This window comes from Kushneria aurantia DSM 21353 (genome assembly GCF_000382245.1).
Taxonomy (GTDB): domain Bacteria; phylum Pseudomonadota; class Gammaproteobacteria; order Pseudomonadales; family Halomonadaceae; genus Kushneria; species Kushneria aurantia.
Genome location: NZ_KB907863.1, coordinates 99,340 through 152,539 on the forward strand (window position 1 = coordinate 99,340; position 53,200 = coordinate 152,539).

A 53,200-nucleotide genomic window follows, 5' to 3' on the forward strand; every position below is an offset into this window, starting at 1 on the left:
CGAAATGTTTCGACACGTTAAACCACGACCTGATTATCCGCCAGTTCCGCCAAAGGATCACGGACGGCAGTGTGTTGTCGCTGCTGCGCCAGTGCCTGGAAAGCGGCGTGATGGTGGGTGACCACCTTGAAGAGACGGCGCTGGGCAGCCCTCAGGGCGGCGTGATCAGTCCGCTGATCGCCAACGTCTACCTGGACGCCTTCGACCAGTTCATGAAAGCGCGGGGTCATCGAATCGTCCGCTACGCGGACGATATCCTGATCCTGTGCGGCTCACAGGCTGGAGCGGAGAATGCGTTGAGGGTAGCCCAGGGCTATCTGGAGGGTGAACTGAAGCTGACAGTTAACGCCACCAAAACCCACATCGCGCACAGCGATGAGGGGGTCAAGTTCCTGGGCGTGGTGATCCACACCAGGTACACCCGCATCCAGGAAAAGAAGGTGGTGAAGCTCAAGCAGAAAGTGAAAGCGTTGACGAAGCGCAATCGAAGGGCGGGACTGGCGGAGACCATCCGCGAGCTAAATCCTGTACTGAGAGGCTTCGCCAATTACTTCCGGGTAGCGAACTGCGCACGGGTGCTAAAACAGATGATGAGCTGGATCAGGCGACGACTTCGTTGTCTCCAGCTCAAACAGTGGAAGAAGCCGAGTCGGCTGCATCGAAGGCTTAAACAGCTGGGCTACCGCCCGCCGTTCAAGTTTATCAAGATGCAAAGCTGGCGAAACGCGGCGTCACCGCTGGCCCATCTGGCGATACCCAACGCCTACCTGCATGACGATCTGAGGTTGCTGGACTTAACCCAGGTCAAAACGGGCATCACTGTCCTCGAGTTCGGGGTAAGTTAATGGCATGAGCCGTATACGTGGCCCGTATGTACGGTTCTGTGAGAGGGATGAGGCGGTAACGCCTCACCCTACTCGATTTCGTCTGTATAGGGGTCGTTTAATCGAACCATTGCCATGCCGGAAAGGTCAGCGTATAAACACATAAACAAATAAACACCTATCGCGGGAGATCATCATGGAAACCGTTCGCTGGAACGTCGCCGTCTCGGCTGACACCGACCAGTCGCTGCGCATGTTTCTTGCCAGCCAGGGCGGTGGCCGGAAAGGCGACCTGTCGCGCTTCATCGAGGAAGCTGTACGCGCCCACATCCTGGAGTTGAGTGCCGAGCAGGCCAAGGCCGCCAACGCCCACCTGAGCGAGACAGCGGTGGCGGACGCGATTGACGAAGCGCTCACCTGGGCGCGTAAACGCTGATGCGGGTCGTACTGGATAGCAACATTCTGTTCAGTGCCCTGATTTCGCCTCACAGCGCGCCCGATGCGATCTACCGGGCCTGGCGAGCGGCACGCTTCGAGGTGATCACCTCGCGCATGCAGCTCGATGAAATCCGCCGGGCCAGCCGCTACCCCAAACTCCAGGCCATTCTCCAGCCCGCCAGGGTTGGCACCATGATCAACAACCTGCAAAGGGCTGTGGTACTGGAGCGTCTGGGCATTGAGGCCGAAGCCGACGATCCGGACGACGCCTTTCTGCTGGCCATGGCCGTCGAAGGCGAGGCAGACTACCTGGTGACCGGGGATCGTCGCGCCGGTCTGTTGCAACGAGGTCACGTCGGGCGCACGCGAATCGTCACGCCTGCCCGGTTCTGTGCCGAGGTGCTGTGATCGATACCGGTTGGCTTTCTGACGCACCTCACGGACTCAACTTCACCCACGCCGACGAGCTCAACAGGCTGCTTATCGACTTCCTGGGTGACGATCGCTGAAAAACGGGATCGCCGGGGTGTTATGATGCCGTCACTCCGGCGCGCTGAACAGCGTGTCTCTCGTCCAACGATGATGGATCAAGGTCATGAGTGAGCTGAGAACCACCCTGGTACAGGCCGATCTGCGCTGGGAGGAGATCGACACCAACTGCCAGCTGCTTGACGAGTGGCTGCAGGACATCACCGCAAGCGATCTGCTCGTGCTGCCCGAGATGTTCGCCACCGGATTCACCATGGCGCCGGAACGCATGGCCGAGACCATGGCAGAGAGCCGCGCGGTGGCCTGGATGCAGCGCACCGCCGAGTCGCACGACGCCGTTGTAACCGGCAGCGTGGCGATCAGAGAGAATGGCCATCATTTCAACCGGCTGATCTGGGCACGCCCGGACGGCAGTATGGTCACCTACGACAAGCGCCATCTATTCCGCATGGGCGAGGAGAACGACCACTACGCCGCCGGCAATCAGCGCTGTATCGTCGAACTCAACGGCTTCCTTCCTGCCCACATGGACGCCGACCGTTTTAACCTGGTCGTCGACTGAAGCGGCTCACCCACCACTCCCCGCAGGATAAAACGCCGCCGCTACCAGACTCTGCGTGTAGGGGTGGCGGGGGCGCTCGATGGCTTCAAGAGCCTCACCCTGTTCGACCACCGCGCCCTCCTTCAGCACGATGACGCGATGCGCCATCGCCTTCACCACTGCCAGATCGTGGCTGATGAAGAGATAGCCCAGTCCGCGTTCGTGCTGCAGGCGGCGCAGCAGTTCGATCAGCTGACGCTGCACGCTGCGGTCCAGCGACGAAGTGGGCTCATCAAGTACCAGCACTTCGGGGTCGAGAATCAGCGCCCGGGCCAGGGCAATGCGAGCGCGCTGGCCGCCGGAAAACTCGTGCGGGTAGCGCGCCAGCTGGGCGGCGTCGATACCGGTCGCCGCCAGAGTCTCGGTGACGCGCTTGCGTACCTCATCGTCGCTCAGTTCAGGGCGGTGATAGCGCAGCCCCTCGCTGACGATATCGATCACCATCATGCGCGGCGACAACGAGCCGAAGGGGTCCTGAAAGACCACCTGAGCGTGGCGGCGCCTGGCGCGCAGTGCACTGCCGGAGAGGCGGTCAAGGCGCTCCTCGCCGAGGGTAATCTCGCCCTCGGCGCTGATCAGGCGCAGCAGCGCCTGGCTCAGGGTGCTCTTGCCGGAGCCTGATTCGCCGACAATTCCCAGCGTCTCGCCGCGCCGCAGTTCCAATGACAGCGGCGCTACCGCCACGAAGGGCGGCGGACGACGCCCCAGCAGCGGCCGCGGGCGGGGGAAAGTGACCGATAGTTCACGCGCCGACAGCACTACTGGCGCGTTCCCGACCAGCGGCGCCGGTACACCGCTCGGTTCGGCCTCGATCAGCTCGCGGGTATAGAGACTCACCGGACGGTCGAACACCTCACGCGTCGCACCGCTCTCCTGCAGCCGCCCCTGATGCATGACGCAGACCCGGTCCGCCCAGCGCCGTACCAGGTTGAGATCGTGGGTGATCAGCAGCAGCGCCATGCCCAGCTCAGCGGAGAGTTCGCGCAGTAGAGCGAGAATCTCTCCGGCGACGGTGACGTCCAGGGCGGCAGTGGGCTCGTCGGCGATCAGCAGCCGCGGCCGGTTGGCAATGGCGATGGCGATCACTACCCGCTGGCGCTGACCACCGGAAAGCTCGTGCGGCCAGGCGTCGATCAGCTGTTCGGGACGCGGTAGCCTGACCTGCGTCATAAGCGCCAGTACGCGCTCGCGAAGGCGCCGGCCACGCAGGTTCTGATGTAGTCGCAGTGCCTCGCCGATCTGGCGCCCCACCCGGTGCAACGGATTTAGCGCGCTCATCGGCTCCTGAAACACCACGCCTACGGCGCCGCCGTGCAACTGCTGCCAGTCGCGCTTGCCCAGCCGACTCAAATCGCGCTCTTCCAGCCAGCGCCCACCACGCACGCTGATGCCGGGTGGAGTCAGATTGATCGCCGCCATCGCCGTCAGTGTCTTGCCGGAGCCGGACTCGCCCACCAGTGCCAGGGTCTCGCCGGCCGCCAGCTCGAGACTGACCCCCTTGACCAGCGGCGTGTCGCCGGCACTGACCTGCAGTTTTTCCAGTGCCAGCAACGGCACCCCGGTTTTCTCGCTCATGCGCCGCCTCCCGCCACCGCGCCGGCGGGTAGCGCGGTATGACGCGGATCGAAGGCGTCGCGCAGTCCCTCACCGATAAACACCAACAGCGACAGCATGATCGCCAGCGTCATGAAGGCGGTAATGCCCAGCCAGGGCGCCTGCAGATTGTTCTTGCCCTGGGCGACCAGCTCCCCCAGCGAGGGCGCCCCCGGCGGCAGACCGAAGCCGAGAAAATCAAGCGCGGTGAGAGTGGTAATGGCGCCGGTGAATATGAAAGGCAGAAAGGTGAGGGTAGAGACCATGGCGTTGGGCAGCACATGGCGCCACATGATCAGCCGCGCCGGCAGTCCCATGGCGCGGGCGGCACGCACATAGTCGAGATTACGCGCGCGCAGGAACTCGGCGCGCACGATATCCACCAGCCCCAGCCACGAAAAGGCCACCATGATCAGCGCCAGCCACCATACGCTGGGCACCACCAGGCTCGACAGGATAATCAGGATGAACAGCATCGGCAGCCCCGACCACAGCTCGATTACCCGCTGGCCGACCAGGTCCACCCTGCCGCCGAAGTAGCCCTGCAGGGCGCCGATCAGCACGCCGATCAGCACCGAGCCGGCGGTCACCAGCGCTGCAAACAGCACCGACAGGCGAAAGCCGTAGATCACCCGCGCCAGCACATCGCGCCCCTGGTCGTCGGTGCCCAGCCAGTGGGTCAGGCCGGGCGCCGCCGGTGCCGGGGTGTTGAGGGCCATGTCGATGGTGTCATAGGAGAACGGGATCGGTGCGCGGATCAGCCAGCCGTGTTCGCGAATCAGCGCGATCACCGCCGGGTCGCTGTACAGCGCGGTGGTAGGTAAAAAGCCGCCGAAAACGGTTTCCGGGTAGTCGAACAGCAGCGGCCAGTACCACTGACCGTTAAAGCGCACTACCAGCGGCACATCGTTGGCGATCAGCTCGGCAAAAAGCGTGATGCCGAACAGCAGCAGAAACAGCCAGCCGGCCACCACCGCACGCCGGTTGGCGCGAAAGGCAGCGAGGCGGCGGCGGGTGATCGGCGACAGGGGGCGACGTGCGAACATGGTGTCAGCTCTCCCGCCTTTCGAAATCGATACGTGGGTCGATCGCCACGTAGGTGAGATCGGAGATCAGTTTCAGCACCAGACCGATCAGGGTAAACAGAAACAGCGTGCCGAAGATGACCGGATAGTCACGCTGCAGCACCGCCTCATAGCCCAGCAGGCCGAGACCGTCGAGGGAGAAGAGCACCTCGATCAGCAGTGCGCCGGTAAAAAAGATGCCGATCAGCGCCGAGGGCAGCCCGGCAATCACGATCAGCATGGCGTTACGGAACACATGGCCGTAAAGCTGGCGTCGTTCGGAAGCACCCTTGGCGCGGGCGGTCAGCACATACTGCTTGTGAATCTCGTCGAGAAAGCTGTTTTTGGTCAGAAAGGTGAGGGTGGCGAAGCTGCCGATCGACAGTGCCAGCACCGGCAGGGTGATGTGCCAGAAGTAGTCGCCCACCTTGCCCAGCGGCGACAGCGCGTCGAAGTCGGGCGACACCAGCCCGCGCAGCGGAAACCAGTCCAGATAGCTGCCGCCGGCAAAGACCACGATCAAAAGCAGCGCGAACAGAAACCCCGGCACCGCATAGCCCACCACCACCAGCGCCGAGCTCCAGATATCGAAGCGGCTGCCGTGGCGCACCGCCTTGAAGATGCCCAGCGGCAGCGAAATCAGATAGACCAGCAGAGTGCTCCACAGCCCCAGCGATATGGAGACCGGCAGACGCTCGACGATCAGCTCTGTGACACTGCCACCGCGAAAGAAGCTGTCGCCGAAATCGAAGCGTGCGTAGTTGCCTACCATCAGCATGAAACGCTGCCACAAAGGCTGATCGAAACCGAACTGCTGCTCCAGCTGTTCGACGTAGGCCTGATCGATGCCGCGGGTGCCGCGCTGCGCCTCGCCACTGGCGACGATGCCATCGCTGTTGCCGCCCAGGGTGGCGCCGGCGCTGACGCCTTCGATGCGCGACAGCATCTGCTCCACCGGACCGCCCGGCGCCGCCTGTACGATCAGAAAATTGAGCAACAGCACCGCAATCAGGGTAGGGATCATCAGCAGCAGACGGATGACGATATAGCGGGCCATGTCACTCCTCCTGCGCGGCTTCGATGTCGGCGGCGGCGTTCGGTATCACCCACCAGCTGTCGAGGTCGAGACCGTAAGCCGGTTCACGCTCGGGCTGGCCAAACTTTTTCCAGTAAGCGAGCCGGATCACCGGGCTGTGGTACTGCAAAATGACATAGAAACTCCAGCGCAGCACCCTATCCAGCGCCCGGGTAGCGGTATTGAGCGCCTCGCGGGTATTGGCGGCGATGATTTTGTTCACCAGATCGTCGACCGCCGGGCTCTGAATGCCGGCAAGATTGCGGCTGCCGGGACGTTCGGCAAATTCGCTGGTCCAGTATTCACGCTGTTCGTTGCCGGGATTGTTGCTCTGGGCGATCATCGCAGTGGTCATGTCGAAGTCGAACTGACGCAGGCGCACGATATACTGGCTGGGGTCGACCACGCGCAGATTGACCTCGATACCCAGCCGCGCCAGATTGCGCACCAGCGGCAGTGCCACACGCTCGAGGCCGCCGTCGTAGAGCAGCAGTTCGAAGGCCAGCGGCGCACCGGTTGCCGTATCGATCATGCGATTGTTGCGCACCTCATAACCCGCTTCACGCAGCAGCGATAGCGCCTTTTTGAGGCGTGGCCGTAACCCTTCGGGCTCGTCGACGGGCAGCGGCTGATCGAACACCTCGGGTGGCAACTCATCGCGCCATGGCGTCAGCAGGGCACGTTCGGCGGGGCCGGGCAGTCCTTCGGCGGCCATCGGTGAGTTGTCGAAATAGCCCCTGGTGCGGGCGTACTGGCCGTAAAAGAGATTACGATTGAGCCACTCGAAATCGAACGCCAGCCCCAGTGCCTCGCGTACCCGGCGGTCCTTGAAGACCCCGCGGCGCAGGTTCATGACGAAAGCCTGCATCGGCGCCGGGGTATGGTCCTCGATTTCGGCGCGCTCGATCAGCCCGCGGCGGGCGGCGGGAAAGTCGTAGCCGGTCGCCCAGGTACCGGCGCTGTTCTCAATGCGCAGATCGACTCGCCCGGAGCGAAAGGCGGCCATCGCCACGCTGGGCTCGCGGTAGTAGTCGAAGACGCGACGGGCGATATTGTAACGGCCGACATTGACCGGCAGATCGGCACCCCAGTAATCGTCGACGTGTCGATAGACGATGCGCTGGCCCGGCTCGACCGCGTCAATGCGATACGGCCCGGAGCCCATCAACGGCTTGAGCGTGGGTGACTCGAAATCCCGCGCAGCCAGATCCTCGGCCGACAGCACCGGCATCTGACCCACGATCAGCGGTAGCTCGCGGGAGCTGTTGTCAGCGAAGTCGAAGCGTACCGTGAAAGGGGAGACCAGCGTCAACTCGGTCACCTCGGCCCAGTAACCGCGATAAAGCGGCGAGCCGTGCTCGCGCAGGGTTTCAAAGGTGGCGATGACATCCTCGGCGGTGACCGGTGAACCGTCGTGAAAACGGGCGCGGGAGTCGATGTCGATCTCCATCCAGCGCCGCTGCGGGTCGAGGCGAATGCCGGATGCGAGCAGCCCGTACATGGTGAAGGGCTCGTCGGGGGAGTTGACCATCAGCGAGTCGTAGGGCAATCCGCCGAAGGCGTTGAGGCCGGCCGCCGCGCTGCCGCGCACGATGAAGGGGTTGAGAGAGTCAAAACCGCCACTCGCCGCACGCACCATCTCGCCACCCTGTGGTGCCTGTGGGTTGACCCATGGAAAGTGGTCGAAGTCTGCCGGTAGTTCGGGCTCGCCGTAAAGCGACAGGCCATGAACGGTAGGCACCTCGTCGGGCACCGCCGCAAACGTGGTTGGCGTCGTTGTAATGAGCAATGCGGCCAGTGCAGCGGCCAGTATCGATGCCCTGGAGATTGGCGACGACAGACGAGCGATCTGCATCGTTCAGAAGCGATCCTTCCAGGCGCGCAGGGTGGCAAAAGTCGTCGCAGCGTCGCCGCTTTCGCCGTGGGCAGCGGCAGCCTGCTGTACGCCCTCGAGGTGCGCGCGCATGAAGGGGTTGATGGCTTTCTCGCGGCCAATATTGCTGGGCAGGGTGGGGCGGTTCATGTCGCGGGCCCGCTGGCACTCCGCGAAGAGTTCATCGCGCAGCGCGTTGTCGGGCTCGGCGGCGCGGGCAAACTTCAGGTTGGCCAGGGTATATTCGTGGGCACCGAACACCAGCGTATCGTCGTCGAGCGCTGCAAAGCGCGACAGGGCTGTAAACATCTGTTCGGGCGTGCCCTCGAACAGCCGTCCGCAGCCGCCGCAAAAGAGGGTATCGGCGCAGAACAGCAGCGAGGGTGTGCCGCTGGAGAGATAGGACACATGATCCAGCGTATGCCCCGGCGTCTCCATCACCTCGAACTGACGTCCCAGCAGGCGGAAGCTGTCGCCCTCGCGCACGGTCTCGTCAATTGCGGCGATACGTGGGTTGTCGGGGCCGATCACCCGGGCGCCGTAGCGCGCCTTGAGCGCCTCGACGCCGCCGGTGTGATCATGATGGTGATGGGTAATCAGAATGGCTTCCAGCCCTGATCCCTGCTTGTCGAGATAGTCGATGACCGGCTGCGCCTCGCCCGGATCCACGACCACCACGGCGCCGATACTGTCCTGCTGCATGACCCAGATATAATTGTCCTGCAACGCCGGTAGTGGTTTAACGGTCAACATGACATCCTCGAAAGCGTCGAAAGGTGTTCTCAAAAGCGCTAACCATGCGACCAGGGGGCCTGCATGTCAAACGATCACGCGACCGATGCGCGCTTCTCACAGCGCCTGGCGGCCGGACGGCACTACTGGCAGAGCCCGCGCGGCCAGCGACAGTGGCGCGCCGAGCGAAGCGGCCTCGCAGAGGTAATAGCACGCTGTGGCGGTCAGCAGGCGCTGGAGCTGGGGTTTGCCCCTACGCTGCTGTCGCAGTCACCGATACGCCACTGCATGCGCTGGGCCGAGGCAATCGACAGCGCCGAGCAGGCCGCGACGCTGGTCTGCCGCCCCGACGCGCTGCCGTTGGCCGACGAGTCGCTGGATCTCACGCTGGTGCATCATCTGCTGGAGATTGCCCCCGACCCCAAAAGCCTGCTGCGCGAAGCCGCGCGGGTGACCAACGACAGCGGCCGACTGCTGGTGATTGGCTGGCATCCGCTGGGTATCTCCGGCCCGCGGCGGCTGTTCAGGCGGCCCTGCGGATTTCACCACAGCGGCGAGTGGATCAGCGTGCACCGCATGCGCGACTGGCTGGGCTTTGTCGATTTCGAAATCGAGCGCCTCGGCTACAGCGGCTATCTGCCCTTCGACAATACCCCCGAGTGGTTGGCAATGGAGAAGTGGGGACAGCGCTATAACCTGCCGCTGGGGCGCGCCTGGATGATCAGCGCCAGGCGGCGCGGCTGCCGCATGATTCCCCTGCGTCGCCGCTTCAACCCCGGCGCCATTCTTGGTGCCCGCCAGGCGGGCCTTGCTGCCGTGGGGCGCTGGCCGGCGCTCGATGAACGAGCCGCAGGCGCCGCCCGGGTCGCCAGCGTGCGCTTCAGCGCCAATGACGAGCCGGCCCCTTGAGCGTTGAAATGGCGTTCCACAGCGGCCGCCGCGGCCGGTATTATGGGAGCACTTTTTATCTCCTTATCCCCCGGCGAGGCTGCCCGTGTGCGAAGAAACATCCCGGTCCGAAGTCATCATTTATACCGACGGCGGCTGTCGCGGCAACCCCGGCCCGGGCGGCTGGGGCGCCGTGCTGCGCAGCGGCGATCATGAAAAACAGCTCAACGGCGGCGAGGCCGATACCACCAACAACCGCATGGAGCTGACCGCTGCCATCGAAGCGCTGCGGGCCCTTAACAAGCCCTGCCGAGTGGCACTGTGGACCGATTCGCAGTATCTGCGCCAGGGCATTACCCAGTGGATTCATGGCTGGGTCAAAAAGGGCTGGAAGACCGCCGCCAAAAAGCCGGTCAAGAACGCCGAGCTGTGGCAGGCGCTGCTGGAACAGACCCGCCGCCACGAGGTCGAATGGCACTGGGTCAAGGGCCACGCCGGCCACGAGGGCAACGAGCTGGCCGATCAGCTCGCCAACCGGGCGATGGATGAACTGAAAGCCGGAGAGCCGACATCATGAGACAGATCATTCTGGATACCGAGACCACCGGTATCGAGGTGCGCGACGGCCACCGCCTGATCGAGATCGGCGGCGTCGAGGTCATTAACCGGCGCCTGACCGGCCGTCACTACCACCAGTACATCAATCCCGAGCGCGACATCGAGCCCGAAGCGATCGAAGTGCACGGCATCACCGACGCGCGGGTTGCCAACGAGCCGGTATTCGCCGAGATCGCCGAAGACTTCTGGGCGTTCGTGCGCGGCGCCGAGCTGGTGATTCACAACGCCCCCTTCGACGTCGGTTTCCTCGACAGCGAGTTCCAGCGCCTGGGGCGCGACGACCTCGGCCCGATCGCATCGGGCTGCCGGGTGCTGGATACCCTGAAGATGGCACGTGACCGTCATCCGGGGCAGCGCAACAATCTCGATGCCCTGTGCAAGCGCTACGATATCGACAACGGCCACCGCGAGCTGCACGGCGCCCTGCTCGACGCCGAGATTCTGGCCGATGTCTATCTCGCCATGACCGGCGGTCAGACCGCGTTGACGCTGGGTGCCGAGGGGCACAGTAACAGCGAAGAGAACAACACGCAGCAGAGCGGCGGCTTCGCTATCCGTCGTCTTGGTGCCGGCCGGCCACGCCTGCGAGTGATCAACGCCAGCGACGCCGAACTTGAGGCGCATCAGCGCAAGCTGGCCGGACTGCGCGAACACAGCGGCGCCTGTTTGTGGGATAACCTGGAAGAGAACCCCGGCGAAGCCGCTACCGCGGAGCAGCGCGGTGCTTGAGCGAGACCTCGCGGGCCTCGCCGACTGCCGCGCGGGCTATTTGATCCGGGTAGGCGAGGAGGGCGTTGCCGACAACGGTCAGGGCGGTATCGTCCAGTCCCCGGATCGCTGGCCGCAGGGTGCTATCGCACTGGGCCGCTGGCAGGGCGAGCCGCTGGCCGTCATCGCCGAAACCGGCGAGGCGCACTGGCCGACACCGCGGGAGTGGCTGGCAAGGCTCGACGAGCGCGATTTCGCGCTGATCTCCACCGCCCTGCAGGTGGTGCGCTGGGCGCGCGACCACCGCTTCTGCGGCCGCTGCGGCGGCGCCATGCGCCAGCGCCCGGGCGAATTCATGATGCAGTGCACGAAGTGCGGCTTGCGCAGCTATCCGCGCATTTCGCCCTGCATTATTACCCTGGTGACCTGGCGTGACCGGCTGCTGCTGGCGCGCAGCCCGCGCTTTGCCGCCGGGCGCTTCTCGACGCTTGCCGGCTTCATCGAGCCCGGTGAATCCGCCGAGGAGGCGGTGCGCCGTGAAGTGCTTGAAGAAGTCGGGGTACAGGTGGGGCGCATCAGCTACTATCGCAGCCAGTCCTGGCCGATGCCCCACTCGTTGATGCTGGGCTTTTACGCCGAAGCCGCCAGCCGCGAACTACGCGTCGATGGTGTCGAGATCGAGGCAGCGGACTGGTTCGACGCCAACACGCTGCCCGGTCTGCCGCCGTCCTACTCGATCTCGCGCGGGCTGATCGAAAACTTCCTGCGGGGCACGGCGCGCCGTGAATAGCGCCGCTCAGCTGCCGTCGCGGCGACGGAACAGCCGCGTCATTCTCGCTGCCAGCATGATGTCGCCCCGGGCTCTGAGCTTGCCTGACATGACCGCCTGCATGCCGCTCAACTCCTTGTTCATCAGCCGTTCGAGCGTGTTTCTGGAGGCCATCAGGGTCACCGAAGGGGAGTCGTGAACCCCCTCCTCGATTTCAAGGTGGCCGTAGTGAATGGCCAGAAAATAGCGAGGCCCTTCGTCGAGTTCGAGCTGCAGCACTTCGTTGACATCACGAGCGGCTTCGGCATCAAAGCGTTCGTGAAGTCTGGCCATCAGCGGCGCATTATCCATCATTATCCTCTGTTCTCTACCCGAGCGCCGTCATTCTAGCAGCCACCGCGACAGCAGCAGAAATTCGTCTGTTGGCCTGCGCGAGCCCGGGCCGTTTCAGCCACCGCAGTTTTTCAGCAGCAAGAAGGGAGAAGGCAACGTGATCGAATGGTTTTCCGACTATGCCCTGTTTCTGGCGCAGTGCATGACCGTCGTGGCAGCAGTAGCGGCGGTCGCCGTGATTATCGCCAAAAGCCGTAACCAACATCAGCAACGCGGCGGCCGCCTGCAGATTCGCGACCGCGGCGAGCATTTCCGCCGCCACCGTGAAGCGCTGGAAGATGCCAGCCACGCGGCGGGCGCGCAGAGCAAACGCATCAAGGCGCGTCACAAAGCGCGTAAAGCGCAGCGCAAGACGGAAAGCCGACAGCAAGAAGCACGTCGGCCGGTGATCTGGGTGCTGGACTTCAACGGCGATCTGCGCGCGTCTCGATTACCCGCCTTCACCGAGGAGATATCGGCCATTCTACTGGCTGCGGAAGAGGGCGACAGGGTGCTGCTGCGGCTGGAGTCCGGCGGCGGGCTGGTACATGCCTACGGCCTGGCCGGCGCGCAGCTCGACCGTCTGCGCCAGGCAGGACTGGAGCTGACCGTCAGCGTCGACCGGGTCGCCGCCAGTGGCGGCTACATGATGGCATGCTGTGCCGATCGGCTGTTGGCCGCCCCCTTTGCGGTTATTGGCTCGATCGGCGTGGTCGCCCAGATTCCCAACCTGCATCGCTTTCTGAAAAAGAACGATGTCGACGTCGAAGTCATGACCGCCGGACGCCACAAGCGCACCCTGACGCTACTGGGCGAGAACAGCGAAGAGGGGCGTCGGAAATTTCTGGAAGACCTCGAACAGACCCACGAGCTTTTCAAGTCGTGGGTAAGCGAGCGCCGCCCGCAACTGGATATCGAAGCCGTCAGCGAAGGCGAAATATGGTACGGCCAGCGGGCGCTGGAGCGGGCGTTGATCGATGAGGTCACTACCAGCGATAGCTGGCTGCAAACGTGCAGCGAGCAGTGGCGGATACTGGAAGTATCGCTCAAGCCGCAGCGCTCGCTGGCCGAGCGCCTCGGTCGTGGCAGCAGCGCCGCTCTCGAGCGAGGCATCGACAGCGCAATCGAGCGCCTCGCGCGGCTACGTTTCGAAAAGCAGTAGCGGCATGCCCCGCGTTCAGGCCCTGGCCAGTCGGGACAGCGTATCGATGACCGCTTCGGCCTGGCCGCCACAGAGCGAATAGTAAATGACCTGGGAGCTGCGCCGCGTACTGACCAACGATTCGCGGCGCAGTACGGCCAGATGCTGTGACAGGGCCGATTGACTGAGATCGAGCCGGCTGTTGAGCTGAGAAACGGACATTTCGCCGGCTCTCAGCAGGCACAGAATGCGCAGACGATTTTCGTTGGCCATCGCCTTGAGAAGAGGGGTCGAATCGAGAATACCCGCATCGCACTCCCCTGATGCGAACGGCATAGCGGCGGCTTGATTCATTGCATACACCTCATTGAAAGCTTCACTCCCCGGTATTGCGATATCTGCACCCTGTGGCGCCGGAAGGGCAGGCGCTTGCTGACAGAGGCTATCGGTCGATAGATCGGAAGCAGGGATATCGCTATTTTTAATAGTTTTCGATAATAGAAAGAGCATCACAACAACTAACTGAGCTAAAGTTTAAACACAAAAAGTAACCTCTTAACCAGTGGAATTTAAATGCATCAATTATTTATTAGCACGCTTAATATATTATTGTTAATTAAATCTCCGGGATAACGCATTCGATGAGGACATTGAGTCGGCCACTGGCCGCGCGGGCCAGCGACCCGCTTTTCCGACATGCTGGGTACGGATTTTTCCATCACGGTCGGTCCGTCTATCCTGTCACCTGAACGACCGGTGTGATCGACACACCATGAACGGGCTTGTCGCCCCCTTGAACGATATGAACTCAACGGTAGAAATGGCATGACTAAAGCGCTCAACTATCGCGACTCAGGCGCGATCGAGACCGGGGCCAGCCCACTGGTGGTACTCCATGGTCTGTTTGGCAGCGCCGACAACTGGCGCTCGCATATTCGTCAATGGCAGGGCAACCGTCGCGTGATTGCCGTCGATCTGCGCAACCACGGTCAGTCGCCGCATATCGACGGCATGAGCTACCAGGCCATGGCAGAAGATGTCGTCGCCGTCATGGACCGACTGGATATCGAAAAATTCGACCTACTCGGCCACTCGATGGGCGGCAAGGTGGCGATGACGCTGGCACGCCGGCATCCCGAGCGGGTAGCCCGGCTGGTCGTGGCGGATGTCGCCCCCATTGCCTACGAACACGGCCACGACGATATTTTTCGCGCCCATCGGCTGGTCGAGGATGCCATGCCCGAGTCGCGACGCGAAGCGGACGAGGCGATGGCGGAAGCGGTCGATGACCGCATGACGCGTCAGTTCCTCGCCACCAATCTGGTGCGCGACGACCAGGGCGTGCTCGTCTGGCGTGTGGGACTCGACGAGATCGAGGCAGGCTACGCCGATATTGCCGCAGCGCCGGGAGGCGAATCAGCCTGGGAAGGACCGGCCCTGTTACTGCGCGGCGAGCGTTCGCATTACGTTCCCGACAGCGTGCTGGAAGCGGTGCGTGCCGTACTGCCGCAGGTGCGCATCGAAACCATTGCCGATGCCGGTCACTGGCTGCACGCCGAACAGCCCGAGGCGTTCATGCGCGCGGTCAACGCCTTTCTGAACCAGGACCAGCGCGCCCCCCTCGGCGTCGTTACGCCGCCGGCTCGATAACGTCGATATTATCGGGTTGGTCGTGCAGAAAACGGGTCAGAATCTTGTAGGTATCCACGTCAAAAGCGACCTGTTGAGCCTCCGGCTGTTCGTCCGGATGCGCCACGCTGCCGAGATAACACCAGTGATCCACCAGGTGATAGACCGCTTCGCCGTCGGCTGCACATTCGCGAAACGCGACCCGCCCGCGCCAGGGCCAGCTCTGCACCCGCAGCCGCTCCAGCGCCTCGCGAGCCCGTCTTTCGTGTACATCAAGGCTCTCTTCGCCGCAGCAGGCACCGCGACAGCGCTTGATCTGATAGGCGAAGCAGCGTCCGCTGCCGCGCTCCAGCCCCATCACCCGCGGGCAGAGGGCATGCTGCTCGACGATCGACGACAGTGCCCTGGTGGCTTCCTTGCGGGAACGGAACATGCCGTAAAGCGGCCCGCCGCTCAGGAAATGCTGCATAAATGCCTGCGCGAGCGAATCGCTTCGTTGCGTGGTACTCGAAAAATCGCCTAACCTCATGTTATGTCTCGTTTTCTGCGTTCCATGCGCCTCGCGCTTCATCTCGCTCGTCGATTTATTCAGCGCTTTCCCCATGCTGTTGAGCGTCTCCTGACCCACCAGTACGGGCGCCGTCGTGCCATGCGGCCACTGCCAGCTGGTCAGCGCGCCGCGCCGGCGCAGTCGACGGTTGTGGATCGGCGTCAACTGCTTGATGAGCCGCGCTTCGAGAAGCTGAGCACCCAGGTCACCGGCGGTTTCTATCCAGTCGAGATCGCGAATCTGCTGGCAGAGCTTCATCTCCCGGTCGCTGGCATGATCGCTGCTGAAATGATCCAGCACGCGCGAGCGCAGATTGACGCTCTTGCCGACATACAGTGGCAGCTTGTTATGACCGTAAAACAGGTACACGCCGGGGCGCGCCGGTAGCTCATCCAGCAGGCCGGGATCGAGGTCGGCAGGCAGGCTGCGGCGACGCTGCTGATCCGCCACCAGTCGCTCGATCAGATCGACATCGTGGTGGCCGGCCCAGTACTGCCATAGCGAGACAAGCGTCTGTGCATCTCCCAACGCTCGGTGGCGCGGCGGATGACAGGGCAGTCCGTGGCGCTCGATCAGTGCGTCGAGACCGTGGCGAGCGTGCTCGGGATCGAGCGCGCGCGACAGCTTGAGGGTACAGATCACCCGTCGTCGAAAGGGGCGCTCAAGGCGGCGAAATTCGTTGCGCAGGAAGCTGTAATCGAAGCGGGCATTATGCGCTACCAGCGGGTCTTCACCCAGCCATTCGGCAAAATCGTCGGCGACCGCAGCAAAGCCCGGTGCGCCAGCCACCATGGCATTATCAATGCCGGTCAGTGCGGCAATGCGCGCGGGAATATCGGTTTGCGGATCGATCAGGCGGGTGAAACGATCGACAATTTCACCGTCGACTACACGTAGCGCGGCGATTTCGGTAATACGGTCGCGCGTAGCGCGAGTGCCGGTGGTTTCCAGATCGATGAAGACCAGTGGCGTATCCGCCAGCGGGGCGTGAGCGCCGAGAACCGCAGACGACATGGCACTCCTTTTTTGTCAGCGCTCGTCCGGGTGCTGGACGCCAGAAGGAATCAGATGCGGGTTTTCATCCAGAAAGCGGTGCATGGCCGCAACCGTTTCATCGCTGCAGTGGTGTTCAATGCCTTCGGAGTCGGCCCGCGCAATGCTTTCCGGCACCCCCAGCGCACGCAGCGCCTGCAGTACCACCCGATGTCGCGACGCGACCTTGTCGGCCAGCTGCTCGCCCTGCTCGGTCAAAAAGATACCGCGGTAGGGGCGGGCATTGACCAGTCCGTCGCGTTTCAGGCGAGCGATCACCTTGGAAACAGCCGCAGGGCTGACGCCGAAGCGCTCGGCCAGATCGCTGGCGCGCGCCTCACCCAGATGCCGGTGCAGATGGGCGATTTCTTCCACATAATCCTCGACCAGTTCGCGTTGATGGTCCTGGCGAACGCGTTCGAAGTGTTCGTGGTGGGAAGGTGATGGCATGAGTCTCTCTTGATCGATCGCCTGTATGCGCTCAACGTAACACAGAAAAGTTGACCGTTATAATAAGGAATGCAAATGCCGATGCGGCCACGAATGGCGGTCAGCGCGCCGCGCTGTCGCGCTCGGTATTGACGTCCTCGGCGAGCTGCGACACCGGCGTCAGCGAGTCGATGGCACCGCGTTCAAACAGAAACTGTTCAAACTGCCGATAGCGGCCGGTGTCCAGCGCCGCCGGACGCAGCGCAAAACGTGGCAGGCTGGCCTGCCAGGCGCGCCGGTTGACCTCGTTGTCGAGGGTGGGGTCGTAACCCTTGAAGACCTCCCAGCCCTCGTCAGGGTGGTTGATTATCCACATTGTGGCCTGCTCGACTGCGGCCAGAAAGCGGGAAATGGCTTCACGTCGCTGCTCCAGGCCGTTCCGGTTGGCGATGAAGATCAGCTCGTCATAGAGGGGAATGCCCTGCTCCTCGATAAAGAAAGGGCGACCCTCGACGCCCTCCTGCGCCAGCTGCGCCGGCTCGAAGTTGCGAAAGGCGCCCGTCACCGCATCCACGCGGCCGCTGATCAGCGCCGGCGTCAGGGCGAAGTTGACGTTGACCGGTTCAATATCGTCCATGCTCAAACCGGCGTTATTCAGCATCGCCTCGAGCAGCACCTCCTCGACGCCGCCTACCGAGTAGCCCACCTTTTTGCCCTTCAGATCGCTGAACTGCTCGATGTCGCTGTCGGCACGCACCATCAGCACGTTGAGCGGCGTGGCGATCAGGGTGCCGACGCGTTTGACCGGCAGCCCCTGGTCGACCTGCAGATGTAGCTGTGGCTGGTAACTGAGCGCCAGATCCTCACGGCCGGCGGCCACCAGCTTGGGCGGCGCGGTGGGGTCGGCGGGCGCCGAGATATTCACTTCAAGGCCACGATCGGCGAAAAATCCCTTCTCCTGCGCCACGATGATCGGAGCGTGAGTCGGGTTGACGTACCAGTCGAGCATCAGGTTCAGCGTCTCGGCAGGTGGCGGCGACAGGGGATCGCCGCTCTCCTCGGCAAAGGCACCGGCCGGCAGCAGCGTCACCAGCAGAGTGGTCAGTAGTATGCGCATCTTGTTCATTTTGAATCTCCATCGACAGAGCGAAACAGGGTCAGGGCGGCGCCGCGCCACCCTCGCGAAGGCGGTCGGGTTGCCAGGGCATCAGTGTCCGGCAGAGCCGGTCGACGCCGAAGTAGAGGGTGACGGTCATCACCACCAGCACCGCGAGGGCGGCAAACATCAGATCGGTCTGCATGCGGCCGTTGGCCTGCAGCATCAGGTAACCCAGCCCGGCGCTGGAGCCCACCCACTCGCCGATGATGGCACCGATCGGCGCGGCGGTCGCGGCCATGCGCAACCCCGAGGCGAGCGCCGGCAGGGCCGCAGGCAGCTGCACGCGCAGCAGTCGGCGCGCCGGCGAGGCCCCCATGGTGCGGGCCAGATCGAGCCAGCCGGGCTCGGTCTGACGCAGGCCGTCGTAGCAGGTCGAAGCCACCGGGAAATAGATGATCAGGGTCGCCATCACCACCTTTGATCCCGGCCCGTAACCGAACCACAGCACCAGAAGCGGTGCGATCGCGAAGACCGGAATCGCCTGGCTTATCAGTAACAGCGGCAATACCGTGGCGCGCAGAAACTGCCAGCGCGACAGCACAAGGGCGGTCGCGACGCCGAGCAGGCTGCCGCAGACGAAGCCGGCCAGAATCTCGCCCAGAGTGATCAGACCATGCTCGACAAGCAGCTCGGCCCGCGCGATCAGAGTCTCCAAAACCGCCACCGGTGACGGCAGCATATAGCGCGGTACGCCGGCCAGTGTCACCAGTTGCCAGAGTACCATCAGCACCGCAGTGGCCAGCAGCAAACGCCCCAGCGCGCGGGTCATGCGGCCACCTCGTCGAGCATCGCCAGCAGCCGGGCGTGGTTATTGCTCATGGCGGGGGTCGCGGGATCACGCGGCGCCGGCTGTGAGGGCACGTCAAGACTGTCGAGCCGTGCCGGCGTACCACGCATGACCAGGATCTGATTCGCCATGCGCAATGCCTCCAGCGGATCATGGGTGACCATGACCACCCGACGCCCGGCCAGCAGCCGATGGGCGAGAGCGTGCAGGTCCAGCCGGGTAAGGGCATCGAGCGCCGCGAAGGGCTCATCCATCAGCACCAGCGGTGCCGATTCGTAGAGCGTGCGGGCCAGCGCCACCCGGGAACGCTCGCCGCCGGAGAGGGTTTGCGGGTAGCGGCGCGCCGTATGGCCCAGCCCCACCTGTTCGAGCAGCGCCATGGCACGTTCGCGATCGGCGCGCTCGCCGCGCATCGCGGCACCCAGCGAGACGTTATCGATCACCCGCCGCCACGGCAGTAGCAGATCCTGCTGGGCCATCCAGGCCACTCGCAGATTCAGCGGTTGTCCGGCCCCATTGCCAACGCTCAGGGAAGCATCGGGCGCTACCGGCAGGCCGGCGATCATACGCAGCAACGAACTCTTGCCACAGCCGCTGCGTCCCAGCAGACAGGTCCAGCCGTGGGCCGGCAGCGTCATCGACAGGCCATCGAAAAGGCAGTGCTCGGTGAAGGCGAGACGCGCCGCCTCGATCCGCAGGACGCCGTCGTCGCAGTCCTGCAGGGTGTTGTTCGACGTCTGCCGGCTGGATGAAGATGGCATTCGGGCCCCCATGGGGCGAAGGGCACGCCGCAGCGCGATTCGAAATCCCTCCGCCGGTACAAACCGGATCAGGTGACGGACAGCGCGGCAGGGCAGGCGTACTGCGCGGCGCTGTCTTGCGGGTTGTGGCAGAACCACTCTCGGCATCCAGGGATGCACCCCGTTCGAATGGCACTGATTCTACTGGCCGGAAGGCGCCACCACCAGGGCTTTCCGTCGGCGCATTTCAGGCCTTGAGAAAGCACTTTGGCATCAGCGTGTTATTCTCGATAAACGGTCAAAAGGTTGTCATCGGATCAGAGGCGCATCATGCAGCCACCGCAGGAGCTTACCCAACGCCTGTCGTTTTTTCTCGATCGCCAGCTGGTGGCACAGCCGCTGGCCTTCGAGGATGCCTCCAACTGGCGCTGGAAAAGCGAATCGCTGTCGCCGGAGATGATCCGCATGGCCCGTACTGATCGCCGTGACCCTTTCTGGCACGGGCTGGACAGCCTGTTTGGCTTCGATCGCTGGCAGCATGCCGAAAACCTCACCCGACTGGCGGGTAGCCTGCCGCCCCGTCTTCCCCTGCTGCCGCTTCCCATGACATGGCTGGGGCGGCTGCAGGAAGCGCCGATCTGGAGCCTGCCCTGGCGCTCCGGGCGCACTGCCACCATGAACGGCCGTCTCGCCACGCTGCTGGGCGAACAGCTCGGTCGTCTGCACGCTGAACCGGTTTCCGGCTGGGGCCACCCGCTGTCCGAAGTTCGCTCACTGGAGAGCTGGCCACAGCAGCTGGCGCAGTATCTCGAGCGCCACCTGCCGGCGTCCGTGCGCCGCGAACTGCCCGAGCGCGTGCCCATCCCCGAGCGTGCCGTCTGGTGCCTGCCCGATCTGCGCGCCGATCAGTTCATCGAGGCCGCGACCGACTGGTGCTGGACCGACTGGGAGGCACTGGTGTGGGCGCCACTGGAGCTGGATTGGACGCTGATCGAGCTGCTGCTGAACGAGAACGGGCAACAGCAGGCCTTCATGGCACGCTACTGGCACTTCGGTGAGCCGGTGTCGATCGCCGCCCATCGCAGCAGCTGCCGGGCGCTATTGTGGAGCTTCAACTGTTTCGGGCCCTGCGACTGGGAGGCGGTCCGCGACGCCCCGCGCTGGCTCGGCTATAACGGCTGAAGAGCGCACGATGACAGCCCGCCTTGCATAGAAGAATGCGCTAATTCGTGCCAGACTTGTTATTACAAAAGGTTATGAAAGAAACGACGTGATCGATTTCAACAGCATCTTTCTGATCGGCGGCCTGTTGGTGGCGTTGAGCATTCTCGCCAGCCGTGTTTCGGCACGTGCCGGTCTACCGCTACTGCCGCTTTTCATGGGGATCGGCATGATCGCCGGTGTCGATGGGCTGGGGCTGGTCGATTTCGAGGACTATTCGCTGGCCTATCTGGTCGGCCAGCTGGCGCTGGCGATGATCCTGCTCGACGGCGGTCTGCGTACCCGGATGAACACCTTTCGCGTCGGCCTGCGCCCGGCGCTGTCGCTGGCCACCCTGGGGGTCTTTCTGACCAGCGGCATTACCGGGCTGTTCGCCATGTGGGTGTTCGATCTCAGCCTGCTGCAGGGCCTGCTGGTCGGCGCTATCGTCGGCTCTACCGACGCCGCGGCGGTCTTTTCGATGCTCAGTGGGCAGGGCGTCCACCTCAACGAGCGCGTGGGGGCGACGCTCGAGATCGAGTCGGGTACCAACGACCCGATGGCGATCTTTCTGACCCTGATCCTGTCGCAGACTCTGACCGGCGGGGTATCGGGGTTCGAAGAAACGCTTTTGATGTTTATCGAGCAGTTTGCCATCGGTGCGCTGGCCGGTATCGGCAGCGGCTGGCTGCTGGGGCGGCTGCTGCGCTGGCTCGATCTGGCACCGGGGCTCTACTCGCTGCTCGCCGCGGCCCTCGGCTTCAGCGTTTTTGCCATTACCAACATTCTGGGAGGCAGCGGCTTTCTGGCCATCTACCTGGCCGGGGTGATGATCGGCAACATTCGCGGCAAGCACCTCGAATTCATTCTGCCGGTACATGACGGTCTCGCCTGGCTGAGCCAGATCGGCCTGTTTCTGACCCTGGGGCTGCTGGTGACGCCCAGCGAGATGATCGACTACGCCTGGTCGAGCGTGGCGGTCGCGGTCGTGCTGATCTTCGTGGCACGGCCGCTGTCGGTGGTGCTGGGGCTCAAGCCGTTTTTCGGCTTTCGCTGGCGCGAACTGGCGTTTATCTCCTGGGTCGGGCTGCGTGGCGCGGTACCGATCGTGCTGGCGATCTTTCCGGTTATCGCCGGGGTGCAGAACGCGGCGCTGTATTTCAACGTGGCCTTCTTCGTGGTGCTGATCTCGCTGATGCTGCAGGGTACCACCCTGACGCACATGGCGCGCTGGCTCAAGGTCGAGGTGCCGGCCGACACCTCGCCGTCGCGGCGGCGGCTGCTGGGTATTCTGCCGCAGGATGACTACGAGATGTTTGTCTATGAGGTGGACAGCAGGCGCGTCGAGGATACGCCGCTGCGCATGCTGCGCTTTCCTTCCGGTGCGGTGGTGTCCGCCATCTTTCGCGACCACATGATGCTGCATCCCAGTGGCAGTACCCGGTTGCAACAGGGCGACGTGGCCTGCGTGATCGCCCGCACCGGTGACCTGCCGGCGATCAACCGGCTGTTCAACGGCGATGCCGAACTCAAGCGCGAGCGCGACTTTTTCGGCGCCTTTGCGCTCTCCGGCGATGCCGGCATGGGCGATGTCGCCGACGCCTACGGCCTGACGCTATCACGCTGGGAGCGCGAGGAGGCGCTGGGCGCCTTCATTGCCAGGCGTGTGGGCGGCTATCCGGTAGTGGGTGACGACGTCGACTGGCACGGCATTCACTGGGTGGTGCAGGAAGTGGACGGCAACCGGGTCATCAGGGTGGGGATTCGCCTGCACGGCTGAAAGAACGTGCGACAAGGCGTTTGCAGAGCAGGCGCCGTGAACAGACCCCGCAGCTCACGGGGTCCGTCAAAAGCGAACTGATGTCAGTTCACCACCTTCCACTTGTTGTTCTTCTGCGAAGTGTCGGGCAGCGGCTCATTGTCATAGTCGAGCACGATGCGTGTCGATTCGTCGAGCAGATCGCCCTGCGGCGTGCACTCCTGAAACTCGCCGATGAATCCCGGGCGCTGACCGGCCTCGTAAAGCCCCGGACGGCTGTTGCGGTCGTATTCGTTTTCGCGGTCCATGTTGCCCCTGGTGAAACCGCGTCCACTATCCCCCTGGCCGTTGCTCATCTCGCACTCCTTTTGCAGTGAAATCGCGCTGTTAATGAGACTAGACAAGCACTTTCGATGCTGCAACAGTAACGATATTGGTCACCGGAGATGATGGTCAGTAGCAATACTTCACGGCCCTTTGTCTAAACCTGCCGCGGAACACAACACAAGAATTACAACTCCTGAACGGAGCAGCATCATGATCGATTTATGGGTATTCATCCCCGCGTCCTTCGCGCTCAACCTTGCCTTCGGGCCCAACAACCTGATTGCCATGACCCATGGTGCCCAGAGAAGCATTACCTTCGCCGCTGTCGCCAGTATCGCGCGGCTTGCCGCCTTCGTTCCCATGATTGCGGCGAGCGCTCTTGGGTTGGGAGTGCTGCTGTCGGCCTCGGCAACGCTATTCACTATCGTCAAGATTGTCGGCGCGGCCTATCTCGTATGGATGGGAATAAAGCTTCTGCGCTCAACCCCCTCGGCGGCGGTGGATCATGAACATCTGAAACCGTCATTGGCAATGGCCTTCAGGAGAGAAGCCCTGATTGCGATCAGCAACCCCAAGGCCATCCTGATCTTCGCCGCTTTCTTTCCCCAGTTTGTCGACACCTCGAACTACTGGCTGAGCTATGCCGTTCTGGGGCTGATATTTGTTCTGCTCGAAGCGGTGGCGATTCTGATCTATGCCGCCGTCGGCCGTTTCGCAGCGGCTTTCGCATCGACAAGGCTGCACTGGTTTCAGCGCGCCTCGGGTGGCGGCATGATCGTTTTCGGCATGCTGCTTCTTTTCAGCCGCCAGCCGCGCGGGGCGGTGTGAGGAGACGGCAAGTGGCCCAAAATACGTCGCAACCCGCTACATCAGAACCACGCCTACCAGATATCAGAGAGTTATATCGCCACATGGCCCGGCATTACCGGGCCATGTTTCAGGGGGAGGGTGGACAATCGAGCAGCTTCGGTATGCGATCAATCAGTCCTTCGTCCATATGCATCCTGTTGAGGCAATGCTTGAGATGATCCCTGTTGCAGACCATTGCGGACGACATACGGAAGGCCTTGACAACATGCTCACCGTAGGCCGTCCTGACCTTCGCCCATGCCGCATCCGGGATGGCGCCCCAGTGGTCAATCATCATCGCAAGGTCGATGATGTCGCGGCTCATGGTGGATTTGTCCAACCCACGATCGGCGTTGGCAAGCAGCTTTTCCGCGTACATGTCTTCACGCGAGAGGGTGGGCACCTGAAAAACAGGGTGAGGGCAGCCCTGTATTTCAATCCGGGCTTCACTGACGATCTCAACCTTGACAGGGACTCCGTCAACGTCAAGGACCGTGCGAATGCCATAGCGGTCTGCCCGCACTTCACGAAGATATGAGAGTGGCGCTTCAAGCAATGCCCCGAGACTGTCCTGCGAAATGATGTTTCGCAGCAGGCGATAGCCTTGCCTGGAAGCGCACAGGAAATCAATGTCGAATGATTCTCTGTATTCGACGAGCGACAGCACAATGGCTGTCCCACCACCGAAATAGCATTCTGCCCGGCTCAGAAGATCGCAATTGAAGGCGTGGAGTATCTTTTCGATACGTTGATGATGCGGACGCTCAAACATTCATCACGCCCCTTCCGTACAGCGCTGTAAGCCGCTCGATCAAGTGGCGCTCGCTGGATGTTAGCCGCGCTTCATCAACGAAGTGCCAGTTCCGCTCATAAAGGGCGAAGGCTTCCTCTTCCTCGACGAAATCCTCATCCCTTCGATTCCATGCGAGCAATTTAAGCTGCGGGTAATCTGACAGCTGAATCTGCATGGCGAACCCGTCCTCTTCCGGCCCCACCGCCTGTCCGGCAGCGTGGAGCATACTGTATCGCGCGGCTTGCCGCGCAACGCTCCTCGGATCATCTCGCGCCTCGCCAAAGGCGGCACATCGGCCAGTATATACTTTTTTCCAACCGCCCAGCCCCGCGAGCCGGTGTGAGGGAAACGGCATACCACAAGTAACCCGGAAAGCGGGGCGCCACAAACACAAAAACCAGCCATAAGCGGCTGGTTTTTAAAAAGAAGTGGCGGAGAGACAGGGATTCGAACCCTGGAAGGGCTACAAACCCTTGGCGGTTTTCAAGACCGCTGCAATCGACCACTCTGCCATCTCTCCGTGGGGCCGGCATGTTATCAGTCTGGTTTCGCAGGTCAAGGACTTAAGTCGCGCCAAAGGGTGGGGACTTGCAGCCGATCGCCGCTGCCCCCATTCTTTATAGCAACCTTCAAAACTCAAGCTTAAAGCCGGGAGTCGTCAATGGTCGATCGTACTTACGGAGTCTCGCAGACTACCTCTTCGCAAAGCGTCGATGCTCACAAGGTATTGCGCAACACCTACATGCTGCTTGCCATGACGCTGCTGTTTTCTGCGGTAACGGCGGGTGCCGCCATGGCGATGGGCGTTGCGCAGATGAACGTCTTCATCTTCCTCATCGGCGCCTACGGCCTGATGTTTCTGGTCCACAAGACCGCCAACTCGGCGATGGGATTGCTGGCCACCTTCGCCTTTACCGGCTTCATGGGCTTTACCCTGGGGCCGATTCTGAGCGCCTACCTGACGCTCTCCAACGGTCCGCAGTTGATCATGACCGCACTGGGCATGACGGCAGCCACCTTTGTTGGCCTGTCGGCGGTAGCGCTGATCACCCGCAAGGACTTCAGCTTCCTCGCCAACTTCATCATGGCCGGTGCGATCGTGCTGGTGGTGGCCATGGTGGTGGCAATGATCTTTAACATCTCCGGGCTGGCGCTGGCCGTTTCGGCAGGCTTCGTGCTGTTCTCCTCGGCACTGATCCTTTATGAGACCAGCCAGATCATTCATGGCGGCCAGACCAACTATATCCTCGCCACCATCAGCCTCTACGTGGCGATCTATAACCTCTTCATCAGCCTGCTGTCGCTGCTGGGTATGGCCGGCGACGACTGAGGCAGGGCGAGCCCGGCGGCGGACGGTCGGCGGCGCTTCTGTTATCATGCTACCCCGCTTTGATAGCGGGGTTTTCTTTTGTCGGCGGCATACGCCGTCGCCGTACAGCCGCAGGGGAGTTTGCCCATGGCCGCAGCCGGCCTGAGCTATGCGCTACTGGTGCAGGGGTCGCCCTACAGCCGTCAGCCGGCGCACAGCGCGCTGCGCTTTGCCGAGGCGCTGCCCGACCAGGGCCACAGGCTGGCCTGCGTGTTTTTCTATCATGACGGCGTTTATAACGCCGCTGCCATGATGTCGCCGCCGCCCGATGAACCGCATCTGCTCATGCGCTGGCGCGCCCTGCACGACGCGCAGCAGTGCGAACTGCTGGTGTGTGTGGCTTCCGCCTTACGCCGCGGACTGCTCGATGACGGTGAGGCGCAACGCCACGGCTTCGAGCACGCCAGCCTGGCCTCCCCCTTTGAGCTGACCGGCCTGGGCCAGCTGATCGAAGCGGCACAGCGCCATGATCGGCTGATCACCTTTGGCCCCTGACGGTCAACTCCGGAGAGCAGGATGAGCGACAGGAGTATGCTGGTGCTGATTCGTCAGCCGCCCCACGGCAGCAGCCGGCTGCGCGAAGGAATCGAAGCGGCGCTGGTCGGCGCTGCGCTGGGCACACCGCCTACGGTGCTGTTCAGCGGTGACGGCGTACTGGCGCTGCTGCGCAATCAACACGCCGGCGCGCTGGAGCAGAAGGGCACCGCCGGCATGATCGCGGGCATGACGATGTATGATATCGAGCCGCTCTATTACGACGCCGTGTCACTCACCGAACGTGGTCTGACGCCGGAGCGGCTGGTCGAGGGCTGCGAAGCGGCCGACAGTGCCGTCCTGATTGATCGCCACGACGTGGTATTGAGCTTTTAGGAAGCTGCCATGAGCACTCTGCACCTGGTCAACCACTCCGCGTTCACCAGCCGCGTGCTGGAAGAGGTGCGTCATGCTGCACAGGAGGGCGACGCCATCATGCTGATCGAGGATGGCGTTTACTCTGCACTGGGCGCCGATATCATGCCGTTTGCACCGCGCGTATCGGTCTACCTGCTGACCGAGGACGCCCGTGCCCGGGGGCTCGACGCAGACGGCATTACCTCGGCGAGCGTCAGACCGGTCGATGTCGCCGGCTTCGTGAACCTGACCGCCGAGCACGATCGCACCCTGAGCTGGTCCTGAGCCTCGAGAGATCTTCAATGAGCGAGCATGACAACGCCTCGATACGACACGATAGTGACCCGGTGGCGCTGGACGGCGACGGTCATCTCGAACACTTCGACGACTGGAGCCCGGCCGTCGCCAACTGGCTTGCCGAGCGGGAAGGGCGCGAGCTGAGCGATGACCACTGGGAAATTCTCTATCTGCTGCGCGATTTCTATACCCGCTTTGACATGGCGCCGGCAATGCGTGCGCTGGTCAAGGCGACGCGCCAGCAGCTGGGCGAAAAGAAGGGCAGCTCGATCTATCTGATGCGGCTCTTCCCGGACAGCCCGGCGCGCGTGGCGGCGCGGCTGGCCGGCCTGCCACGCCCTACCAACTGCCTCTGATTCACTATTACCGAGCGGCCATGAACTTTCTCGCCCACGCTCGACTGGCGCAGCACGGCAGTGATGATTTTCTGTTCGGCAATCTGATCGCCGATGGCCTCAAGGGACCGGTTCCCGCCGGCCTTGCACTGCAAACCGCCCTCGGCGTGCGCTTTCATCGCCGCCTCGATGCGCTGATCGACCGCGACGCCATTACCCGGGCGCTGCACGCCCGTGCCCCTCGCCCGCAGCGCCGGGTAACGGGTATTGCGCTGGATATCGTGTGGGATCACTTTCTCGCCCGGCGGCAGCACGATAGCGCCCTCAATGAGCGGATCTACCGGCTGCTGGCGCACCGCGAGGCGGAGATTCCGCCGCGCCAACAGCGGCTTTTCCACTGCCTGCGCCAGCAGCGCTGGCTGGAAGCCTACGCCGATTTCGACTTCACCTGCCATGCAGTGGCGGGCGTCGGTCAGCGCCTGAGCGGGCGCAACTTGCTTGCCGAGCTGACGCCCTGGCTTTATCGAGAATATGACCTGCTGGAGGCAAGCTTTGTGGCGCTCTGGCCGCGCATGGAAGATCACGCCCGCCAACAGCGCGGCGCTTTCAGGCCTCCAGGCGCAGACAGCTGACGATGTCGCCGACGCTGACACTGCTGTTGGCCGGAATGACCGCCAGCGCATCGGCCTGCACACAGGAGCGCAGTATCGAGGAGTCCTGGTCGGCAAAGGCATGGGCGTGATACTCGCCGCCTTCGAAGGTGAGGGCGACGCGCATGTAGTGGCTGCGCGCCGCGGTGGTGGTGTCAAAAGCGGCGCGGGCGCTGATTCGCGGCAGCTCGCTCATCGCCGCGGCGCCCTGTAGCGCCCCCAGCAGCGGGCGCAGGAAAAGCCAGGCGCCAACGAAGGCAGATACCGGATTGCCTGCCAGTCCCACAAAGCGCGTGTCGCCAATTCGCCCCAGCGCCAGCGGCTTGCCGGGACGAATCGACAGGCGCCACAAATCGAGTTGGCCCAGCTGTTCGAGGGCATCGCGGACGTGATCCGCTTCGCCCACGGATACGCCGCCGGTGGTCACTACCACATCAGTTTCTGCAGCGGCGCGTGCCAGCGCCTCGCGAGTCGCCTGAGAGGTATCCGCCACGTGCTCGACCCGCGTCAGCTCGGCGCCAAAGCGCGGCAGCAGGTCGCTCAGCATGAAGCGATTGCTGTTGTAGATCTGCCCCGGCGCCAGCGTCTCACCGGGCATTTTAAGCTCATCACCGGTGGAGAGCAGGGCGATACGCGGGCGCCGGGTAACCGCGACCTCGGCAATCCCCTGGCCGGCGATAAAGCCAAGCGCCGCGCTGTTGAGCCTTGTGCCGGCCTCGATCAGCGTCTCACCGCAGGTAATCTCGCGGCCGCGGGTGCGTACGCTGTTACCCTGCGCCAGCGGCGCCGGAATATAGACCCCATCGTCGCGCGACTCGACCTGCTCCTGCATGACGACGCTATCGGCGCCCGCCGGCAGTGGCGCGCCGGTGAAGATGCGCGCGCAGCTGTTTGCCGCCAGCGGTGCGGCGGCGTCACCGGCCATGATGCGCTGGCTGACCGGCAGCACCCGGCCGGCATCGGCAGCGCGCAGGGCGTAGCCATCCATGGCGCTGTTATCGAAAGGTGGCGTGTCGAGCTGCGCTGTCAGCGTCTCGGCCAGTACGCGGCCGGCGGCCATTGCCAGCGAAACTCGCTCCGTGCTCAGCGGCGCAACGTCGGCAAGCAGCGCCGCCAGCGCCTGCTCGAGCGTATGCATGTCACTATCCGCCATGCTGGCCCCGCCCGGGGATCACCAGGTTGGCAAAGTTGCATGGCTTGTGACGACTGTCGAGCTGCTCGGCGAGGATACCGTCCCAACCGGTGCGGCAGGCCCCGGTAGAACCGGGCAGGCAGAACACCACAGTGCCGTTGGCAAGCCCCCCGAGTGCACGACTCTGCACCGTGGAGCTGCCCAGCTCGCGCCATGAAAGGTGGCGAAACAGCTCGCCGAAGCCTTCGATGTGGCTGTCGAGCAGCACGCTCACCGCCTCCGGCGTCGAATCCCGACCGGTAAAGCCGGTGCCGCCGGTAGTCAGCACGACCTGCACTGCGTCGTCAGCGATCAGTTGCGCCACTTCGGCGCGGATCCGGTAGAGATCGTCGCGGATAATACGACGAAAAACGCAGCGATGGCCGGCACTCTGCAGTCGTTCGACCAGCAGATCGCCGGAGCGGTCGTTGCTTTCATCGCGCGTGTCGGAAATGGTCACAACCGCCACCGACAGTGAAATCATCGCCTCATCGCTCACGTTGTGCTCTGCTCCTGCGCTGGCTGCTGCGCTTTTTTCGCCTGCTGACGCGCCTCCAGCGCGCGCAGCTGCTCGTCGGTTGCCTCGGCCTGATAATGAGCCTTCCATTCGCTGTAGGGCATGCCGTAGACATACTCCCGAGCGCTTTCCGGTTCGAGCTCGATGTCGCGCTCAGCGGCGGCGCCGGCCAACCATTTCGACAGACAGTTGCGGCAGAAATCGGCCAGGATCATCAGATCGATGTTCTGCACATCGCGGTTGTCATCGAGATGGCGCAGCAGGCGGCGAAAGGCGGCCGCCTCCAGCTCGATACGGGTCTGGTCGTCGAGATGATCCATGGATAGCTCCCAATATTGAAAAAGTCCGGTGTCGATGAACAAAGGACAGGGTCGAGCGCCTTCAGGTGCCCTCACCGGGAGCGCACACGGACAGCACCAGGGCGTCCTCTTCGCTGCGCGACACCTTGGCGTGCCCCATGTCGCTGTCGAAGTAGAGACTATCGCCGGCCTCGAGGGCAAGCGGCTCATAGTCTTCGCTGTAAAACAGAATGCTGCCCTCCAGCACCATCAGAAACTCCTCACCACCGTGGCGCACCCAGTCACTGAAGGCCTCGATACTGCGCGCCCGCACCCGGGTCTTGAAAGGCGTCATCAGCTTTGGCATACGCTGAGCGCCGAGCAGTTCGTGTTCATAGGTCGGGGTAGGGTGGCGCTGCCCCTGACCGCACCGGGTCAGATCGCGCCGACCGTTGCCACGCGGCGGCTGCGACGGACGCTTGAGTAGCTGGGGCAGGTCGATATCGAGCCCGATCACCAGCTTCTGGACGACCACGAAACTGGGCGAGATCTGGTCGTTTTCGATCCTGGAAAGCGTTGAGCGCGCCACACCGGTGCGCCGACTGACCTCCTCGAGGGTCCAGCGCCGGGTGCGGCGAATGCCACGCAGTCGCTCCCCCAGTCGCAGCGGCTCGACAAAAGGTGCTTCGTCCCGGGCTATCTGAACGGCCCGGTGGGGATTTTCGGAGTCGGTCATGGGGCCGAACCTGATCGCATATAGGGCTATCCTGGCACAGCCCGGCGGTCGGGCACAGCGCCCATGAACCTTATCCCGGTACAGGCTCGCGATTTTAATCAAACGCCCTTATGATTGATGCGTAAATCATAAAAACCTATGATATCTGACGATTTGAAAACAAAAGTTACTGCAGTGTCACAGGGTGAACAGCCATAAGTCGCTGATATATCCCGACTGTGAACCAATCGCCGCAGACACAGGAATCGGACAAGAATGAGCGATGAAAAGGCCATCAAGATTCGGGTCAAGGGCCTTACCAAGGTGTTCGGCGACAACCCGGAAAAAGCGATCAAGCTGCGCGATGAGGGTTACGGGCGTACCGAGATACTCAAGCAGAGCGGCCAGACGCTGGGGCTCTCCAACATCGATTTCGATGTCTACGAGGGCGAGCTGCTGGTCATCATGGGCCTGTCGGGGTCGGGCAAATCGACCTTGATCCGCTGTCTCAACCGTCTTATCGAGCCCACCGAGGGCGATATCGTGATCGACGGTGAAAATATCCCCACTCTCGATGAAAAGGCGCTGCGCGAATGCCGCCGTCGTCACTTCTCGATGGTGTTTCAGCACTTCGCGCTGTTTCCTCACCGTAGCGTGCGCCGCAACGCCGAATATGGCCTCGAGGTGCGCGGCGTTGACAGCCAGGAGCGTCACAAAAAAGCCGACGATGCGCTCAAGCAGGTGGGCCTGGAGGGCTGGGAGGACGCCATGCCCAGCCAGCTCTCCGGCGGCATGCAGCAGCGCGTGGGGCTGGCCCGAGCGCTGGCCAACGACGCCAGCGTGCTGCTGATGGACGAGGCCTTTTCGGCGCTCGACCCGCTGATCAAACGTGAAATGCAGCAGGAACTGATCGAGCTGCAGGAGCGCACCCGCAAGACCACCATCTTCATCACCCACGACCTTGACGAGGCGATCAACATCGCCGATCGCATCGTGCTGCTCAAGGATGGTGAAGTGGTCCAGATCGGCACGCCCGAGCAGATTCTCACCGCCCCTGCGGATGACTATGTCGCCCGCTTCGTCGAAGGCGTCGACATGACCCGTATCCTGACTGCCGAAGCGGCCATGAAGCCGGTGCGCGCCACCGCCCGCGACGATGACGGTCCGCGCACGGCGCTCTACAAGATGCGTGAAAACAGCCTCGAATCGATCTACGTGGTAGACAGCGAACGGCGGCTTCTGGGCATCGTCACCGCCGAACAGCTGGGCAAGGCGGAGGGCGTGGAGTCGATTCGCGACCTGGTCGACAGCGACTGCCCCAAAGTCGGTCCCGACGAACCTCTTCAGGCGCTTTTCGGCATGTTCGAGCAGCGTAACTACCCGATTGCGGTAATTGATGAGCAGGCGCGTCTCAAGGGCGTGGTAGTCAGGGGTGCCGTGATCGAACAGCTCGCCAGAGCGGGAGACAAATCATGAATTTCGATGTGCCCAGAATACCGCTGGGGGACTGGATCGAGGCCGGCCTCGACTTTTTTACCGACCACTTCTCGGGGCTGACCCGCGGCTTCTCCTCCTTCACGCGTGGCGGTATTTCGCTGCTCAATGACGGTCTGATGTGGGTCAACCCCTGGCTGATTATCCTCGCCGTCTGTCTGCTCTGCTGGCGTGCCGGCGGTGTCAAACTGGCCGTCTTCGCCCTGCTGGGGCTGGGGCTGATTCTCAATCTGGGGCTGTGGGATCCGATGATCCAGACCCTGACGCTGGTGTTGATCGCCACTCTGCTCGCCATCGTCATTGCGCTGCCGACGGGCATACTGGCGGCGCTTTCGGAGCGTTTCTACCGCATTATCATGCCGGTGCTGGATTTCATGCAGACCATGCCGGCCTTCGTCTATCTGATTCCGGCCATTCCGTTTTTCGGTATCGGCGCGGTGGCGGGCATTTTTGCCACGGTCATCTTCTCCATGCCACCGGCAATCCGCTTTACCGCCCTGGGCATTCGTCAGGTGCCCGGCGAGCTGATGGAAGCGGCCGACGCCTACGGCTCCACCCGCAGCCAGAAGCTTTTCAAGCTGCAGCTGCCGCTGTCGCTGCCCACCATCATGGCGGGTATCAACCAGACCATCATGCTGGCGCTGTCGATGGTCGTGATCGCCGCCATGATCGGCGCCGATGGTCTGGGGACCGAAGTGTGGCGTGCCATTCAACGTCTACAGCCGGGTGCCGGTTTCGAGGCGGGTATTGCCGTGGTCATTCTGGCCATGCTGCTCGACCGTCTCACCCAGGCGCTGCGCCGCTAGCGCCAGCTCGGCTGACATTACATGCCGAAGTGCCGGTCGGCGCTTCGGATGTCACCCGCTACCCCGATCTGGTGGTGGATTACACGAGCCTGCCAGGCAGGCCTTGCAATAAAGAGGGGACTTGTATGACTTTCAGCATTTCCGCCAAGCGTCATTCACTCACCCGCGCCGTGGCCATGGGCGCGGCACTGACCGCCGGACTGGGCGTCAGCGCAGCGGCCACCGCCGAGCAGAACCAGGGCAGCATCAGTCTGGCCTATGTCGAGTGGTCCGACGCCGTGGCGTCTACCAATGTCGTACGGTCGGTACTCGAGGATGCCGGCTACGATGTCAGCACCTCGTCGCTCTCCGCCGCCGCCATGTGGCAGGCGATTGCCACCGGCGATGCCGATGCCATGGTCGCCGCCTGGCTGCCCACCACCCATGAAAGTTACTACGAGCGGCTGAAGGACCAGGTGGTCGATCTGGGCCCCAATTTCGAGGGGACCAAGCTGGGCCTGGTCGTGCCGGACTATGTGACCGATGTCACTTCGATCGGCGATCTGGCCGATCACGCCGGCGAGTTCGATAACCGTATCGTAGGCATCGACCCGGGTGCCGGCATCATGTCGACCACTGAAGAGGCGATGGAAGCCTACGATCTCACCGACATGAACCTGGTCAGCGGCAGCGGTGCCACCATGACCGCCGCGCTGGGCAGCGCGATCAACAACGAAGAGCCGATCGTGGTCACCGGCTGGACGCCGCACTGGATGTTTGCCCGCTGGGACGTGCACTATCTCGACGATCCGAAAGATGCTTATGGCGGCGCCGAGCACATCGACACCGTCGTGCGCCAGGGGCTGCAGGAGGACATGCCGGTTGCGGCCTGTATCCTGGATAATTTCCACTGGGATTCCGAAAGCATCGGCGAGGTCATGCTGTTGAATCAGCAGGAAGGTAGCGATCCCTATGAAAACGCCAGGCAGTGGGTCAACAACCACCCGGACGTGGTCAGTGAGTGGACTTCGGGCTGCTCGCAGAGCTAAGTCGCACAGGGTTATTTCATGACCTGCTATCGGCCGGCCTCCGATTACCGGGGGCCGGCCGATTTTATGTTTTATCCGAACATGACAGGAAGCATCACATGAATTTCAGGGCTTCAAACGGCTATTCGCTGATCGGTGCATTCGCGTTCGCTGCGCTGACAGGCGCTAATCCGGCCTCGGCCGAAGCGCGCGACAACAGCATCAATCTGGCCTATGTCGAGTGGCCGGATGCCATTGTCTCTACCAACGTCATGCGCGTGGTGCTGGAAGACGCCGGCTTCGAGGTCGAGACGTCACTGCTGTCGGCTGCGGCAATGTGGCAGGCCGTCGCCAGCGGCGAGGCCGACGCCATGGTCGATGCCTGGTTGCCGACCACCCAGCAGGAATACTACCAGCGTCACGAGGATCAGGTCGTCGACCTGGGCGCCAATCTCGACGGCACCCGGCAGGGGCTGGTGGTACCGGACTACGTCGACAACGTCGCCTCGATCGGCGATCTTGCCGATCACGCCGGCGAATTCGACGACCGTATCGTGGGCATCGACCCCGGCGACGGCATTATGCAGAGAACCGAGGCGGCCATGGCGACGTATGGTCTTGCCGACATGAACCTCGTCGGCGTCAGCGATGCCACCATGATCGACGCACTCGAAAGCGCGATCGATAGCAACGAAGCGATCGTGGTCACCGGCTGGACGCCGCACTGGATGTTCGCCCGCTGGGATCTGCGCTACCTCGACGACCCCGAACACGCCTACGGCGGCGCCGAGCAGATCCACACCATCGTACGCCAGGGGCTGCGCGAGGAGATGCCGGTGGCGACCTGTATTCTCGACAACTTTCAGTGGACGCCGGAGACGATCAACCAGGCGATGCTCATGAATCAGCAGGAGGACGCCACCGCCTACGACAATGCCCGGCAGTGGGTCAATAATCACCAGGATGTGGTCAGTGCGTGGACGCAGGGCTGCGCGCAGGAATGAAAGACAGCGAAAAAGCCGTCAACACAACGGCCGGCTCGTCATGAGCCGACCGTTGTGCGCGTTTCTGTCGCATCGGAGGCCGCATTGGAGAGAGAGTGGGCCGCTCAGGGCGCCAAACGGCTCTTGAGCCAGCTTTTTTCGGTGCTGCGCCAGCGGTAGCGGATGCGGTCGTGCAAACGGCTGGCCTGGCCCTGCCAGAACTCCATCATCTCCGGTATCACCCGGTAGCCACCCCAGTGTGGCGGACGCTCCACCTCGCGGTTGTCGTAGGCGCTCTCGAAGCGTCGGGTACGGTCATTGAGCCACTGGCGGTCGGGAATCTCGACGCTCTGCTGTGAAATCCATGCGCCCAACTGGCTATTACGCGGTCGCGAGTGGAAGTAGGCATCCGACTGATCGGCGCTGACCTGCTCCACGCGTCCCTCGACACGCACCTGACGCTGCAATCCGGGCCACCAGAATACCAGCGCCGCATTGGGACGGTTGGCCAGCTCACTGCCCTTGTGACTCTGGTAGCCGGTATAGAACACCAGACCGTGCTCGTCGAAGTCCTTGAGCAGCACAATGCGGGCGTGCGGCATGCCGCTGTTGTCGGCGGTCGCCAGGGTCATGACGTTGGCGTCGTCGCGGTCGCTCTCGACGGCGGCATTGAGCCACTCGGAAAACAGCGGCCAGGGCGTTTCCGGGGTGTTGTCGTGGTCCAGAAATTCGCCGGTGTAGTCACGTCGGATGTCGGAAAGATTGCTCATGAGTGGTTTCCTTGATGCTCCCGAGGCTGACTGACGCCTCTTGTCATGATCGGCACGGCACGGATCAGGAGTCGGCGGCCTGCCAGCGATGAATCCAGCGACAATAGCTGAGGGCAAAGAGTCCCAGCGCCAGCGCCGCCAGGGCTTCCAGCATGCCCAGCCACCAGAGGCCGGGCAGCAGCAGCAGTGTCGCACCCTGCACCAGATAGAGCAGGCTGACAAAGGCCAGCCAGCCATAACCGCGGCGACGCTCGGAAGTCAGTACCAGCCCCAGCAGTACCAGTGGCAGCACGCGAATGACCACCGGCAGCGCCGAATCGGTGCCGCCCGCGTTGGCCAGTGCCATACCACTGATGATGGTGATCACCAGCAGTACTGCCCAACTGGTCGTGACCACACGCCGCGCATACAGACGGGCGCGCTCGGCGCCGTAACGGGCCTGAAAATCACCGAACACGCTTAACGCTCCGTACTCGAGGAGGCGAGCGTCTTCGCAAGGCGCGCCAGGCGGCGCCCCTGAAAACGCGCCAGTTCACCCTCTTGCTCGTCGATGGCGCGGTTACTGTCGGGCCCGGCAAAATGGCTCGCCCCATAGGGGGTACCGCCGCTGCGGGTCTGAAACATGGCATCGGCACTGTAGGGAATGCCGGTCAGTACCATGCCGTGATGCAAAAGCGGTAGCATCATCGACAGCAGCGTGCTCTCCTGGCCACCGTGAATGCTGGAGGTCGAGGTAAACACCGCCGCCGGCTTGTCGACCAGCGCGCCGTTGAGCCACAGCGTACTGGTCGAATCGAGAAAATACTTGAGCGGCGCCGCCATGTTGCCAAAGCGGGTCGGGCTACCCAGTGCCAGCGCACTGCAGTGGCGCAGATCGTCCTCGCTGACGTAGACCGGCCCGTCGTCGGGAATCTCCGGCGCCACCGCCTCGCACTCGGCAGAAACCGGCGGCACGGTACGCAGGCGGGCGCTCATGCCGTCGATCTCCTCGACACCGGCGACCAACTGCTCGGCCAGTTCGCGCGTGGCGCCCTGGCGGGAGTAGTAAAGCACCAGTACATAGGCTTGGCTCATGACCGCTCCTTCGGCAATGGATAATGTCGCGCCATTGTGACCGTCCAGGAAGAGAATGTCAGTTGTGCGCCTTCAGTATCGCCGCTTGCTCACTGGCGTTGGCTCGGAGGCTCGGCTGGCGCCATGTTATTGAGTATACTGTGTTGCTACGTTCGATTGCGGCTCGAGCGCTCGCCCATCAATCATTATAGAGAAGTGATTCCGGCATGCGCTCCTTCAAAAACTACATCAACAAGCTGAAAACGATCCCTCTGGCGCAAAGAGCACACTCGGGCAGCGTGGTCAGACTGGTCACGCTGTTCAAGCGTTTCAGACAGCACGCCGGCCTGCAGACTGCCGCAGCATTGACCTACACCACCCTGTTTGCCGTGGTGCCGCTGACCACGGTGAGCTGGGCACTGTTTTCCGCGATACCCGAATTTCAGCCCGCCGGCGACAGCATTCAGGAGTTCGTCTTTCGCCAGTTCGTACCCGAGACCGGTCAGGTGGTGCTGGACGCACTGCGCGGTTTCGGCCAACAGGCACGCGGTTTGACCATCGTCGGCGTGGTCTTTCTGTTGATCACCTCGATCATGATGATGATTACCGTCGAGACGGCGCTCAACCGCATCTGGGAAGCGCGTCATAACCGTCGTGGGCTGCGCTCCTTTCTCACCTGGTGGGCGGTGCTGACGCTGGGGCCTCTGCTGATCGGCAGCGGTTTCATCCTCTCCTCCTGGTTGACCTCGCTGACGCTGCTCAGCGACGCCGCCGCCTGGCTCGGCGCCGGTGATCTGCTGTTGCACTTTCTGCCGCCGCTTTTGAGTTTCGTTGCCTTTTTGCTGGTGTTCATCGCCGTCCCCAATGCCCGGGTGCGGCTCTCCCACGCTGCCGCCGGCGCGGCGCTGGTATCGGTGGCGCTGGAGCTGGCCAAATGGGGCTTCTCTATCTTCGTCGCCAATTTTCCCTCCTACCAGGTGATTTATGGCGCTTTCGCCGCGGTACCGCTGTTTCTGCTGTGGATCTTTCTGAGCTGGGCGATCATTTTACTGGGGGCCGAACTGACGGCGCTGCTGGGCGAGTCGGAGCGCGCCGACTGGCGGCGCTGGCCGCCGTTCTGGCAGACCATCGGCATTCTCCATCTGCTTGACCGAACCTGGCGCAGCGGCAGCGGCGCGGTACCTGCCGCCGACATTCGCCGTCGGCTGGGCGGCCACTATCACCGCCTGCTCGAACCGCTTGTCGAAGCGGGCTGGGTGGCGATCAGCGAGGAGGACGAGTGGTTGCTGGCCGCCTCGCTTGAGCACCTCGATCTCGACAGGTTGATCGACATCCTGCCCTGGCCACCACAGGCGGAGCAGGCGCCACCGGCCTACAGGGCGTTTGCCGAGCATATTGAAGAGGCCAACCAGCAGTATCGTCAGAGCCTGAAAACCCCGCTTGGCGCGCTACTGGTTGCAAGCGAGTCGTGAGACGCCAACAATACAGCTGACACCTGAAAGAGGGAGGACTACCGCCAATCCAGAATAAAGCAACGCTCTGACCAACACGCTCCGCAAGCCACGCGGGAAGTTTTTTGATCAGTGTGCATATCCGCCGCCGATATGCGAGGAGAGAGCCCGATGAGTGCCAGCCAGTGTGATGAGCAGCTTTTTTATCGCGAAATGGCCGATGTCGTGCCGCTTGAAAAAGGGCGCAACCGCGCCGACACCGAATCCCCTCAACGCCCCCCCAGCGAAGCCCAGCTGGCGCGACGTGCCAGCGCTCAGGACGGCGAGGGCGAGAGCAACTTTCTCTCCGATGAGTTTGTCGAACTGCTCCCTCCGCATGACCCTGTCGAGTTCCGTCGCGACGGCATCCAGACCGGTGTGATCGACAGGCTGCGCGACGGCGGCTACCGGGTCGACTCCCAGCTCAATCTACTCAAAAGGCCGGTGGCCGAGTGCCGGCGCGAGCTGTTTCGCTTTATTCGCGAGGCCCGCGAGCATGATCTGCGCTGCGTGATGCTGATCCACGGTCGCGGCAAGAGCGACGACAGCCACGCCAACGTGGTGCGCTCCTACGTCATGCGCTGGCTGTCGCAGTTCGACGAGGTGCAGGCCTTTGCCAGCGCCCAGCCGCGCCACGGCGGCATTGGTGCCACCTATGTGATGCTCAGAAAGAGCGACCGCGCTCGTCAGCGCAACCGTGAACTGCACCAGCGGCGGCGGGCGCCGTAACGGGCATATCGAGGGCTCGCTGCCAGCACTCACATTCCACCGGAACCACGAATGATATGCCATTGAATCACCGTCGTCCTCGATGGACTCGATTGCTGAAAACGGCACTGACGCCTTTGGATGAGAAGCACACGCCCAGGAGGTGGAAGTTCGCTGATATCACTCTGGATATGCTCGACCGTGGCGGCGTCACAGTCGTATGTCTCAGTATTGTTGGCGGTGCCATTGCAGGAGATATCCTGCAGGTCAATGCATTCTGGGGCATGGCCGCCGGCGTCGCGGTGCTGACGCTGGTCATCTATGTAGGCTAAAACTCTATATGACTCGGGCCCGAGGGCCGGGAGATGGCAATGACGTTTTATATCATGCTGACCGTAATGGTAATGCTCGCCGCTCTGTTGGCCGGGTGGATCGGGCTGACCGAAAGGGTACGCAAGCTGCGCGAAGGTCGTCCCGTCAGTAAGTGGCTGCGCTGGTTTGATAACCTGATGGGATATGGTCCTACCTGAGAGCCCCTCCATACTGCCGATCACGCACTAATGAGGGCCGCCCGCAAGGGGCAGCCCTCTTTTGCTTGTGCGAGACAGGTGCTTGTGCGAGACAGAAAGGGAGCGGTGGCCCTTTATTCGTCGGGATTGTAGGACAGCACCGGCGATAGCCAGCGCTCCGCGGTCTCACGCGACATCTGCTTGCGCTGGGCCAGCGCCTCTACCTGGTCGCGGCTGATGCGTCCGGTCGAGAAGTAGCGCGACTGCGGATGCGAGAAATACCATCCCGATACCGCCGCCGCCGGCCACATGGCGAAGCTCTCGGTCAGCGTCATGCCGGCGTTGTGCTCGGCGTCGAGCAGCTCGAAAAGCGGGGTTTTCTCGGTGTGATCGGGGCAGGCCGGATAGCCGGGGGCAGGGCGGATGCCGCGATACTTCTCGGCAATCAGGTCGTCATTGTCGAGTCCCTCATCCGGGGCGTAGCCCCAGTAGTCGCGCCGTACCCGCTCGTGCATCCACTCGGCGAAGGCTTCCGCCAGCCGGTCGGCCAGCGCCTTGACCATGATGGCGCTGTAGTCGTCGCCGGCCTGCTCGTAGCCTTTGGCCAGCTCGTCGGCGCCATGACCGCTGGTCACTGCAAAACCGCCGATCCAGTCGGCACGGCCGCTCTCCTTTGGCGCCACGAAATCCGCCAGGCTATAGCACAGGCCGTCGCGGTTTTTGGCCGTCTGCTGCCTGATATGGTGAAGCCGCTTGATGACTGTCTGGCGTGACTCGTCGGCGTAAAGCTCGATCACGTCATCATCGACCGTGTTGGCCGGCCAGAAGCCGATCACGCCGCGGGCGTTGATATGCCGCCCGTCGATCAGTTTGTCGAGCATGGTGCGGGCGTCGCTGTAGAGGCTACGCGCCGCCTCGCCGACCACGTCGTCTTCAAGGATCTTCGGGTATTTGCCGGCCAGCTGCCAGCTCATGAAAAAGGGCGTCCAGTCGATGTAGTCGGCGAGGGTGCACAGATCGACGTTGTCGAACACCTTCAGGCCGGTGAAGTCCGGAGCGGACGGCGTGTAGTCCGCCCAGCCGCCGTCGAAGCGGCGTTCGCGGGCCTGTTCGTAGGTGAGATCGGCAGCCTTGGGGCGGCGCTTGCTGTTCCGCTCGCGCACCCGCTCGTACTCGGCACGAATTTCGCCCACGTAGGCTTCCTTGAGTCCGGCCGACAGCAGTCGGCTGGCGACCCCCACGGCACGCGAGGCATCGGTCACGTAGACCACCGGATGGCTATAGCCGGGCTCGATCTTGACCGCAGTGTGGGCCTTGGAGGTGGTGGCGCCGCCGATCAGCAGCGGAATATCAAAGCCCTGACGCTCCATCTCCCTGGCCACCTGCACCATCTCATCGAGCGAGGGGGTAATCAGCCCGGAGAGGCCGATGATATCGGCGTTGACCTCGCGGGCAGTGGCGAGAATCTTCTCCGCCGGCACCATCACGCCAAGATCGATCACCTCGTAGTTGTTGCACTGCAGCACCACGCCGACGATGTTCTTGCCGATATCGTGCACGTCGCCCTTGACCGTGGCCATTACGATGCGGCCCTTGCTCTGCGTATCGGCGCTTTTCTCCGCCTCGATCCAGGGGATCAGATGCGCCACCGCCTGCTTCATGACGCGGGCGGATTTGACCACCTGGGGCAGAAACATCTTGCCTTCGCCGAACAGGTCGCCAACCACGTTCATGCCGTCCATCAGCGGCCCCTCGATCACCTCGATAGGGCGTTCGGCACGCTGGCGCGCCAGCTCGGTATCCTCGTCGATATAGGCGGTAATACCCTTGACCAGGGCATGCTCGATGCGCTTTTCGACCGCCCAGCCGCGCCACTCCAGGTCCTCTTTTTTCTGCGCGCCGCTGCCGTCGCCGCGATAGCGCTCGGCGACCTCAAGCAGCCGCTCGGTGGCATCGTCGCGGCGGTTGAGCACCACATCCTCGACGGCATCGCGCAGCGCCTCGGGCAGATCGTCGTAGACCGCCAACTGGCCGGCGTTGACGATCCCCATGGTGAGACCGGCGCGAATGGCGTGGTAGAGAAATACCGAATGGATCGCCTCACGCACCGGGTTGTTGCCGCGAAACGAAAAGGAGACGTTGGAAACGCCGCCGGAGATCATGGCGTGGGGCAGGTGCTGCTTGATCCAGCGGGTCGCCTCGATGAAGTCGACCGCGTAGTTGTTGTGCTCCTCGATACCGGTGGCAATGGCGAAGATATTGGGATCGAAAATAATATCCTCGGCGGGAAAATCGAGCTCGTCGACCAGCAGCCGGTAGGCGCGCTCACATATCTCGATCTTGCGCCGGCCGGTATCCGCCTGGCCTTCCTCGTCGAACGCCATCACCACAATGGCGGCACCGAAACGCCGGCACTGGCGCGCCTGGTGGCGAAAGTTCTCCTCGCCCTCCTTGAGCGAAATGGAGTTGACCACCGCCTTGCCCTGAATACACTTGAGGCCGGCCTCCATGATCTCCCACTTCGAGGAGTCGATCATGATCGGCACGCGGGCGATATCCGGCTCGGAGGCGACGAGATTGAGAAAGTGCACCATCGCCGCAGCGGAATCGAGCATCCCCTCGTCCATGTTGATATCGATCACCTGGGCGCCGTTCTCCACCTGTTCCAGCGCCACCTCCAGCGCGGTGGTGAAATCCTCCTCCTTGATCAGCCTTTTGAAGCGCGCCGAGCCGGTTACGTTGGTGCGCTCGCCGACGTTGACGAACAGCGATTTCGCGGTGATGTTGAACGGCTCAAGCCCTGCCAGCCGGCAGGCGGGAGCGGACTCCGGCACGCTGCGCGGCGCCATATCCGACATGGCCTCGGCCAGTGCCGCGATGTGTTCCGGCGTGGTACCGCAGCAGCCGCCCATGATGTTGACCAGCCCGCTCTCGCCGAAGCCGCGCACGATGTCCGCCATCTCCTCGGGGCTCTGGTCATACTCGCCGAATTCGTTGGGCAGACCGGCGTTGGGGTGGGCGGAAACGTGAACGTCGGCGCGACGCGACAGCTCCTCCAGCCAGGGGCGCAGATCCTCGGCACCCAGCGCGCAGTTGAGCCCCACCGACAGTGGGCGGGCGTGGCGCACCGAGTTCCAGAACGCCTCGGTGGTCTGGCCGGAGAGGGTGCGCCCGGAGGCGTCGGTAATGGTGCCGGAGATCATGATCGGCACAGGGTAGCCCAGCTCCTCGAACAGCACATCGAGGGCGTAGATCGCCGCCTTGGCGTTGAGAGTGTCGAAGATGGTCTCGATCAGAAACAGATCGCAGCCGCCCTCGACCAGCGCCCGTGCCGCTTCCAGGTAGTTGTCGACCAGCGCGTCGAAGGTGACGTTGCGCATCGACGGGTCATTGACGTCCGGCGAGATCGAGGCGGTACGACTGGTGGGGCCCAGCACGCCGGCAACGAAACGCGGCCGGCCGCTCTCGCTGGCGACCTCGTCGCATACTTCGCGCGCCAGCCGCGCCGCCTCGCGGTTGAGCTCGGCCACCAGCGCTTCGCAGTGATAGTCGGACTGCGAAAGCCTGGTGCTGTTGAAGGTATTGGTCTCGACGATATCGGCCCCGGCTTCGAGATATTCGCGGTGTAGCCGGGTAATCACCGCCGGTTGGCTGAGCACCAGCAGGTCATTGTTGCCCTGCAGGTCGCTTTGCCAGTCGGCAAAGCGCTCACCGCGAAAGTCCTGCTCGGTCAGCCGCTCGTTCTGGATCATGGTCCCCATACCACCATCGAGAATCAGTATGCGCTGCGCCATCAGGCGGGTCAGCGTCTCCACAACGGGGGCGGGTGAAACGGTTGCCATGAGGGTCGTCTCCGGATCCTGTCGAGCCAAAAGCGGGGATGTAAAAAGGGAGGCATTCTAGCAAATCGCGCCTCGCGCGGGGCGCAGTCGCCGCAAGAAAGTGTTTCAGCTACAACATGAATGGCACTACCGACAGCGGTTCATCGCGCCAGACGGCTTATCCCGAGTATTGCACTCGGATTTGTTTGATGGCGACGGCTGGCATAAAATGGTGTGCAGATATTCAGTGTCAATGAGGTCTTCAATGAGTCAGGCCATCGAATTTACCGACAGTGCCCAGGAGTACCTGGCCGACCTGCTATCGCGTCAGGAGGTCGAGGGCATTGGCGTGCGCGTTTTCATCACTCAGCCAGGCACGCCTCATGCCGAGACCTGCCTTGCCTACTGCCGGCCCGGCGAGGAGGAGGAGAGCGACGAAGTACTGACGCTGTCGCGATTCAATGTTTTCCTGGAAAAGCACAGCGTCGGCTTTCTGGAAGATGCGGTGGTGGACTTCAACGCCGACCGCATGGGCGGCCAGCTCACCATCAAGGCGCCCAACGCCAAGATGCCGCAGGTGAGCGCCGACAGCCCGCTGGAAGATCGCGTCAACTACATCCTGTACAGCGAGATCAACCCCGGCCTGGCGGCCCACGGCGGCGAAATTCGGCTGATGCACATGACCGAAGACAACGTTGCCGTGCTGATGTTCGGCGGCGGCTGTCAGGGCTGCGCGGCGGTGGATGTCACTCTCAAGCAGGGCGTCGAGCGCACCCTGATCGAGCGTATTCCCGAACTGACGGCAATCCGCGACGTGACCGACCACACCGATACCACCAACGCCTACTACTGAGGCGACAGGGCGGTTGCTTCTGCATAAAAATCCCGGCATCTGCGTAATGCCAGTCAGTTAACGCTGACTGGCATTATCGCCCTGGCGGGGTTTATCCATCGCCTTCATTATCCGGGATGAACGGCCTGCTCCACTGGGCCAGCCAGTCAGCGTATTCATCCTTATCGTATTCGTGGATAGCCAGCCCCACATACATACTGATCACTTCATCGCTGGGGGCGGTTAATTCCCAGCCGTTGAGATCAAGGAAGCGATACACCGCATCTGCTGCAGTTCGCTTGTTGGCATTGGCAAAGGGGTGGCTTTGCACGAGCGCTTCACCCAAAGCAGCAGCCATGCTGAAAATGTCTTCGCTCTGTGTGTAATAAAGCGTCAGAGATGGGCGCTGACAAGCGCTTTCAAGCGCGCCCTGATGGATCACAGAATGATGCTCGCCCGGGGTAAGGGCGAGCATTTGCTGGTTGATTTCGATAACGTCGCGAGGAAAGAGAAACCGGAATTTTTCAGGGCAACCCTGGTTGTCTTCATCTTCCTTCGGCATGAAAGATCACACCTTTGCCAGCTCTTCATAGGCACTGCGATAGCGTTGCAGCGAGCGCTCGCCCGCGTTCTTGAACTGCTGTTCGCGATTTCCGGTACGCGGGCTGGCCGTACTGCGCTCACCCTCACTGCGCCGCTTGATGCGGAGACGAGAGTCTTTTTGCGGTGCCATACCCATAGGTAACCTCCAGTTCGTGTTACGGCTGACGCAGGCTTGCATCAAGCCGTTTAGCGGTTTCGCCGCTTTATTTGCAAAGCATGTACGCTTCGCAAAGTCGCGCGTTCAAATGCCGCTGCTCTAGATGTCAAATCTGGCTGGCATACCAGCCCCACGTGACGCTTTTCATCATGGCACTATATCGGCTGGATAACCAACCTCTGAATATTTGCAAGACGGCATCTGCCGGGATTTTTGCGTCGTGCACCGCCAGGTGCAGTCGGCGCTATTCCGTCGCTCTCAGTAAACGAAGGGCGGCATGGGGGCCTTCGACAGGCGCTCCTGCAGTACCCGAACCTCGGTACGCAGGCGGGTCAGCTCCTGCTCGCGCTCGCCCAGAGTGCGGCTGTGCTGCTCCTCGCGGGCGCGGCTCTCCTGTAACGCCTTCTCATGGTGGCGGCTCTGCTGACCGAGATCGCGCACCTTGCGCTCCTCCTCCTGCAGCAGGCGACGCTGCTCCTCGATCTGCGCCGTCATCTTCTCGATACGCTCATCGAACTGCTCCTGGCGACGGCGTGACTGCTTCTCGAGATCCTGCTTTTCATTACGAGCGCCATCGAGCAGTTGCATCAGGCGGTTTTCGGCACTCTCGTGGCGCGACTCCTCCTGCGCCAGGCGCCGCTTGTGGGCCTGATCGCGGGACTCCAGCGCCTGATGATGCTCGCGCTCCGTGCGATCGCGCTCTTCGCTCAGCGCGCTGATCTGTTTGTCGCGCATGGCCAGTCGCGCATCGCGCTCCTCGAGCTGGTTGCGCAGCTGTGCCGCCTCGCTCTCCAGCCGCGCCAGCGCCGAGGTCTTTTCTTCCAGCCGCGCGGCAGTGCTGTCGAGGCGCTCTCCCAGCGCCTCCAGACGCTGTTCGGTATCCTCCACGCGCCGCTGCGCCTGGCGGGTCTGCTCCTGCGCCTCCTCGACCTGCTCATCCGACTGCTGACGATAGAAGGAGAGGGCGCTGGTAGCCTCCTCCTGGGCCTGCTGCCAGAGGCCGGCCAGTGCCTCGTGAAGGCGCTCCGGCACGGCCTGCGGCAAGGGGGTGTCGCGATTTTCATCGCGCCTTGAGCGCCATTCGCGCAGGTGATCGCTGATGGTAGTGAAACTGCCGGTACCCAACACTTCGCGGATGCGCTGAACGCTGGGTGCGTCGCCGCGCTGTATCAGCGACTCGATCGCTCTCTGCACATCCTCGTACTGCACGCCATTTCGCGCCATGACGGCCTCCCCGATAACGCGTTCCCTGTGCTCCCTCATTGCTGGCTGCCGCTGTTGTTGTGGCTGTGGCTGTTGTTATGGGTGACAGCAGCGCCTTGTAGCGGCGAGGGCAGTGTGATTTCACATTTTAACCCGTTGGCAACAAAAAAGACAGCAATTACATACGTTCATAATACGTAATTTTTATTACACTTTAGGCTAAAAATTCATGATTACGCGGCTTATCATGATTTTTAGCCCATTATGCTGTTAATATCCATCGCGGCAAACGGGACTTTGGGCGGATAGGCGGCATCAGCCGGCCGCCATGGGAGAAAATCGCGGTATGGCAGGACCTCTTCAGATCGAAAAAGACAGCGTCGCCATGGGGCGAGGAGAAGCGCTCGCCTCCGTCGACGGGGCGCTGATCAAGGCGCGCAGTGATCGCGAGGCGGTCGCCCTGTGGCTTGCCGAGTATGCCCATGCGCCACAGACCTTTCGTCACTACCGCAAGGAGGCCGAGCGGCTGCTGCTGTGGCTGGAGTCGCACGGTGAACGTCTTGGCGATCTGAATCGACCCAGACTCGAACAGTTCGACCGCTTTCTGGCCGATCCACGCCCGCGACACGACTGGGTCGGCCCGCCGCGGCCGCGCCACTCGCCGCAGTGGCGCCCCTTTCGCCGCCCGCTGAGCGCCGCCAGCCGACGTCAGAGCCTGGTGATTTTGCAGAGCATGCTGGGCTGGCTGGTCGAGGCGGGCTGGCTGACTCATAATCCCTTTCGACTGATGCGCGACAAGCGTCGCCGCCTCGATAACCGCAGTGACGGCGTCGAGCGCTACATCGAGCGCGACCTGTGGCAGCGCTGCTGGCAGCAGCTCGACGCCTCGGCCCCCGCGGATGCCACGGCCCGGCAGTGTTTTGAAACGGAGCGCCGCCGTTTTCTGTTTGCTTTCGCCTATCTGCTGGCGCCGCGGGTAAGCGAAATGAGTGCGGCGCGCATGAACGACTTTCTTCGTCGCGAGGGCCGCTGGTGGTGGCAGGTCACCGGCAAGGGGGGCAGGGCGGCACGAGTGCCGGTGCCCGATGCCATGTGCGCGGCGCTGACTCGCTGGCGCGAAGCGCTGGCACTGACCGGCCTGCCCGACGAAGAGGAGCATACGCCGCTGCTGCGCGCCCTCGATGGCCGTCGCGGGCTGGGCGACAACCAGCTCTACCGGCTGATTCGCGGCGTGTTTACCGAACTGGCCGAGACCCTTGACGATGGCAGCGAGCGAGGCCGCGCACAGGCGCGCACTCTGCGCCGCGCCACACCTCACTGGCTGCGCCACACGGCACTGACACACCAGGCGCAGCAGGGCGTCGAGCTACGTTACCTGGCACGCAGTGCACGCCACTCGCGGCTGGAAACCACCGCCCGCTACCTGCATGCCGAAGCCGAGGAGTGGCACGACCAGGTCAATCATCATCGCCTGGAGGGTGCAAAAATTCCTCCGAAGGGAGCGCCAGAGTAGTGAAGAGTATCGCCATTATGGGCTGCCGCCATCCCCACTGGAGCGACTATGTCGCCCGAATTCTAGCGACCCCGGGAGTCCGACTGTCCCATCTACATGATCGTGATGGCGAAGCGCTGGCTGACGCCCTGAAAGATACCGCGACCATTCGGTTTGATCCTGCGCAACCCAACGAGGGCATTTCCGCTTTTTTACTGATGAGTGAAACCTCCTTACACGTCGCCGATGCGCTGTGCCTGCTGGGCTGGCGACGACCTCTCTTTATTGAAAAACCGCTGGCTGCGAGTCGTCATGAGGTTCGCACACTGGCGCAAGCCATCCATGCTGCCGAGGTGCCATTTCATACCGGCTTCTTTCTGAGAAGGGAGCCAACCCTGTGCAGGGCGCGGCAACTGATTGTCGGCGGACAGCTGGGTACCCTTCACTATGTCAGAGTACGCTTCAGTCATGGGGGTATGCGCAGTGGCTGGCTGCGCGACAGCTGGGTAGCCGACCCTCATTTTGCCGGCCATGGAGCTTTTGGCGATCTGGCTATTCACTGCATCGACCTGATGCACTGGTGGGGGATAGCGCCTCTCGAACCGGAAAGAGCCGCTTTATGTCATATCTTCAAGGGGCCGGGCGATGACTCGGGGGTCGGCTGGCTGAATCATCCCAATGGCGTCGCGATCGTCGAGGCGGGCTGGGCAGCCGGTGATTGGCCCATGCTGGATATCGAGCTGCATGGCAGTCTGGGGGCACTACGTACTCGCGATCGTGATCTCGAGGTGCATTTCAACAACGCTCGCCATAGCGAGAAGCTGGGCACCCTCAAACCCGACGCCGGCGAGGGACTCAAGCCCTTTCTGCATGGCCTTGTCAGTGGAGACTGGTCGGAGTGCGTTGATATCGACCAGGCTGTCAGGGCCAATCAGGTCATTCTGGATCTGCTCGACGCAGACGTCACGCCGTCCCAACCGCTATAATGGCCGTTTTTTCCGGACCATTTGCAAGCCGAACAGTGGAGCGAACATGACCCCGTCAGCGCAGGCGCAGCAGGAGCTGCTCGAAGAGTTCGACATGTTCGATAACTGGATGGATCGCTACCAGTACATCATCGATCTGGGCAAACTGCTGCCGGCGTTTCCCGAGGAGTGGAAAAACAGCGAGACCCGCGTCGACGGCTGTCAATCCAACGTCTGGCTGCACAGCGAGATGCGCGGCGAGGCGCTACACTTCGACGCCATCTCCGATGCCGCCATCGTCTCCGGGCTGATCGCCATTCTGATGCGTATCTATAACGACCGGCCGCCGCAGGAGATCGTCGATACGCCACCCGACTTCTTCGCCGAACTGGGGCTCGACCAGCATCTTTCGCCCACCCGCAGCAACGGGCTGCACGCCATGCTTGAGCGCATCAAAACCAGTGCGCAGCGCGAAGTGATGGGCTGATCAGCGCCGCCTGCCGCTTTTATTGGCACAGCAGGAAGCCTTGTCGCTCTCGTCGGCGCAGCATTCACGGGGCGCCGGCGGCACCGGGTCGACACCGCCGGCGCACAGCGGGTGGCAGCGCAGAATACGCCTGAGCGCCAGCCAGCCGCCGCGCAGCGGGCCGTGTAGCTGAATCGCCTCGATGGCGTAGCTGGAACAGCTGGGCCAGAAGCGACAGCGCGGCCCAAGCAGCGGACTGATAAAAAGCTGATAGCCGCGCAGCAGGCCGATCAGCAGTAGGCGCAGGAGGGCGGCGAGGGCGCCGCCGACAGACCGCAGTGCTTCAGTGATGCGACCCATAGAGCTCTTCGGCCGTCATCAGCGGCGCCGTTGCGACGCGCGCGCGGTCGCTCTCAAGCGCGGTATAAAAGCAGCTGCGCCGCCCGGTGTGGCAGGCGGGGCCGGTCTGATCGACCTTCAACAGCAGGGTATCGCCATCGCAGTCCAGAAAGGCATCTCGCAGCAGCTGCACCTGGCCCGAGGATTCGCCCTTGCGCCATGCCTTGTCCCGCGAGCGCGACCAGTAGCAGACTCGCCCGCTGGCCAGTGTTTCTTCCAGAGCGGCCCGGTTCATCCACGCCATCATCAGTACTTCACCGCTATCAAACTGCTGGGCGATGGCCGGTATCAGACCCTCGCTGTTCCAGCGCGCGGCATCGAGCAGGTCGGCGAGTGCCACGTCATGACCCGGCGCGGCGTTTTCAAGTTCTTTCATCAGCGGATTGACGCTGCTCACGGTGGCGTCTCCAGAATCGTTTAAAACTGTTTATCGGCGGTCGTAGGTGAGGCGTTGACCGGCCGGGGCAGCACACAGCTGCGTGCCATCCCATACCCTGACGCCGTTGACCAGGGTCAGCTCGACCGCGCCCTTTAGCGTCGTCCCCTCGAAGGGGCTCCAGCCACACTTGTAGCGCAATCCACTGCGCTGTACCTCGACACTTTTCTCCATATCGACCAGCACCAGGTCGGCGGCATAGCCTTCACGAATAAAGCCGCGGCGCTCGAGCTCAAAGCGCTTCGCCGGATTGTGGCAGGCCTTCTCCACAATGGTAGTCAACTCGAAGTGGCCGGCGTTGACCTGCGTCAGCAGCGAGGGCAGGGCATGCTGCACCAGCGGCATACCGGAGGGCGCGCCGAAGTAGGGCGCCTGTTTCTCTTCAAGGGTATGGGGTGCGTGATCGGTGGCAATAACGTCGATACGGCCTTCATTAACCGCACGGCGAATGGCGTCGCGGTCGGCGGCGGTCTTGATCGCCGGATTGCACTTGATGAAGCTGCCAAGGCGCTCATAGTCGGCATCGCTGAACCATAGATGATGGACGCAGGCCTCGGCAGTGATCAGTTTGCCGTCGATGGGACCGGGCTCGAACAGCGCCATCTCCTCGAGCGTGGTCAGGTGCAGCACGTGCAGGCGGGCATGGTGCTTGCGCGCCAGCTCGATCGCGAGGCTGGAGCTCTTGTAGCACGCCTCACGGGAGCGAATCTCGCCGTGCAGCGCGAAGGGTACATCGTCGCCGTAACGGGCACGCGCCCGAGCCTCGGCGCGTTGAATCATGGGCGTATCCTCGCAGTGCGTCGCCACTGGAATGGCGGCATTGGCAAAGATAGCGTCCAGTGTATCTGCCTCATCGACCAGCATGTTGCCGGTGGAAGCGCCCATGAAAATCTTGATGCCGCAGGTCGTCTGCGGATCGAGCGCCTTGATGGCTTCGAGATTGTCGTTGCTGGCGCCGTGGTAGAAAGCGTAGTTGGCGTGGGAGCGCCCCCTCGCCAGCGCATATTTGGCCTCCAGACTGTCGCTGTCGAGCGTCGGCGGCTTGACGTTGGGCATCTCCATGTAGCTGGTGATGCCGCCGGCCACGGCAGCGGCCGACTCACTGGCGATGTCAGCCTTGTGGGTCAAACCCGGCTCACGAAAATGTACCTGGTCGTCGATCATGCCGGGCAGCAGATGGCGCCCACGGGCATCGACCGTTTCCCGCGCGTTGCGCTCGAGCTGCGGTGCCAGCGCTTCAATGCGGCCATCGCGGATGCCCACGTCAAGCGGGGTAATGGCGCCTTCGTTGACAACACGAGCGTTGACGATCAGCAGATCGAACATGAAAACATCCTTATGGCAATAGAACCCGGGTCAGTGACTGGTCGCCGCTGTATCGACCGATTGGCAACGCTGACATAGACCGGAAAGCTCAATGGTCTGACGCTCGATGGTAAAGCCGCGATCGGTGGCGCTGCTTTCGAGCTGCTGCATGATGGCGTGGTCATGAATCTCTTCGACCAGGCCACAGTGGCGACAGATCATCAGTTGAAAGCCGCGCGCATGATCCGGACAGGGGCAAGCCACGTAAGCGTTGAGCGACTCGATGCGGTGAACCAGCCCCTGTTCGAGAAGGAAATCGAGGGCCCGGTACACCGTGGGCGGCCGCGCCGAGGCGTGCTCGCTGGAGAGCAGGTCCAAAAGCTCATAAGCCTTGAGACCGCTGGCGTGCTCGCTGATCATCTCGAAAACGCGACGACGAATGGGCGTAAAGCGCGCATCGTTGTCGCGACAGCGCGTTTCGGCCATTCGCAGCAGACTGGACACATCGGGCATCGGGGAAAATCTCGTCATGAATAGCGCGCAGTAAATCTGCCTTCATGGTAACGCCAATGCGAAACAGCCGCACCTCGAGAGCGGGGATCACAAGCAAAAACGGATCGATCAGGATACGGCTCAACCCATATTTAACATAATATATATTATGCGCAATACTGGCATATCCTGTTCGGTCGAGGCCTTTGCAAAGTATTATCCTTTACTGTCTTGTATTGTCTTGCCTACTCGCGGAAAAGATCAGCGTGGCTACCAGTACGAGCCACGTGCAGTTCGTCATCCGCTACGCAATACAGCAGCAACCAGTCGGGTTCGATGTGGGCATCTCGGTAGCCCTTCCAGTCCCCTCGTAACGGGTGATCCTGATAGGCATCCGGCAAGGGAGCTTGCTCAAGCAGTAGGCCCAGGAGTCGCCGTAGTTTCTCCATGTCCTTACCGCGCTTCTGGACCCGCTTTACATCTCGCTTGAACTGACTGGAACGGACTGGGGTTAGCATCAGATGCCCAGGTCCTCGAACAGCGCATCCGCGCTATCAAAGCGCTTACCCTTGCCGGCTTCCAACTCGCCCAGGGCCTTGGCCGTGGTGGCATTTGGCATCTGCACGGCAAACGGCAGGCACTTCTCGTCGGCGATCCGCAGCATCAGCAGGCGTATGGCGTCAGACACGGACAGGCCCATGGCCTCCAGGGCAGCGGTAGCTCGCTCTTTGGTTTCGGCATCGATACGGGCCCGAACGACAGCATCAGCACTCATGATTTTTCCCTCTCTATCGTGGCTACAATGTAGCTACATTGTAGCCGGGCTACGCCACCTTGTCATCAACGATATCGACACGGCCAACGCTTCCTCGTGCTGTGGCGGTGCCGTGCGGGCGTATACCGACACAACGCAAAACCCCGCGCCGGTGCGCGGGGTTTTGTGATTCTGTCGATCAATCAGCCCTGACAGAGCCAAAGGTCGATATCACTCGGAAGCGGCATAGGAACCGTCCGGCTGGTGCACCTCGCGCCCGGTGACCGGCGGATTGAAGACGCAGGCCACGGTCATGCCTTTTTCCTTGCCGCGCAGCCAGTGCTCGTCATGTTGATCGAGCAGGTACATGTCGCCGGCTTTGATGGTGTGCACCTTGCCGTCGGCAATGGTTTCGACTTCACCTTCACCTTCGTAGCAGAACACCGCCTCGATGTGGTTCTTGTAGTGAATGTGCGTTTCGGTGCCCGGCTTGATGCGGGTGATATGAAAGGAGAAGCCGCAGTTGTCATCGGCCAGCATCAGACGCGTGCTGTCCCAGTTGCCGTTTTCGGCTTCAACGAAACGCTCTGTCTTGCGGCACTCTTCGAGATTGCGAACGATCATAAGCTCTAGTCCTTGTGGCTATAAAAGTTGCTGTAACCGTATACCAGAATGGGCGGATGAACTCTGCCATCCATCCGCCGCAAAAACGCTCAGCGCTTGTCGATTACAGCGCGAACGCTCTCTTCCAGTATATCAAGCCCCTGAATAAGTTCCTGGTCGCTGATGGTCA

Annotated in this window: 65 protein-coding genes and 1 tRNA gene (1 of these 66 cut by a window edge); 31 read left to right on the plus strand and 35 right to left on the minus strand. The window is 62.5% G+C overall.

Annotation, left to right across the window (positions count from 1 at the left end):
- From H146_RS18185 to H146_RS18190, 4 genes are all read left to right on the plus strand, one after another.
- Window positions 1-845, plus strand: an 845-nt coding sequence (locus H146_RS18185; protein ID WP_019950203.1) for a group II intron maturase-specific domain-containing protein, incomplete at its 5' end; no start/stop codon positions are given.
- A 175-nt stretch (window positions 846-1,020) separates the two neighbouring features.
- A complete protein-coding gene (locus tag H146_RS0102180) occupies window positions 1,021-1,260 on the plus strand; it encodes a ribbon-helix-helix domain-containing protein (protein ID WP_019950204.1) in 240 nt (79 codons plus the stop codon).
- Window positions 1,260-1,670 (plus strand): putative toxin-antitoxin system toxin component, PIN family, encoded by a 411-nt coding sequence (locus tag H146_RS0102185; protein WP_019950205.1) that lies wholly within the window; start codon window positions 1,260-1,262, stop codon window positions 1,668-1,670. The genes H146_RS0102180 and H146_RS0102185 overlap by 1 nt, the downstream gene beginning before the upstream one ends.
- Window positions 1,671-1,857: 187 nt before the next feature.
- Window positions 1,858-2,313 carry a nitrilase-related carbon-nitrogen hydrolase gene (locus H146_RS18190; protein ID WP_019950207.1) on the plus strand — a complete coding sequence of 152 codons (456 nt, stop codon included), beginning with the start codon at window positions 1,858-1,860 and terminating at the stop codon, window positions 2,311-2,313.
- A 6-nt stretch (window positions 2,314-2,319) separates the two neighbouring features.
- Here H146_RS18190 and H146_RS0102200 read toward each other — a convergent pair whose 3' ends face one another.
- From H146_RS0102200 to gloB, 5 genes are read right to left on the minus strand one after another with little or no spacing between them, the layout of a single operon-like run.
- Window positions 2,320-3,927 (minus strand): ABC transporter ATP-binding protein, encoded by a 1,608-nt coding sequence (locus H146_RS0102200; protein WP_019950208.1) that lies wholly within the window; start codon window positions 3,925-3,927, stop codon window positions 2,320-2,322.
- Complete coding sequence (locus H146_RS0102205) at window positions 3,924-4,991, minus strand: ABC transporter permease (protein ID WP_019950209.1); 1,068 nt, start codon at window positions 4,989-4,991, stop codon at window positions 3,924-3,926. The genes H146_RS0102200 and H146_RS0102205 overlap by 4 nt, the downstream gene beginning before the upstream one ends.
- 4 nt (window positions 4,992-4,995) lie before the next feature.
- Window positions 4,996-6,066 (minus strand): microcin C ABC transporter permease YejB, encoded by a 1,071-nt coding sequence (locus H146_RS0102210; RefSeq protein WP_019950210.1) that lies wholly within the window; start codon window positions 6,064-6,066, stop codon window positions 4,996-4,998.
- Between the two features lies 1 nt (window position 6,067).
- A complete protein-coding gene (locus tag H146_RS0102215; protein ID WP_019950211.1) occupies window positions 6,068-7,939 on the minus strand; it encodes an extracellular solute-binding protein in 1,872 nt (623 codons plus the stop codon).
- A 3-nt stretch (window positions 7,940-7,942) separates the two neighbouring features.
- Complete coding sequence (gloB, locus tag H146_RS0102220) at window positions 7,943-8,710, minus strand: hydroxyacylglutathione hydrolase (protein WP_026351690.1); 768 nt, start codon at window positions 8,708-8,710, stop codon at window positions 7,943-7,945.
- Between the two features lie 63 nt (window positions 8,711-8,773).
- Here gloB and H146_RS18195 point away from each other — a divergent pair, with 63 nt between their 5' ends.
- From H146_RS18195 to nudC, 4 genes are all read left to right on the plus strand, one after another.
- Window positions 8,774-9,598 carry a class I SAM-dependent methyltransferase gene (locus tag H146_RS18195; RefSeq protein WP_019950213.1) on the plus strand — a complete coding sequence of 275 codons (825 nt, stop codon included), beginning with the start codon at window positions 8,774-8,776 and terminating at the stop codon, window positions 9,596-9,598.
- 85 nt (window positions 9,599-9,683) lie between these two features.
- Complete coding sequence (gene rnhA / locus H146_RS0102230; protein WP_019950214.1) at window positions 9,684-10,154, plus strand: ribonuclease HI; 471 nt, start codon at window positions 9,684-9,686, stop codon at window positions 10,152-10,154.
- Window positions 10,151-10,924 (plus strand): DNA polymerase III subunit epsilon, encoded by a 774-nt coding sequence (gene dnaQ, locus H146_RS0102235; RefSeq protein WP_019950215.1) that lies wholly within the window; start codon window positions 10,151-10,153, stop codon window positions 10,922-10,924. The genes rnhA and dnaQ overlap by 4 nt, the downstream gene beginning before the upstream one ends.
- Entirely contained in the window at window positions 10,917-11,693 is a 777-nt protein-coding gene (gene nudC, locus H146_RS0102240) for an NAD(+) diphosphatase (RefSeq protein ID WP_019950216.1), read from the plus strand. Before dnaQ ends, nudC begins: the two co-directional genes overlap by 8 nt.
- A 6-nt stretch (window positions 11,694-11,699) precedes the next feature.
- Here the strand turns inward: nudC and H146_RS0102245 are convergent, their stop codons facing one another.
- Entirely contained in the window at window positions 11,700-12,005 is a 306-nt protein-coding gene (locus H146_RS0102245) for an SCP2 sterol-binding domain-containing protein (protein WP_169433453.1), read from the minus strand.
- Window positions 12,006-12,162: 157 nt separating this feature from the next.
- Here H146_RS0102245 and sohB point away from each other — a divergent pair, with 157 nt between their 5' ends.
- Window positions 12,163-13,206, plus strand: a complete 1,044-nt coding sequence (gene sohB / locus H146_RS0102250) for a protease SohB (protein WP_019950218.1) — start codon at window positions 12,163-12,165, stop codon at window positions 13,204-13,206.
- Between the two features lie 15 nt (window positions 13,207-13,221).
- Here sohB and H146_RS0102255 read toward each other — a convergent pair whose 3' ends face one another.
- Window positions 13,222-13,539 (minus strand): ArsR/SmtB family transcription factor, encoded by a 318-nt coding sequence (locus H146_RS0102255; protein ID WP_019950219.1) that lies wholly within the window; start codon window positions 13,537-13,539, stop codon window positions 13,222-13,224.
- Between the two features lie 471 nt (window positions 13,540-14,010).
- Here H146_RS0102255 and H146_RS0102260 point away from each other — a divergent pair, with 471 nt between their 5' ends.
- Entirely contained in the window at window positions 14,011-14,835 is an 825-nt protein-coding gene (locus H146_RS0102260) for an alpha/beta fold hydrolase (protein WP_019950220.1), read from the plus strand.
- Here H146_RS0102260 and H146_RS20135 read toward each other — a convergent pair.
- From H146_RS20135 to H146_RS0102285, 5 genes are all read right to left on the minus strand, one after another.
- Window positions 14,816-16,378, minus strand: a complete 1,563-nt coding sequence (locus H146_RS20135; protein WP_019950221.1) for an exonuclease domain-containing protein — start codon at window positions 16,376-16,378, stop codon at window positions 14,816-14,818. The two genes, H146_RS0102260 and H146_RS20135, sit on opposite strands and share 20 nt — an antisense overlap.
- Before the next feature lie 15 nt (window positions 16,379-16,393).
- Window positions 16,394-16,864, minus strand: a complete 471-nt coding sequence (gene mntR, locus H146_RS0102270; RefSeq protein WP_281169588.1) for a manganese-binding transcriptional regulator MntR — start codon at window positions 16,862-16,864, stop codon at window positions 16,394-16,396.
- A gap of 82 nt (window positions 16,865-16,946) precedes the next feature.
- Window positions 16,947-17,951: an ABC transporter substrate-binding protein gene (locus H146_RS0102275; protein ID WP_019950223.1), complete on the minus strand. Its 1,005-nt coding sequence runs from the start codon at window positions 17,949-17,951 to the stop codon at window positions 16,947-16,949.
- Window positions 17,952-17,982: 31 nt separating this feature from the next.
- A complete protein-coding gene (locus H146_RS0102280) occupies window positions 17,983-18,753 on the minus strand; it encodes an ABC transporter permease (RefSeq protein WP_019950224.1) in 771 nt (256 codons plus the stop codon).
- On the minus strand, window positions 18,750-19,532 hold the full coding sequence (locus H146_RS0102285) for an ABC transporter ATP-binding protein (protein ID WP_019950225.1): 783 nt from the start codon (window positions 19,530-19,532) through the stop codon (window positions 18,750-18,752). Before H146_RS0102285 ends, H146_RS0102280 begins: the two co-directional genes overlap by 4 nt.
- Before the next feature lie 309 nt (window positions 19,533-19,841).
- Here H146_RS0102285 and H146_RS0102290 point away from each other — a divergent pair, with 309 nt between their 5' ends.
- Together H146_RS0102290 and H146_RS0102295 are read left to right on the plus strand one after the other, a co-directional pair.
- The gene (locus H146_RS0102290) at window positions 19,842-20,693 is read left to right on the plus strand and encodes a hypothetical protein (RefSeq protein WP_019950226.1); all 852 of its coding nucleotides are present in this window, start codon (window positions 19,842-19,844) and stop codon (window positions 20,691-20,693) included.
- 88 nt (window positions 20,694-20,781) lie between these two features.
- The gene (locus H146_RS0102295; protein ID WP_019950227.1) at window positions 20,782-22,491 is read left to right on the plus strand and encodes a potassium/proton antiporter; all 1,710 of its coding nucleotides are present in this window, start codon (window positions 20,782-20,784) and stop codon (window positions 22,489-22,491) included.
- An 83-nt stretch (window positions 22,492-22,574) separates the two neighbouring features.
- Here H146_RS0102295 and H146_RS0102300 read toward each other — a convergent pair whose 3' ends face one another.
- Entirely contained in the window at window positions 22,575-22,826 is a 252-nt protein-coding gene (locus H146_RS0102300; RefSeq protein ID WP_019950228.1) for a hypothetical protein, read from the minus strand.
- A gap of 181 nt (window positions 22,827-23,007) precedes the next feature.
- Between H146_RS0102300 and H146_RS0102305 the strand changes: the two genes are divergently transcribed.
- On the plus strand, window positions 23,008-23,625 hold the full coding sequence (locus H146_RS0102305) for a LysE family translocator (RefSeq protein WP_019950229.1): 618 nt from the start codon (window positions 23,008-23,010) through the stop codon (window positions 23,623-23,625).
- A gap of 109 nt (window positions 23,626-23,734) precedes the next feature.
- On the opposite strand, the gene H146_RS0102310 is transcribed toward H146_RS0102305, so the two are convergent.
- From H146_RS0102310 to H146_RS0102320, 3 genes are all read right to left on the minus strand, one after another.
- Entirely contained in the window at window positions 23,735-24,418 is a 684-nt protein-coding gene (locus H146_RS0102310) for a nucleotidyl transferase AbiEii/AbiGii toxin family protein (RefSeq protein WP_019950230.1), read from the minus strand.
- Window positions 24,411-24,614: a hypothetical protein gene (locus H146_RS0102315; protein WP_033195384.1), complete on the minus strand. Its 204-nt coding sequence runs from the start codon at window positions 24,612-24,614 to the stop codon at window positions 24,411-24,413. Before H146_RS0102315 ends, H146_RS0102310 begins: the two co-directional genes overlap by 8 nt.
- Before the next feature lie 254 nt (window positions 24,615-24,868).
- Window positions 24,869-24,959 (minus strand) — tRNA-Ser (locus tag H146_RS0102320).
- A 141-nt stretch (window positions 24,960-25,100) separates the two neighbouring features.
- On the opposite strand from H146_RS0102320, the gene H146_RS0102325 reads away from it, so the two are divergent.
- The 6 genes from H146_RS0102325 to H146_RS0102350 all read left to right on the plus strand — a co-directional run bounded on the left by H146_RS0102325 (window position 25,101) and on the right by H146_RS0102350 (window position 27,963).
- On the plus strand, window positions 25,101-25,769 hold the full coding sequence (locus H146_RS0102325; protein ID WP_019950232.1) for a Bax inhibitor-1/YccA family protein: 669 nt from the start codon (window positions 25,101-25,103) through the stop codon (window positions 25,767-25,769).
- 126 nt (window positions 25,770-25,895) lie between these two features.
- Window positions 25,896-26,303: a sulfurtransferase complex subunit TusD gene (gene tusD / locus H146_RS0102330; RefSeq protein WP_019950233.1), complete on the plus strand. Its 408-nt coding sequence runs from the start codon at window positions 25,896-25,898 to the stop codon at window positions 26,301-26,303.
- Window positions 26,304-26,324: 21 nt separating this feature from the next.
- Window positions 26,325-26,678 (plus strand): DsrE family protein, encoded by a 354-nt coding sequence (locus H146_RS0102335; protein ID WP_019950234.1) that lies wholly within the window; start codon window positions 26,325-26,327, stop codon window positions 26,676-26,678.
- Window positions 26,679-26,687: 9 nt separating this feature from the next.
- Window positions 26,688-26,984, plus strand: coding sequence for a sulfurtransferase complex subunit TusB (gene tusB, locus H146_RS0102340; protein ID WP_019950235.1), 297 nt, complete (start codon window positions 26,688-26,690; stop codon window positions 26,982-26,984).
- A 17-nt stretch (window positions 26,985-27,001) separates the two neighbouring features.
- Window positions 27,002-27,352: a TusE/DsrC/DsvC family sulfur relay protein gene (locus H146_RS0102345; protein WP_019950236.1), complete on the plus strand. Its 351-nt coding sequence runs from the start codon at window positions 27,002-27,004 to the stop codon at window positions 27,350-27,352.
- 20 nt (window positions 27,353-27,372) lie between these two features.
- Window positions 27,373-27,963: an acyl carrier protein phosphodiesterase gene (locus tag H146_RS0102350; RefSeq protein WP_019950237.1), complete on the plus strand. Its 591-nt coding sequence runs from the start codon at window positions 27,373-27,375 to the stop codon at window positions 27,961-27,963.
- Here the strand turns inward: H146_RS0102350 and H146_RS0102355 are convergent.
- The 4 genes from H146_RS0102355 to H146_RS0102370 form a co-directional block, all read right to left on the minus strand.
- Entirely contained in the window at window positions 27,938-29,134 is a 1,197-nt protein-coding gene (locus H146_RS0102355) for a molybdopterin molybdotransferase MoeA (protein ID WP_019950238.1), read from the minus strand. The two genes, H146_RS0102350 and H146_RS0102355, sit on opposite strands and share 26 nt — an antisense overlap.
- Window positions 29,124-29,636, minus strand: coding sequence for a molybdenum cofactor biosynthesis protein B (gene moaB / locus H146_RS0102360; RefSeq protein WP_033195386.1), 513 nt, complete (start codon window positions 29,634-29,636; stop codon window positions 29,124-29,126). Before moaB ends, H146_RS0102355 begins: the two co-directional genes overlap by 11 nt.
- A gap of 11 nt (window positions 29,637-29,647) precedes the next feature.
- The gene (locus tag H146_RS0102365; protein ID WP_019950240.1) at window positions 29,648-29,989 is read right to left on the minus strand and encodes a DUF1244 domain-containing protein; all 342 of its coding nucleotides are present in this window, start codon (window positions 29,987-29,989) and stop codon (window positions 29,648-29,650) included.
- Between the two features lie 61 nt (window positions 29,990-30,050).
- Window positions 30,051-30,683 carry a helix-turn-helix domain-containing protein gene (locus H146_RS0102370; protein ID WP_019950241.1) on the minus strand — a complete coding sequence of 211 codons (633 nt, stop codon included), beginning with the start codon at window positions 30,681-30,683 and terminating at the stop codon, window positions 30,051-30,053.
- Window positions 30,684-30,938: 255 nt separating this feature from the next.
- Between H146_RS0102370 and H146_RS0102375 the strand changes: the two genes are divergently transcribed.
- The 4 genes from H146_RS0102375 to H146_RS0102390 all read left to right on the plus strand — a co-directional run bounded on the left by H146_RS0102375 (window position 30,939) and on the right by H146_RS0102390 (window position 34,973).
- Complete coding sequence (locus H146_RS0102375) at window positions 30,939-32,138, plus strand: quaternary amine ABC transporter ATP-binding protein (RefSeq protein WP_019950242.1); 1,200 nt, start codon at window positions 30,939-30,941, stop codon at window positions 32,136-32,138.
- The gene (locus H146_RS0102380; protein ID WP_019950243.1) at window positions 32,135-32,962 is read left to right on the plus strand and encodes an ABC transporter permease; all 828 of its coding nucleotides are present in this window, start codon (window positions 32,135-32,137) and stop codon (window positions 32,960-32,962) included. Before H146_RS0102375 ends, H146_RS0102380 begins: the two co-directional genes overlap by 4 nt.
- A 125-nt stretch (window positions 32,963-33,087) precedes the next feature.
- A complete protein-coding gene (locus H146_RS0102385; protein ID WP_019950244.1) occupies window positions 33,088-33,990 on the plus strand; it encodes a glycine betaine ABC transporter substrate-binding protein in 903 nt (300 codons plus the stop codon).
- 98 nt (window positions 33,991-34,088) lie between these two features.
- Entirely contained in the window at window positions 34,089-34,973 is an 885-nt protein-coding gene (locus H146_RS0102390) for a glycine betaine ABC transporter substrate-binding protein (protein ID WP_019950245.1), read from the plus strand.
- 104 nt (window positions 34,974-35,077) lie between these two features.
- Here the strand turns inward: H146_RS0102390 and pdxH are convergent, their stop codons facing one another.
- The 3 genes from pdxH to wrbA all read right to left on the minus strand — a co-directional run bounded on the left by pdxH (window position 35,078) and on the right by wrbA (window position 36,796).
- Window positions 35,078-35,722: a pyridoxamine 5'-phosphate oxidase gene (gene pdxH / locus H146_RS0102395; protein WP_019950246.1), complete on the minus strand. Its 645-nt coding sequence runs from the start codon at window positions 35,720-35,722 to the stop codon at window positions 35,078-35,080.
- Between the two features lie 64 nt (window positions 35,723-35,786).
- Window positions 35,787-36,179 (minus strand): DUF2069 domain-containing protein, encoded by a 393-nt coding sequence (locus H146_RS18205; protein ID WP_019950247.1) that lies wholly within the window; start codon window positions 36,177-36,179, stop codon window positions 35,787-35,789.
- Between the two features lie 2 nt (window positions 36,180-36,181).
- Window positions 36,182-36,796 carry an NAD(P)H:quinone oxidoreductase gene (gene wrbA / locus H146_RS0102405; RefSeq protein WP_019950248.1) on the minus strand — a complete coding sequence of 205 codons (615 nt, stop codon included), beginning with the start codon at window positions 36,794-36,796 and terminating at the stop codon, window positions 36,182-36,184.
- Window positions 36,797-37,002: 206 nt separating this feature from the next.
- Here wrbA and H146_RS18210 point away from each other — a divergent pair, with 206 nt between their 5' ends.
- From H146_RS18210 to H146_RS21200, 4 genes are all read left to right on the plus strand, one after another.
- On the plus strand, window positions 37,003-38,247 hold the full coding sequence (locus H146_RS18210; protein ID WP_019950249.1) for a YihY family inner membrane protein: 1,245 nt from the start codon (window positions 37,003-37,005) through the stop codon (window positions 38,245-38,247).
- Between the two features lie 150 nt (window positions 38,248-38,397).
- Window positions 38,398-38,994, plus strand: coding sequence for a DNA endonuclease SmrA (smrA, locus tag H146_RS0102415; protein WP_019950250.1), 597 nt, complete (start codon window positions 38,398-38,400; stop codon window positions 38,992-38,994).
- A gap of 56 nt (window positions 38,995-39,050) precedes the next feature.
- Window positions 39,051-39,305 (plus strand): hypothetical protein, encoded by a 255-nt coding sequence (locus tag H146_RS21195; protein WP_156826663.1) that lies wholly within the window; start codon window positions 39,051-39,053, stop codon window positions 39,303-39,305.
- Between the two features lie 39 nt (window positions 39,306-39,344).
- Entirely contained in the window at window positions 39,345-39,503 is a 159-nt protein-coding gene (locus tag H146_RS21200) for a hypothetical protein (RefSeq protein ID WP_019950252.1), read from the plus strand.
- A gap of 113 nt (window positions 39,504-39,616) precedes the next feature.
- Here H146_RS21200 and metH read toward each other — a convergent pair whose 3' ends face one another.
- Window positions 39,617-43,324: a methionine synthase gene (metH, locus tag H146_RS0102430; protein ID WP_019950253.1), complete on the minus strand. Its 3,708-nt coding sequence runs from the start codon at window positions 43,322-43,324 to the stop codon at window positions 39,617-39,619.
- A 244-nt stretch (window positions 43,325-43,568) separates the two neighbouring features.
- Here metH and nfuA point away from each other — a divergent pair, with 244 nt between their 5' ends.
- Window positions 43,569-44,156 (plus strand): Fe-S biogenesis protein NfuA, encoded by a 588-nt coding sequence (gene nfuA, locus H146_RS0102435; RefSeq protein WP_019950254.1) that lies wholly within the window; start codon window positions 43,569-43,571, stop codon window positions 44,154-44,156.
- 91 nt (window positions 44,157-44,247) lie between these two features.
- On the opposite strand, the gene H146_RS0102440 is transcribed toward nfuA, so the two are convergent.
- The 3 genes from H146_RS0102440 to H146_RS18215 all read right to left on the minus strand — a co-directional run bounded on the left by H146_RS0102440 (window position 44,248) and on the right by H146_RS18215 (window position 46,119).
- Complete coding sequence (locus H146_RS0102440; protein ID WP_019950255.1) at window positions 44,248-44,697, minus strand: type II toxin-antitoxin system death-on-curing family toxin; 450 nt, start codon at window positions 44,695-44,697, stop codon at window positions 44,248-44,250.
- A 6-nt stretch (window positions 44,698-44,703) separates the two neighbouring features.
- Window positions 44,704-44,868: a hypothetical protein gene (locus H146_RS21205; protein ID WP_156826664.1), complete on the minus strand. Its 165-nt coding sequence runs from the start codon at window positions 44,866-44,868 to the stop codon at window positions 44,704-44,706.
- A gap of 285 nt (window positions 44,869-45,153) precedes the next feature.
- A complete protein-coding gene (locus tag H146_RS18215; protein ID WP_019950257.1) occupies window positions 45,154-46,119 on the minus strand; it encodes a DNA-binding protein in 966 nt (321 codons plus the stop codon).
- 325 nt (window positions 46,120-46,444) lie between these two features.
- Between H146_RS18215 and H146_RS0102455 the strand changes: the two genes are divergently transcribed.
- The 3 genes from H146_RS0102455 to H146_RS0102465 are packed head-to-tail and all read left to right on the plus strand — an operon-like array spanning window position 46,445 to window position 49,042.
- Window positions 46,445-47,611 (plus strand): tyrosine-type recombinase/integrase, encoded by a 1,167-nt coding sequence (locus tag H146_RS0102455; protein WP_019950258.1) that lies wholly within the window; start codon window positions 46,445-46,447, stop codon window positions 47,609-47,611.
- Entirely contained in the window at window positions 47,611-48,576 is a 966-nt protein-coding gene (locus tag H146_RS20140) for a Gfo/Idh/MocA family protein (RefSeq protein WP_019950259.1), read from the plus strand. Before H146_RS0102455 ends, H146_RS20140 begins: the two co-directional genes overlap by 1 nt.
- 46 nt (window positions 48,577-48,622) lie before the next feature.
- Complete coding sequence (locus H146_RS0102465; RefSeq protein ID WP_019950260.1) at window positions 48,623-49,042, plus strand: SufE family protein; 420 nt, start codon at window positions 48,623-48,625, stop codon at window positions 49,040-49,042.
- Here the strand turns inward: H146_RS0102465 and yidD are convergent, their stop codons facing one another.
- The 8 genes from yidD to ectB all read right to left on the minus strand — a co-directional run.
- Window positions 49,043-49,381 carry a membrane protein insertion efficiency factor YidD gene (gene yidD, locus H146_RS0102470; protein ID WP_019950261.1) on the minus strand — a complete coding sequence of 113 codons (339 nt, stop codon included), beginning with the start codon at window positions 49,379-49,381 and terminating at the stop codon, window positions 49,043-49,045. It abuts the gene before it with no gap.
- Window positions 49,365-49,796 carry a phosphoribosyl-AMP cyclohydrolase gene (gene hisI, locus H146_RS0102475; protein WP_156826669.1) on the minus strand — a complete coding sequence of 144 codons (432 nt, stop codon included), beginning with the start codon at window positions 49,794-49,796 and terminating at the stop codon, window positions 49,365-49,367. Before hisI ends, yidD begins: the two co-directional genes overlap by 17 nt.
- Before the next feature lie 51 nt (window positions 49,797-49,847).
- A complete protein-coding gene (locus H146_RS0102480) occupies window positions 49,848-51,182 on the minus strand; it encodes a dihydroorotase (protein WP_019950263.1) in 1,335 nt (444 codons plus the stop codon).
- 30 nt (window positions 51,183-51,212) lie between these two features.
- Window positions 51,213-51,674 carry a Fur family transcriptional regulator gene (locus tag H146_RS0102485; protein ID WP_019950264.1) on the minus strand — a complete coding sequence of 154 codons (462 nt, stop codon included), beginning with the start codon at window positions 51,672-51,674 and terminating at the stop codon, window positions 51,213-51,215.
- Window positions 51,675-51,898: 224 nt separating this feature from the next.
- Complete coding sequence (locus H146_RS0102490) at window positions 51,899-52,171, minus strand: type II toxin-antitoxin system YafQ family toxin (protein ID WP_019950265.1); 273 nt, start codon at window positions 52,169-52,171, stop codon at window positions 51,899-51,901.
- Entirely contained in the window at window positions 52,171-52,428 is a 258-nt protein-coding gene (locus H146_RS0102495) for a type II toxin-antitoxin system RelB/DinJ family antitoxin (RefSeq protein ID WP_019950266.1), read from the minus strand. Before H146_RS0102495 ends, H146_RS0102490 begins: the two co-directional genes overlap by 1 nt.
- 210 nt (window positions 52,429-52,638) lie before the next feature.
- On the minus strand, window positions 52,639-53,031 hold the full coding sequence (locus tag H146_RS0102500; RefSeq protein ID WP_019950267.1) for an ectoine synthase: 393 nt from the start codon (window positions 53,029-53,031) through the stop codon (window positions 52,639-52,641).
- Between the two features lie 89 nt (window positions 53,032-53,120).
- Window positions 53,121-53,200, minus strand: the final stretch of a protein-coding gene (ectB, locus tag H146_RS0102505) for a diaminobutyrate--2-oxoglutarate transaminase (RefSeq protein ID WP_019950268.1). The gene runs 1,189 nt beyond the window's last position; only the last 80 of its 1,269 coding nucleotides appear in the window; the start codon falls outside the window, past its right edge — the gene reads right to left on this strand; its stop codon occupies window positions 53,121-53,123.

Bases quoted from the DNA above. Each gene is read 5' to 3' on its own strand.
- H146_RS0102180 (WP_019950204.1), top strand. From the start codon at position 1,021: ATGGAAACCGTTCGCTGGAACGTCGCCGTCTCGGCTGACACCGACCAG.
- H146_RS0102185 (WP_019950205.1), top strand. From the start codon at position 1,260: ATGCGGGTCGTACTGGATAGCAACATTCTGTTCAGTGCCCTGATTTCG.
- H146_RS18190 (WP_019950207.1), top strand. From the start codon at position 1,858: ATGAGTGAGCTGAGAACCACCCTGGTACAGGCCGATCTGCGCTGGGAG.
- H146_RS0102200 (WP_019950208.1), bottom strand. From the start codon at position 3,927: ATGAGCGAGAAAACCGGGGTGCCGTTGCTGGCACTGGAAAAACTGCAG.
- H146_RS0102205 (WP_019950209.1), bottom strand. From the start codon at position 4,991: ATGTTCGCACGTCGCCCCCTGTCGCCGATCACCCGCCGCCGCCTCGCT.
- H146_RS0102210 (WP_019950210.1), bottom strand. From the start codon at position 6,066: ATGGCCCGCTATATCGTCATCCGTCTGCTGCTGATGATCCCTACCCTG.
- H146_RS0102215 (WP_019950211.1), bottom strand. From the start codon at position 7,939: ATGCAGATCGCTCGTCTGTCGTCGCCAATCTCCAGGGCATCGATACTG.
- gloB (WP_026351690.1), bottom strand. From the start codon at position 8,710: ATGTTGACCGTTAAACCACTACCGGCGTTGCAGGACAATTATATCTGG.
- H146_RS18195 (WP_019950213.1), top strand. From the start codon at position 8,774: ATGTCAAACGATCACGCGACCGATGCGCGCTTCTCACAGCGCCTGGCG.
- dnaQ (WP_019950215.1), top strand. From the start codon at position 10,151: ATGAGACAGATCATTCTGGATACCGAGACCACCGGTATCGAGGTGCGC.
- H146_RS0102245 (WP_169433453.1), bottom strand. From the start codon at position 12,005: ATGGCCAGACTTCACGAACGCTTTGATGCCGAAGCCGCTCGTGATGTC.
- H146_RS0102255 (WP_019950219.1), bottom strand. From the start codon at position 13,539: ATGAATCAAGCCGCCGCTATGCCGTTCGCATCAGGGGAGTGCGATGCG.
- H146_RS0102260 (WP_019950220.1), top strand. From the start codon at position 14,011: ATGACTAAAGCGCTCAACTATCGCGACTCAGGCGCGATCGAGACCGGG.
- H146_RS20135 (WP_019950221.1), bottom strand. From the start codon at position 16,378: ATGTCGTCTGCGGTTCTCGGCGCTCACGCCCCGCTGGCGGATACGCCA.
- H146_RS0102275 (WP_019950223.1), bottom strand. From the start codon at position 17,951: ATGAACAAGATGCGCATACTACTGACCACTCTGCTGGTGACGCTGCTG.
- H146_RS0102280 (WP_019950224.1), bottom strand. From the start codon at position 18,753: ATGACCCGCGCGCTGGGGCGTTTGCTGCTGGCCACTGCGGTGCTGATG.
- H146_RS0102285 (WP_019950225.1), bottom strand. From the start codon at position 19,532: ATGCCATCTTCATCCAGCCGGCAGACGTCGAACAACACCCTGCAGGAC.
- H146_RS0102290 (WP_019950226.1), top strand. From the start codon at position 19,842: ATGCAGCCACCGCAGGAGCTTACCCAACGCCTGTCGTTTTTTCTCGAT.
- H146_RS0102300 (WP_019950228.1), bottom strand. From the start codon at position 22,826: ATGAGCAACGGCCAGGGGGATAGTGGACGCGGTTTCACCAGGGGCAAC.
- H146_RS0102305 (WP_019950229.1), top strand. From the start codon at position 23,008: ATGATCGATTTATGGGTATTCATCCCCGCGTCCTTCGCGCTCAACCTT.
- H146_RS0102310 (WP_019950230.1), bottom strand. From the start codon at position 24,418: ATGTTTGAGCGTCCGCATCATCAACGTATCGAAAAGATACTCCACGCC.
- H146_RS0102315 (WP_033195384.1), bottom strand. From the start codon at position 24,614: ATGCAGATTCAGCTGTCAGATTACCCGCAGCTTAAATTGCTCGCATGG.
- H146_RS0102325 (WP_019950232.1), top strand. From the start codon at position 25,101: ATGGTCGATCGTACTTACGGAGTCTCGCAGACTACCTCTTCGCAAAGC.
- tusD (WP_019950233.1), top strand. From the start codon at position 25,896: ATGGCCGCAGCCGGCCTGAGCTATGCGCTACTGGTGCAGGGGTCGCCC.
- H146_RS0102335 (WP_019950234.1), top strand. From the start codon at position 26,325: ATGAGCGACAGGAGTATGCTGGTGCTGATTCGTCAGCCGCCCCACGGC.
- tusB (WP_019950235.1), top strand. From the start codon at position 26,688: ATGAGCACTCTGCACCTGGTCAACCACTCCGCGTTCACCAGCCGCGTG.
- H146_RS0102345 (WP_019950236.1), top strand. From the start codon at position 27,002: ATGAGCGAGCATGACAACGCCTCGATACGACACGATAGTGACCCGGTG.
- H146_RS0102350 (WP_019950237.1), top strand. From the start codon at position 27,373: ATGAACTTTCTCGCCCACGCTCGACTGGCGCAGCACGGCAGTGATGAT.
- H146_RS0102355 (WP_019950238.1), bottom strand. From the start codon at position 29,134: ATGGCGGATAGTGACATGCATACGCTCGAGCAGGCGCTGGCGGCGCTG.
- moaB (WP_033195386.1), bottom strand. From the start codon at position 29,636: ATGATTTCACTGTCGGTGGCGGTTGTGACCATTTCCGACACGCGCGAT.
- H146_RS0102365 (WP_019950240.1), bottom strand. From the start codon at position 29,989: ATGGATCATCTCGACGACCAGACCCGTATCGAGCTGGAGGCGGCCGCC.
- H146_RS0102370 (WP_019950241.1), bottom strand. From the start codon at position 30,683: ATGACCGACTCCGAAAATCCCCACCGGGCCGTTCAGATAGCCCGGGAC.
- H146_RS0102375 (WP_019950242.1), top strand. From the start codon at position 30,939: ATGAGCGATGAAAAGGCCATCAAGATTCGGGTCAAGGGCCTTACCAAG.
- H146_RS0102380 (WP_019950243.1), top strand. From the start codon at position 32,135: ATGAATTTCGATGTGCCCAGAATACCGCTGGGGGACTGGATCGAGGCC.
- H146_RS0102385 (WP_019950244.1), top strand. From the start codon at position 33,088: ATGACTTTCAGCATTTCCGCCAAGCGTCATTCACTCACCCGCGCCGTG.
- H146_RS0102390 (WP_019950245.1), top strand. From the start codon at position 34,089: ATGAATTTCAGGGCTTCAAACGGCTATTCGCTGATCGGTGCATTCGCG.
- pdxH (WP_019950246.1), bottom strand. From the start codon at position 35,722: ATGAGCAATCTTTCCGACATCCGACGTGACTACACCGGCGAATTTCTG.
- wrbA (WP_019950248.1), bottom strand. From the start codon at position 36,796: ATGAGCCAAGCCTATGTACTGGTGCTTTACTACTCCCGCCAGGGCGCC.
- H146_RS18210 (WP_019950249.1), top strand. From the start codon at position 37,003: ATGCGCTCCTTCAAAAACTACATCAACAAGCTGAAAACGATCCCTCTG.
- smrA (WP_019950250.1), top strand. From the start codon at position 38,398: ATGAGTGCCAGCCAGTGTGATGAGCAGCTTTTTTATCGCGAAATGGCC.
- H146_RS21195 (WP_156826663.1), top strand. From the start codon at position 39,051: ATGCCATTGAATCACCGTCGTCCTCGATGGACTCGATTGCTGAAAACG.
- H146_RS21200 (WP_019950252.1), top strand. From the start codon at position 39,345: ATGACGTTTTATATCATGCTGACCGTAATGGTAATGCTCGCCGCTCTG.
- metH (WP_019950253.1), bottom strand. From the start codon at position 43,324: ATGGCAACCGTTTCACCCGCCCCCGTTGTGGAGACGCTGACCCGCCTG.
- nfuA (WP_019950254.1), top strand. From the start codon at position 43,569: ATGAGTCAGGCCATCGAATTTACCGACAGTGCCCAGGAGTACCTGGCC.
- H146_RS0102440 (WP_019950255.1), bottom strand. From the start codon at position 44,697: ATGCCGAAGGAAGATGAAGACAACCAGGGTTGCCCTGAAAAATTCCGG.
- H146_RS21205 (WP_156826664.1), bottom strand. From the start codon at position 44,868: ATGGCACCGCAAAAAGACTCTCGTCTCCGCATCAAGCGGCGCAGTGAG.
- H146_RS18215 (WP_019950257.1), bottom strand. From the start codon at position 46,119: ATGGCGCGAAATGGCGTGCAGTACGAGGATGTGCAGAGAGCGATCGAG.
- H146_RS0102455 (WP_019950258.1), top strand. From the start codon at position 46,445: ATGGCAGGACCTCTTCAGATCGAAAAAGACAGCGTCGCCATGGGGCGA.
- H146_RS0102465 (WP_019950260.1), top strand. From the start codon at position 48,623: ATGACCCCGTCAGCGCAGGCGCAGCAGGAGCTGCTCGAAGAGTTCGAC.
- yidD (WP_019950261.1), bottom strand. From the start codon at position 49,381: ATGGGTCGCATCACTGAAGCACTGCGGTCTGTCGGCGGCGCCCTCGCC.
- hisI (WP_156826669.1), bottom strand. From the start codon at position 49,796: ATGAAAGAACTTGAAAACGCCGCGCCGGGTCATGACGTGGCACTCGCC.
- H146_RS0102480 (WP_019950263.1), bottom strand. From the start codon at position 51,182: ATGTTCGATCTGCTGATCGTCAACGCTCGTGTTGTCAACGAAGGCGCC.
- H146_RS0102485 (WP_019950264.1), bottom strand. From the start codon at position 51,674: ATGCCCGATGTGTCCAGTCTGCTGCGAATGGCCGAAACGCGCTGTCGC.
- H146_RS0102490 (WP_019950265.1), bottom strand. From the start codon at position 52,171: ATGCTAACCCCAGTCCGTTCCAGTCAGTTCAAGCGAGATGTAAAGCGG.
- H146_RS0102495 (WP_019950266.1), bottom strand. From the start codon at position 52,428: ATGAGTGCTGATGCTGTCGTTCGGGCCCGTATCGATGCCGAAACCAAA.
- H146_RS0102500 (WP_019950267.1), bottom strand. From the start codon at position 53,031: ATGATCGTTCGCAATCTCGAAGAGTGCCGCAAGACAGAGCGTTTCGTT.